Genomic DNA, 57402 nt, shown 5'->3' on the forward strand with positions numbered 1-57402 from the left:
GACGAGGCTGACGCGGCTCAGGGTCCGGCAGCAGCTGATGCATGAGGACACAGATTAACAACGTGGTGACGACGGCCATCACAAAAGCGCCCATGAGGTCACTCACATGTGCCTGAGGGTAGCTGGCAAAATGCAGCAGCATGGACAGGTTGACCACGCCCATGGCACCGAACAGCAAGTTCACGCCACCGCTCATGGCCCGAAACAGGCCGGCAAACAGAGCGATGACAACTAGCGTCATTGGAATCGGCTTGTCACCCAGCATGCCTTGAAGAACCATGACACACCCGACCACTAACAGAGTACTGGCCAGGTACTGACGCACAATATGGGCGTTGAACACCGGCACCATTCCCAGCAGCAAAATGGGCGATACCGTAAAAAAGGCACCGTAACTCCACCCCATCATTTTGCAGACAAGAAATCCGAGAGTCCCGCCAAGTGCCGCGCGCAAACACTGGCGCAGATCATTCGGCGACATTTCAGGCTTCCGCACGACCACCATTGGCAGAAATCGAGACATGGCACTCGCCTCAGTAGATGTAGTGCATCAGGCTGACAATGCGAATCTGCAGCTGCCCCAGCCAGCTGGCCACACCGCCGACAGGAAACAGCTGTACGGTCGCCCGGGAGCCTGTGGGCAGGGCCGGAGCCTGCTCCTCGGTAAGCTCCAGATGTATTCGCTGACGTTGGGCATCGCGCACCCAGCGGTCAGTCGCTTCAGGTGCAGCAAGACGGCCATCCGCAACGATTTGCCCGGCCAGTGTGCCTGCGTCACGTTCGGTGACGACGCCTGAGAACACCCGCCCAGGGTAGGCATCAAACACGATTTCTGCGCGCCCGCCCTGCTCCATCATATTAAGGGACTTTTCGCGGAAGTCGGCCACGATATCCATTTCATCAACCACCAGTGCGGCCAGCTCTTTTCCGGCACTGGCGTAGGTACCGGCACGGACCTGAAGGTTGGATACAAATCCGGCTGATCGGGCACGAACCTGTGTGTAGGCAAGATTCAACTCAGCCTGTGCCAAGGCATTGGCGGCCTGTGCTTCACGAACATTCTGATCGCCTGCTGCGCCACGCTCTGCTTCCAGCTTCAACACTTCAGCTTGCGCAGCCGCCACCTGTGCAGCTGCGGACTGATGACGTGCTTTTGCCTGGTCATACTGCTGGATGGACACACTTTGACGTTCACTCAGAATTTTCAGGCGTTTTGCTTCACGCGCCGCCTCCTGTGCGTCCGCCTTGGCAGCGCTCACGTTGGCCCTGGCTGCAACAATGGCAGCGTCAAGCTGGTTATTGATCTGACGTGCATCCTGCAGCGCCAGCCTAGCCTGCTCGACCGCAAGGCGGTATGGCTGATCATCAATCACAAATAACAGATCACCGGCTTCAACATGCTGGTTATTGCGCACCTGAACGTCTGTCACCATACCGCTCACCTGAGGCGCAATGGCTGTTACAGGGTGCAACACACGTGACTGTGGGGTCATGGGCATCCAAAGATCAGCCAGCAGGTAGTACACAAACGTCACGGCAAAGGCGATCAGGGAAACCCGAACCCACCGGGCAAAACTTTGATCAGGTGTCATCAGCGCTTCTCCTGGTGAGTGGCACAGGCCACGGCATTGGCTTCCATCTTCAGCAGAACACTGGCGAACGCATCCAGCTCCGCTTCGCTGATTCCGGCATAAATTTCATCACGAATGGTGCCGATTCTGACCGCCAATGCTTCGACCATCTCGGCCCCTTCAGGCGTCAACCAGAGGCAGTGCACGCGCTTGTCTTCAGGGTCGGTACGGCGCTCGATTAACCCTTGTTGCTGCAACTGATTCAGGGTGCGACTCAGGGATGACATTTCAATCGATAATTTGGATGCCAGGGCTTGCTGGGTACAGCCCTCCCCCGTTTTCTTCAGCAGCATCAGTGCTGTCCAGCGGGATTCAGTCATGCCCAGCGGTGCAACGGCCTGGTTCACTGCACTGCGCCACTGCCTGTGTACACGCCCCAATACCGCCCCCAGAGACGGCTCGATGGTTGTGTGCAGCGGGGATGATTCATCTGACATGACTGACTCCAAAATACTTAGCTTGCTAAGCATTATATCAATCCGTCTTTAGTTAGCAAGCTAAGTAAATGAGTCCAAACCCAATTGAGCGCTCGAAACTGCGACCCTTTGTCACACTGCGACACTATGTCCCATCCCAAGCGCCAAGGCATTGCCTAAAATCCGGCTCCATTCGTACACACTCTGCCCCCTTGAGCCCCTTCTCATGGGCAGGGGTGCATAACCTCGTTCAACATGCCAGGAGTCAGGATGAGCCTGAATTACACCCAGCCCAATGTCCCCTATGGACGGCTTTCCCTTGCCATTGCCTGTATCACACTGGCCCAATCGGCCAATGCTCAGGATCCCATTGTGGTTGAAGGCACACTTCAACAAACGCCCCGCGATAATGCCGTACAGGTGGAACCTTCGGCCCTGGAGCAGCTGCGCGCCGCAACCAGCGACAGCGCCAGCCTGCTGCGTGACGTTCCCGGCGTCAGTCTCTATGGTGCCGGGGGCGTGTCCAGTCTGCCGGCCATTCACGGCCTGGCGGATGACCGCTTGCGCGTAAAGGTGGATGGCATGGATCTGATTGCCGCCTGCCCCAACCATATGAACCCGCCCCTGTCCTATGTTGACCCCAGCAACATCGGCCAGCTCAAGGTGTTCGCCGGCATCACACCGGTTAGCCTGGGCGGTGACAGCATCGGCGGCACCATCGTTGCCGACAGACCTGAACCCGAGTTTGCACGCACCGGTGAAGCCAACCTTACCAAGGGCGAAGTCGGTGCCTTTTACCGCAGCAACAACGATGCAATCGGTGGCAATCTATCCGCAACGCATGCAACCGAGAACCTGAGCATCAACTACAGCGGCTCCTGGAGTAAGGCCGACAACTATACGGCCGGTGACGACTTCAAGACCTTTACCGATACCGGCCGTCCCGGTCATGATTTGCCACTGGATGAAGTTGGCTCCACCGCTTATGACACCCAAAATCACAATCTGAACCTGGCTCTCAAGGCCGGTGATAATCTGTTTGAAACCCGGTTCAGCTACCAGGATATGCCCGAACAGCTGTACCCGAACCAGCGCATGGATCTGCTTGAAAACGAGCAGAAGCTGATTAATCTGGCCTGGACCCGTCGCATGAACTGGGGTGTCATCGAAACACGTGCCTATCATGAGCAGGTCGATCACTTCATGGATTTCGGAGACGACAAGCGTTTCTGGTATGGCTCGCTTTCAGGCCCAGGCAACCCGTGCAGTCCGATCAGTTTCCATGGTGACCCTGCCGGCACCTGCGCAGGCGGCATGCCGATGTATTCTGAAAGTGAAAACACCGGGCTAAGCCTGAAAGCCGATATCGATCTCAACGCTACCAACCTGCTGCGTGTAGGCAGCGAGTTCCAGCGCTTCCGTCTGGATGATTATTGGACCGCTTCCGGCGGCGGCATGGGGCCTGGCACCTTCCAGAACATTAATAACGGCCAGCGTGATCGTAATGCGCTGTATGCCGAACTTGAAACTCAGCAAAGTGATCAGTGGCTGACACTGGTAGGCGTACGATACGAGCGCGTCAGCATGGATGCTGATGACGTACACGGCTACAACACCGCCATGACAGCTGCTGGCATGCAATACATGGATTCCATGGCTTTTAATGAGCAGGACCACAGCCAGACTGACCACAATGTTGACCTGACCGCATTGGCGCGTTACCAGTACAGCAACAACTTGGACATTGAACTGGGCCTTGCCCGCAAGGTGCGCTCACCCAATCTGTACGAGCGCTACACCTGGTCGACCTGGCCGATGGCCGCCACCATGAACAACTTTGTTGGCGACGGTAACGGCTATGTGGGTGATGTGAACCTCAACCCGGAAACCGCTTACACTGCATCCGCCACCTTCGACTGGCATGCCAGTGATCGCAGCTGGGTTGTTACCGCGACCCCGTTCTACACCCATGTCGACGACTACATCGATGCTGTTCAGCGTGCCGGCTGGGCAGAAGATCAGTTCAACGTGCTGCAGTATGACAACCAGTCAGCACGTCTTTACGGTGTAGACCTATCCATGCAGTTGCCGTTGGCCAGCAATAGCCTGGGTACCTGGGGTTTCAAGGGCGTAATCAACTATACCGACGGTGAAAACCGCAAAACCGGCGATGACCTCTACAACATCATGCCACTGAATGGCCGCTTCACGCTGACGCACCAGAAAGCCGGCTGGGATAATGCCATCGAATGGATTGTGGTTGATGAGAAGGACGAGGTATCAGACGTGCGCAATGAGATCAGCACCTCCGGGTACAGTTTGATCAACCTGCGTGCCAGCCACAGCTGGGATCAGGTGCGTTTGGACCTGGGTATCGAGAACCTGTTCGACCGCGCCTATGCCCTGCCGACCGGTGGTGCCTACACGGGTCAGGGGCGCACCATGTCCATGACCGGTATTCCCTGGGGCATTGCCGTACCCGGCATGGGTCGCTCCGCCTATGTGGGCATCAAAGTCATGTTCTGATGTTCGCAGCGGTTCGGCGCCCGATAAACCGGGTGCCGTTCGGCTCTGATGAGTGCCAGTCCATTCACACGGCTGGCGCACTGCGCTTTCCTCGCACATAATGCATGTCTCTTTGCCCTCGGGAGACTCAGGTCATGACAGTTGAAAGCGCATTCTCCTTTTTTATAGCCGTACTCATTTTCGGTATCACACCCGGCCCCGGTGTCTTTGCCATCATGGCACGAGCCTTGATGCATGGTGCCACCAGCTGCCTGCCGATGGCGCTGGGCATGATTGTCAGTGACATCCTCTACCTGATTGCCGCCTGCCTGGGCCTGGCGACCATTGCCACTCATTGGTCCGAGCTGTTTACCGTGATTCGTATCATTGGTGCTGCCTACCTGCTCTACCTGGGCTACAAAATGTGGACGGCGCCCGTCTCCAGTGACGAGTTCAACGCCAGCAAAAGCCAGAAAGGCAGCGTAGCGGCCAACTTCCTGCAGGGGTTTCTTATTTCAGCGTCCAACCCCAAGGTTATCCTGTTCTACATCGCTTTCCTGCCCACCTTTATTGACCTGAGCGTGCTGAGCAGTGGTGATATTGCTCTGGCGTCAGTACTGACATTGGTGGGCCTGCTCATTGGCCTGATGGCAATTGCCGTTTTTGCCGACAAGGCACGGGGCTTCTTCCGCTCACCGCGGGCCATGAAGGGGCTGAATCGAAGTGCCGGGTCAATCATGGCCGGTGCCGGCGCCTATCTGGCCCTGCGTCACTGAACTTCTGTACCGCGTAACCAACAAGGCCCTCAATCGAGGGCCTTGTTGTATATGAAACGATCAGTTTTTGCCGCTCTCATACTCGGCAGCAATACGTTTCAGATCCTGCAATGCAGCCGATGCGTCCACCGGTCGGTCCGCAACGGTTTCGATCCAGGCGTCATACATGCCATCCACCTTATCGGCAAACGCCTGTGTCATGGGGTCATCTGCCGTCAGTTCCTTGATCCGAACGCCCATTGCGCGAGCATCTTCCAAGCCTGCCAGGTCGGAGTTGCCCCAGGCGCGTCCCGCCAGGGCTGACAGCTTCTCACCCGAGACCGACAGTATGGCCTGACGGTCTTCTTCACTCAGATCTTCAAAAACATAAGGGTTCATAAAGATAGTAAAGGCGGTGGTATACATGCCAGACGGGAACAGGGTGACATCCGTAACAACTTCACTCAGGCGAGAGTATTTCAGCTCCTGAGCCGGCAGAAAGACGCCATCAATTACGCCCTGCTGCATCATTTCATACACCTTTGTGACCGGTGCAAACACCGGCACAACCTCCAGGCGCTTGGCCAGATCATTAACGACCCCGCCACCGGTACGCATTTTCTTGTTGTGCAGGTCCGAGAGCTGCTTGACTTCGAACGTAGTCATCAACTGGCCAGGACCGTGCACAAACATGCCCAACACCTTCAGACCTTCAAACTCTTGGGCGGGCTCAAAGTGCTGCTTGTACACACGCCAGAGCGCAACGGACAAGGCTTCAGGATCTGCCGTTTCACCGGGAATTTCGACAACGGCTGGCAGCTTGAAGCGTCCGGGCAGGTAGCCATTCACCCCAAAGCTGACGTCAGCCACACCGTCCTCAACCAGACCAAACATGGATTTCGGATGACCGGAGCTGTATTCAAGCTCGATTTTGACACGTCCGTCAGTTGCTTCTTCAACCCAGTTCGCCCAGGTTGGCCAGACAACATCATTCTGACCACTACTGGCCGGTAGCCAGGTCGCGACTCTTAACGTGGTATCTGCGAACACAGGCGCGGACAGCAAAAGTGCACAGGTACATGAGATGGCTTTTATTATTTTCATGGTTGGGCCTTTTAATATTTATAGGATGGATCTTTTTTCTCAATCAAACGCTCCAGTGCCGCCACAGCATCACGGCCCGAGCCATATTTCGGATTAAACAGCGGGGTATCTCTTGCGCAGCGCTGTAAAACTTCATCGGGAATATCCAGGGTTTTACCCATGGACTGGGATGCCAGCTGCACCTCACAGGCACGGTTAAGCAACCACATCAGAGAAAAAGCCTGCGGCAGGTCCGCACCGATAATGACCGGCCCATGATTTTTCAGCAGCAAAACCTTTTTGCCTTCACTGCTGGCGACAATTCGCTCACCTTCATCCATCCGCACGGTAATGCCTTCAAAATCGTGATAGGCGATCTGGTTATACAACTGTGCCGAGTAGAAGTTGGTGAACGACAGGCCTTCCTCCAGGCAGCACACCGCCAGCGTCGGCGTAGTATGCACGTGCATAATGCAGTGGCCATCGGGTACATGTTTGTGAATGGCGCTGTGAAAGGTAAAACCGGCAGGGTTAATCGGCCAATCCGAATCGCCGATGATATTGCCATCAATATCAATTTTTACCAAATTGGACGCACGCACCTCGCTATAATGCAACCCAAATGGATTGATAAGAAAATGATCCGGTTCTCCGGGTACACGCAATGAGATATGATTATAAATTGATTCGTCCCAGTTAAGGTGATCAAAAATCCTGTACATACAGGCAAGATCCTGGCGCGCTTTCCACTCTTCTGCGCTGTATTTCAGCGGACGATCAAAATATAAATCCTGCTTTTTCATGTGGACTATTCCCCTCTGTTTATTGTCGGGGTCCAGCATAGAAAAAGGGCTCGGGTGAAAAAATAAATAATCCCGTATAGCGGGTATAGGCAATGCCTATAGGCTGGAATAACGTGAATACCAAACAGCTCACCTACTTTGTAAAATCCGCCGAATTGGGCAGTATCGCCGCCGCTGCGCGAGAACTGGATATTTCCCAGCCCAGTATCAGTCAGCAGATTTCCGTACTGGAACATGAACTCAAAACAACACTGTTCAGCCGGGATGTACGTGGCGTTTGCTTAACCGAAAATGGTGAACGCTTTCTGGCACATGCCCGCTCGGTTCTGCGCCAGCTGGATCAGGCACAGTCGGAACTGCATCAGGCTTCGACAATACCGACCGGCCAAGTTGCGCTTGGTTTGACCCAGCCAATCTGCAACATTCTTGCGGTACCGCTCGTCAGCATGATGGAACGGGAGTTTCCCGGCATTGAACTCAGCATCTACACCGGCTATTCATCGGATCTGAGCCGCATGATGCAGTCAGGCACTCTGGATATTGCTGTCTCGTCCCACGATGACAGCGATAACACCCATATCCGCCATGAGCGTTTTTTTCGCGAGAATATTTACCTGATCATCGGCCAAAACCGGACGTTTGATTTCCCCGAGGAGTACCTGCAACAAGGCAGCATTCCCTTCCAGGCACTGCAGCATCATGATGTTATGGTTACCAGTCGTACGGACTCTTTGGGATTTTTAATTGAGCAGTATGAGCAGGAAACCGGGCATTACCTGCGTAAGCGCCAGCCTTACGGCCAGCTGATGACCACACTAAGGTACGTGACAGAGGGACATGGCATGCTGATCACACCTTCATCGTCTTTCTTTCATCTGGAGCGCAGCCAAGAGGTGCAGGCGCTGGAGATCATCGAACCTGCACTCTATCGGGATGTGTACCTGATGACCCCAAGCGACCGCCCCCTCACCAATGCCATGACGCAGGTTATCGAACAGATTCGTAACCTCACCAAGCAGGAAAATGCCAACGGCAACTGGCGAGGGTTATTAGTCTAGAAAAAGTCAGGATTCACAGACCTCAGGACCATAGATAACCGCTTCAGCACTCAACCGTGATTTCAGGCGGCTCATATCCTCACACAGGTGGCGTTTCTGCTGCTTTTTACCGCCAATGCCGACCAGTTGCAGGCGGGCATTACCCAACAGGGGTTCTACCGAGCTGACAGGATTGTGATAAATCTGCAGGCGCTTCAACTCTGGTTTGCCGGCCAGTGCGCTGATGTCTGATATGTGGTTGTAATTGAGTATCACCTCCTCCAGTTTGCTCAACTGAGCCAGCGCGCTTATATCGCTGATGTTATCCTGCATTGCAGCCACTACACGCAGCTCCGTCAGCTGGGCAATTGCGGAGATATCGCTCAATTCAGAACTTAGGTTCGCCTGCAGCTCTTCTAGGTTCTCAGCCCTTTCCAGTCCTTTGAGCGTGGTCATCTGTTTGTTGCTGGCCACCGATATTTTGCGCAGCGCAGGCATGTCTCCCATGCTTTCCAGGTTGGTCAGGTCATTACCCTGCAGATACAGCTCTTCCAGCCCCGTTAACTGTTCAAGCCCCTCCAGGCTGGTGATGCCTTTCTTCTGACACGACAGCTTCTTCAATTGCGACAGGTCTTTCAGTTCCTTCTTTTTCATGGCATAGGATACACAGACCCCAAGAGGCAAGTCGGCAAACTGGTCGGTATAGGCCGCCCCCATTTGTGGCAGCTTTTGCAGTAACAAAAACCCACCACCTGCCAACAGCGCCATGAACACCATCCGCTTGAACACCTTCAAAAACATATACTCACTCCCTGAATGATCCCTGTCATAAGCGGCCTGTGTCAGCGCCCATTCGATTGAATTGAACGACAATTGTAAGGCAAACCCTGCGTAAAAGAGGGAAAATTGTACCAAAGAATTGTATTACCTCAGGGTGACATCAGGCTGTAATAGAGCCAACGCAGAGTAGCGGCCCTGAGATCTCCCCCACCTCGAGGGCGGGACACCCGAGAGAGATTGCAAGGAACCACCATGGGACTATTTGAACGTATCAATCCACGCAGCCGTGCTGCCAGTACCCCTGTTATCACAGTGCATGCATCACTTGCGCAGCTCAGTGACAGACTTAACGTCATCAAGCAGTCCCCGGCGCTGGTGATCGGTTTTGTATCACCCCATGTGGATATCGAGGCCGTTGCCAGGACCATCAGGCAGCGCTTCCCCTCCATTCCGGTTAGCCTCAGTACAACCGCAGGTGAGCTCTGCAATGAAGGCAGCCGCCTGTACTGCGAGACCGGTGATCACTGGGATGATGTGGTGCTGCAGCTGTTTTCTCCGGCCGTTGCCAGTCAGGTAGAGGTCGTCAAGGTCCCGCTGGGCAGCGAAGACCTGCGCAGTGGCCAGGCGTCTATCTCGCTTCAGCAGCGTGTCGAGAAAATGACTGCCGCCATCCGCTCGCTGCGCGTCAACATGCCGATCAATTATCAGGATACACTGGCATTTGTGCTCTTTGACGGGCTCTCATCGTCGGAATCCTTTTTCATGGAAGCCCTCTATGACTCTGACCGTTTCCCTTGCCTTTTCGTCGGTGGCTCAGCCGGTGGCAAGCTGGACTTTCAGCATACCTGGCTACATGACGGGCAGCAGAAACTAAGCAACCACGCACTGATTACATTCATCAAAATGCCGCCCAGCGTGCGTTTTGGCGTATTCAAAACGCAGAACTTTGAACCCACATCATTCAGTTTCAATGTACTGACGGCCTCACTTGAGCAGCGCTACATCCATCAGGTGATCGACAGCCGCGGCGAGATTACCACCATGGTAGCCCTGCTCGCCCGCCAACTGAACTGTCGACCCGATCAACTTGAACAGCAGCTGGCCGACTACTCCTTTGCCATTCGAGTGGGCGACGAGCTATTTGTTCGCTCCATTGCGCGTATCGATACCGATGCCGAACGTGTTCACCTTTTCTGTGACGTCGCCCCGGGTGAAGAGCTGGTGATGGTGAAACGTACCAACATTATTCAGGCCACCGAGCAGGCGTTTGCACGCTTCATGCAGGGCAAGCCCGGTACGCCCATTGCGGGACTGCTCAACGACTGTATCCTGCGCCGCCTCTATAACGATAAAGACCTGCCGGGTATGGGGCGAGTATTCGGGGATATTCCACTGGCCGGATTCTCGACCTTTGGTGAGATTCTGGGGCTTAACCTGAACCAGACGCTGACATCTATTTTCTGGTTCAACGTGGATGGCCCCCAGACGTCGTTCAAGGATGAGTATGTTGACGGTTTCATTGCCCGTTATGCCGAGTTCAAGGCCTTCTTTTTGCGCCGGCAGATCAAAAAACTGTCGGGACTGAACCACGTCATCGTGAAGCAAATCGAGCAGTTCAAACGCGATGATTTCAGCACCTGCTTCGACACTCAGGGGCTGGACTCGGCACTGTTACCGGTATTTAACGGCTTGGGTGATCTTGGTAATGAACTGGCAATCGCTCGTGAAGCCCGGCAGCGGCTGGGTCATGAACTGAACCAGTGTGCCGGCAACCTGCACCACTCCGTTGACGAACTGACCGACCACGTCAGTACTCAGGTGAGCGCCGTCGATCAGGCAGGGGCCACCATCAACGCCATGTCGGTTCAGGCAGAAGAAGTGGCACAAAGTGCGCGTGAACTGGCCGTGTCCAGCAGCCAGATCCAGAACATTGTGCAAGTCATTCAGCAAATCGCGGACCAGACTAACCTTCTGGCACTCAATGCAGCCATCGAAGCAGCACGTGCAGGCGAGCTCGGCCGCGGCTTTGCGGTGGTTTCCGATGAAGTACGCAGCCTCGCGGAAAAGTCACGCCACAGCGCCGACGAGATCGGAAAGGATATTGTGAAGCTGTCCGAGGAGATCAATAAGGTTGCGCAACAGATCGAAGGCCAATCCGGAGCGGTAGGTGAACTGTCTTCCATGCTGGATGCCCTGACAGAGGTGAGCAACCTGACATCCAACAACTCATCCCGTACCAAAGAGGTTGCCGATACACTGCTGGCTTTAACCGAGCAAACCGGCTAACAGCCTGCTAAGAGGTACTACGTCACCTTACTCGATATCCAGCAGCGCCCGCTGCTGGATAACAAACAAAAGGCAAAACTCTCAGGCCCCTTTATCTTATCTACTCATACGCCAGGCAACTGATCAACTCGCGCCGCCAGAATGAAATCGTTCTCGTGTAACCCGCCGATCTTGTGTGTCCAGATTTCAATGCTGGCATGGCCCCAGCCAAACTGTATTTCCGGGTGATGCCCCATATCCTCGGCCAGCTCACCAACCTGATTGACAAACCTGAGCGCACTTTGAAAGTCGGCAAAGGTGAAATCACGCTTGATTCTATTGGCCTGCGGTGCCAGCTCCCATTCATTCACCTGTTCCAGGTAAGGTTGAATCTCCTCTCGAGTCAACGCCGGAATACCGCCTTTACAGGGCACGCAACGGCTCTCTGCCAATGACATGGCACACCTCCTGGTCGATTAATGTATTCGTTTTCCAGTCTAGCTGCTATCACATGTGTTTCCTGCACAGATTCGTTAAACCAGCTTAACGGGAGCAAAATGGATTGAACACAGCCGCCAATTTAGTTAACATATTAAGTTAATGAAGGAGATCCCAATGAACATCAAACTGTCAGTTGTTGACCAGTCCCCGGTGCATGGCTCCCACGCCAAGGTTGAAGCCCCGCGCCTTAGTATCGAACTTGCTCAGCTGTGCGACCAGCTTGGCTATTACCGCTACTGGGTGGCCGAGCATCACGACAGCGTTCATTTTGCCAACCCCTGCCCGGAAATCCTTGTTGCCAGCATTGCCAGTGTGACGCAGAACATCCGTGTTGGTAGCGGTGGTGTCATGCTCTCCCACTACAGCCCGTTGAAAGTCGCTGAATGCTTCAAGATGATGGCGACACTGTTTCCGGACCGCATCGATCTGGGTGTTGGCCGCGCACCGGGCGGCACAGGTCTGACATCCCATGCACTGGCGTTCCCGCACGAACCTCATCATGGCGACCTGTACGCTAACCAGGCTCATCTTCTGGCTGGATTTGTGCAGGGTACCCTTCCGGATGACAACCCCTACAGCAAGATCAAGGTTCTGCCGAACAGTACGCCGACACCTGAGCTTTGGATGCTGGGTTCCAGCGGCGGCAGTGCCGGTCTTGCCGGCCACCTGGGTTACAACATCGCCCTGGCCCGCTTCATCGACCCGGATAACTGCCACCCGTCCATTTTCGAGCAGTATGCCGAGGAATGGGACAAGGCCGGTCATCAGGGTAAAGCGAACAAAATGCTGGCCATCGCCTGCATATGCGCCGAAACAGAAGAGGAAGCGCGCCTGCGTGCCGGCACTGCTGTGTACCGCAAACTGGCAGCTCAGCTGGGACAGCGCGAAGATTTTCTGACGCCTTCAGAAGTACAGGATCGCTACCGCCAGATGTCCGCATCCGAGCAGAGCGCCTACGATCATATTCTCAGTGGCTACACGGTCGGTACTGCGGATCAGTGCTGGCAGGAGATAAACGAGCTGGCGAAGACGTTCAGCTGTGATGAAATTGCCACGGTAACCGTCACCCATAGTCACCATGATCGAATGGACAGCTACCGACTGCTGGGCAGTCTGCTCTAATCGATAGATTCCCCTCGAATAGCGCTCTTCGTCAGGCACTATTCACTTTTTGCTCGCCGGCCTGGGTGCAATTTCAGGCCGGTTTTTTTTGCCCAATTTTAATCGAATCAATGACACTAATTGCCCAGGGCATATCCGCTCTATGCCTGCCCGCTCGGCCCCAGTCGCAAGACCCCACACTCAATCGCCAGATGCACCAGCTCAGCCGTCGAAGAGACCTGCAGCTTGTTTTTCAGTAAAGCACTGTGATTAGAGACCGTTTTCACACTGATACAGAGCTGATCAGCGATGATCTTGGTTGTGAGTCCGCGTGCCAGCATGACAAAAATCTCAAACTCGCGTTGCGTCATGCCGGACAGACGGGGGTCCATACCGCTGTTACGTTGCAGCGCAAGCCGCGTGGCCAAATCATGCTCCACATAGGGCTGGCCACTCAGTACCTTGCGTACCGCTTCAAGCAGCACTTCGGGGCTACTGCTCTTGGTGATATAGCCTAAAGCACCGGCATCCAGAGCCTGCTGCACCATGGGTAGTTCATCGTACATACTGAAAAACAGAATGCGCGCATCAGGCGCCCGCTGCAGTATACGACGCGCCACTTCGATACCACTGATATCGGACAGGTTAATATCCAGTACGGCCACATCGGCGGGCTGTTGCTGCCAGAGGCTTACCGCCTCCCAGCCATTGTCCGCTTCAATGATTTCACATTCATCCAGCATCGCTGACAGCAGGCTGGCATACCCCTGACGCACGACTGCATGGTCATCACAGAGAAGTATTTTCATAGTATTAGTCCATTACCAGCGGGAGACTGAGTTCTATCCGCAAACCGCCGCCGGCCGCAGATAACAGGTGCAGATCAGCATTCATGTATCGCGCCCGCTCATGCATCGACCTGAGCCCAATGCCCGGCCGCACATCTGCCGACAGCCCCTGACCGTTATCTTCAACCCTCACATTGAGAGTTTCGCCACGAACCTGCATCCCGATTTCGACCTGAGTCGCCTGCGCATGCCGTGCCACGTTGTTCAATGCTTCCTGCAGCAAGCGGTAGAGATGGGTTGAGGTTTCATCACTGAGCAGTGGCATGCCGTTAATACCCAGCCGACAATTCACACCGCTGCTACGCTGCCATTGTTCCGCCAGGCTTCTAAGAGACTCTTCAAGCCCCAGTGGCTCAAGAATCACGGGATGCAGACTGCGAATCAAACGCCTGAAGCCCTGCTGCATGGCTTCACAGTCGCGCACGATCAACGGAGCACTTTTGCTCACCTTTTCCGCATCACCCGACACCTGGCTGATCAGATAAGCCTGTGCACGAATGCCGGTCAGGTACTGCCCCAGGTCATCATGCAGCTCTCTTGCCAGATAGGAGCGTTCCTTTTCCTGCAACACCATCAGCTCACGGGTCAGCCGACGGTTATCTGCCTGCTCCTGCTCAAGGGCCTCAGCCATCCGGTTGAAGTGGCTGGCCAATCGATTGGCCTCAGGCACCGAATAGGATTTGAGTCGGGCCGTGAAGTGCCCCTGTTGAATCTGATCAAGTGCGCGTAACACCTGACCGAAAGGCCGCATGCCCTGAGACAGCCCCCAGCTGATGGCCAGTATCGATAAGGCAGCGCCGCCCATGAACAGGGCAAACACCTGCAGGGCAGACTCCCAGACCTCTTCCATTTCATCGGCCGGGTCTGCCATTACCACCAGGATTCGGCCATCCGCCAGCGGACGCCGACGTTCAATACTCGGCATATCCTGAGGCCAGATCCAGGATGCGAACCACTCAGGTACTTCATCCATCTCAAGCGGCACAGGCGATTGGCCAGCACTCAGCACAGCCAGATGCATGTGTCTCCATTCGATCGCCAACAGCGGCTCCAGGCGCTCGGGGTCCTGACCTACTTGCTCAAGCAACTGGTCGGCCACCGCCATGCCCGCCTGCAGTTCACGCAGGATATCGGTCTTGGCTTGTCGCATCAGTCCAAAGAGACTGATCAGCAGCGCCAGCATAAACGCTGACGCGACCAGCAGGTTCAGGCGTACAACGGCTTTCATGGATCAGTCCGGTGATCAGCGAACGCTGAACACGCCTTCCATGCCCTTGTGCTCCAGGCCTTCCATGTAGAATTTGTACTCACCCGGTTTGATCGGCACGAAGTAGATTTCCGCTTCGCCTTCGCGTTCAAACTCAAGCTCTTTCAGGGATACCGCCTTGATCTCCATGTCACCCGCTTCAACCTTACGCAGGTAGATGGATCCGAAGAATTCCGGTGCCTTCATGGCGTATTCCTTACGACCTGTAGACTCAATTGCCAGCTTATAGGCCTGACCGGTTTCCATCTCATAACGGGTCTGGGACATGGAGTAATCACTCTGCTCACTGCCCAGCACTAGGTCCGGCAGACGTTTGGGTCGAATAGTGAGGTCGCCCTCGGCGGATGCGGGAACAGAGACCAGCACTGTTGAGGAGATCAGTGCAGCAAGGGTCAGAGAGCGGATGGGGGTACGCATGATAGATTCCTGTTTTTGTTGTGTCTTTTCCCCACCATCCTAGTGTGCTGCGCCCGTGGCAACATACTACTTCGGTACTGAATCTTTGCGACTTTCTGAATATTTCATCCTGCACGGTGGCGGCCTAAGCTGGGCCCCATAACAATGATAAGTTGCGAGTTTTAATGATGAAGACCCTGCCCCGCCTGCTGGCTGCCGCAGTTACGTCCCTGCCTCTGATCGCCCACTCCGCTGCGCTGGAGATCAACATTGGCTATGTAGGATTTGAGCCTGACCACGGACCGGTTCTTTCCAATATTCTTCCAGAACCTGCAGATGCCGGCCTGAAAGGTGCCGAGCTGGGAATCAACGATAACAACACTACCGGGCGCTTTCTTAAACAACACTACACCCTGCACAGCGTCAGCACCGACCAGCCCACAGAAGTGGTGAGTGCGGCTATCCGTCTTTACGACCAGGGCGTGCGTTTATTCGTGCTGAATCTGACCACGGAGCAGCTGACCGCTGTCGAGCGAGAGTTGCCTGACGATGTACTGCTGATCAACTCCGGCAGCCAGGACAATCGCCTGCGCACCCAGGCCTGTGTCCCGGGCATGCTGCACACCATACCTTCCCGCGCCATGCTCACCGATGCCCTGGCACAGTGGTTGGCCAGCAAACGCTGGAACCGTTGGTTGATCATTGAAGGCAACCAGAACGGCGACCTGCTGTATGCCGCTTCACTGGAACGCAGCGCCAAACGCATGGGCGCCAAGGTCATTGAACGCAAACAGTGGGACTTCGATACCGACCTGCGCCGCACCGCCCAGAAGGAGCTTCCCCCGTTCACTCAAACCGATGAGTACGACGTCGTTGTCGTCGCCGACGAGCGTGGCGACTTTGGTGAATATGTCCCCTACAACACCTGGTACCCACGCCCGGTTGTGGGCACTCAGGGAATGAGCCCGGTTGCCTGGCACCGTGTGGTAGAAGCCTGGGGCGCTGCCCAGCTGCAAAGCCGATTTGAAAAGCTTGCTGACCGCTGGATGAATAGCCGCGACTACGCCAGCTGGGCCGGTGTGCGTACGTTGGGTGAGGCTGTCACTCAAACCCGCAGTAGCGACCCGGCCGAACTGCAGCGCTTCATTCTGTCAGATAAATTCCAGCTGGGTGGCTTCAAGGGCCGCAAGCTGGACTACCGCGGCTGGAGTGGTCAGCTGCGCCAACCGATTCCGCTGGTCCATCCCCGCGCGCTGGTGTCCCAGTCGCCTCAGGAAGGCTACCTGCACCCGAAAACCGACCTCGATACGCTGGGATTTGATGCCAGCGAAAGCCAGTGTTCCGTTAAAGGAGATGCCTGATGTTCAAGCCCCCTTTCATTAAATCTCTGCTACTGAGTGCCCTGTTGGCTGCTCCTGCAGCCCAGGCTGCTACGGCCTACGTATCCAACGAGAAGGACAACACCCTGTCCGTTATCGATCTGGATACCCTTGAAGTGACCAAAACCATCGACGTGGGCGAACGCCCACGCGGCATCGCATTGTCCAAGGACAAGACCAAACTCTACATCTGCGCCAGTGACTCCGACACTGTTCAGGTGATGGACCTGGCCACTCACAAGATCCTGAACAACCTGCCTTCCGGCGAAGATCCCGAGCAGTTTTCACTGCACCCGGATAACCGCCGCCTCTACATTTCCAATGAAGATGATGCGCTGGTAACTGTCGTGGATACCGAAAGCCACGAAGTTCTGGCACAGATTGAAGTGGGTGTGGAACCGGAAGGGATGGCCGTAAGCCCGGATGGCAAATGGGCGGTTAACACCAGTGAAACCACCAGCATGCTGCACTGGATTGATACTGAAACGCACGAACTGGTCGACAATACACTGGTTGACCAGCGCCCGCGTCATGTTGAATTCACCAAAGCAGGCGACATTCTCTGGGCATCGTCCGAGATCGGCGGCACTGTTTCCGTGATCACCGTGGCAGACCGTCAGATCATCAAGAAACTGAACTTCAAAATCCGCGGTGTGCACCCGGATAAAATACAGCCTGTCGGTGTTAAACTCTCCGCCGATGGCAAGTACGCCTTTGTCGCACTGGGTCCATCCAACCATGTCGCCGTGGTCGACGCCAAAACCTATGAAGTACTGGATTACCTGCTCGTAGGCCGTCGTGTCTGGCACATGGAATTCACGCCGGATCAGAAATATCTGCTGACCACCAACGGCGTGAGCGGCGATGTTTCCGTGATTGACGTTGCCGATATGAAAGTTATCAAATCCATCAAAGTCGGCCGCTACCCCTGGGGTGTGGTGACACTGGACTGATTGAATGAGCCTCAGCGTACACCAACTCAGTTTTCGCTACGGTCCGCGCCAGGTGCTGGACAATATCAACTTCAATTTGCAGGAAGGGCAATTGAATGCCCTGCTGGGACCCAATGGTGCAGGCAAGAGTACACTCTACGCCCTGCTAACCCAGCTCTATAGTCTGCAGGATGGCGAAATACGGCTGGATGGCCAGACGGTGGGGCAACATTCACGCTTACTGAAGCAAAAGCTTGGCGTCGTGTTCCAGCAAAGCACGCTGGACCCGGACCTGAGCGTGCTTCAGAACCTGGAATACCATGGCGCCCTGCACGGTCTGTCTTCACGTCAGGTACGCCAGCAGGCCGATGAGCTGCTGGCTGAAATGGGGTTGGCGGATCGCCTCAGGGACAGTATCCGCAGCCTCAATGGCGGTCACCGCCGCCGTGTGGAGATTGCACGTGCCCTGCTCCATCGGCCATCCATTCTGCTGCTGGATGAAGCTACTGTCGGCCTGGATACAGCGGCGCGCCAGGCCATCAACCGTCATGTACGTCAGCTCTGCCAGGCACAGTCGTTGACGGTGCTCTGGGCCACGCACCTGATCGAGGAAATTCAGCCACAGGACCCGGTGCTGGTACTGCATCAGGGCCGCCTACTGGCAGATGACAGTGCCGAGTTCATCTGCAAGCAACACAATGCTACCGATCTGTCTGATGCGTTTGAGCAACTCACCGGCCTTAAGGATTCACCTGCATGCATCTGAACGCCTATTTCATCGCTTTCAAGGGCATTCTGAAGCGTGAATTTTTGCGCTTTATTCACCAGCGCACCCGCTTTCTCAGCGCATTGGTCCGCCCATTACTGTGGCTGGTAGTGTTTGCCGCCGGTTTTCGTGCCGCACTGGGGGTTTCAATCATCCCGCCGTACGAAACCTATATCACCTACGAAACCTACATCCTGCCGGGCCTTTGCTGCATGATTCTGCTGTTTAACGGCATGCAGAGCTCATTATCGATGGTGTATGACCGCGAGATGGGCAGCATGAAGGTACTGCTGATGAGTCCGTTGCCCCGCGCCTGGCTGCTGTTTTGCAAGCTGATCGCCATCGCACTGCTGTCGCTGGCACAGGTGTATGCCTTTATCGGCCTGGGCTGGCTGGTCGATGTGGAGCCACCCCTCATTGGTCTGGTTACCGTGTTACCTGCCCTGCTCCTGACCGCGCTGATGCTGGGGGCAATCGGTTTGTTTCTGTCCTCCAGGATCAGACAGCTGGAGAACTTCGCCGGGGTAATGAACTTTGTCATCTTTCCCATGTTCTTCATGTCTTCAGCACTCTACCCCTTGTGGAAGATGCGCGAGTCCAGTGAATGGCTGTATTGGGTCTGCAGCTTTAACCCCTTTACCCATGCGGTTGAGCTGGTGCGCTTTGCGCTATACGCCGAATTCAATGCCATCGCTTGCCTGGTGACAGCAGGAACCGCACTGGTGTTTACCGTTCTGGCGTTGATGGGATTTAAAACGGAGCAGGTCGCCAAAAGCAAGGCACGCTAGGGCAACAGATAATGCAAACATTATGGCCGACGTCAGTCGGCCAGCAGGTGTGTCATCAGCGCACGCAATTTGCCGGGCTTGACCGGCTTGTTCAGCACCAGCACCCCGGCATCCCGAAATGCCTGGCGTGTCTCCGAGCTGCGATCAGCCGTCAGCATCACCATCGGGACAGAGTGCAGGCCGGAATCATTCAATAACTGACGTAATTCCAGACCCGTTTGCGCGGCCTCAAGGTGGTAATCCGCCAACACCAGGTCAGGCGCCGCAGCCTCAGCCGACACCACCGCCTCTTCCAACGTTGCCGCCAACTCTGTCGTTACTCCCCAGCCAGATAGCAGGGCTTCCATACTGGCCAGAATTTCCGGGTCGTTATCCAACACGAGGACACGCCTGTCGGTCAAGGCATCCGCATCCAGCGTGGGTGGCTGGACCAAAGGTGCCAGGCTACTTGGCGACTGCGTTGCCAAAGGCACTCGCACCTGGAAACAGGAGCCGGACCCTACGACCGATCTCAGGCTTAGCGGGTGCTCAAGCATGCGCGCCATGCGCTCGACAATGGCCAGCCCCAGTCCGACACCACCCTTGCGGGACTGGTGGTGACTCAAGCGACAGAACTCCTGAAAAATCGCTTCCTGCTTGTCTTCCGGGATACCGCCACCGGTATCCCAGACCTGCAGCAACAGGTGATTTGCCTGACGCCTCAGCCCCAGCAATACACCGCCGCTGTCCGTATAGCGAAAAGCGTTACTGAGGAAGTTACGCAGAATACGCGTCAGCAAACGTGGGTCACTGGTAATCCAGAGATCACGACTGTGTACCCGGAAACTCAGCCCGACGGCTTCTGCTACAGGTTCAAACTCACCCTGCAAGGATTCCAGCAAACGGCCGATAGGGAAACTCTGAAACTCCGGTTTGACCGCGTTCTGGTCCAGCTTGGAAATATCCAGCAGGTCTGTCAGCAACTGTTCGGCGCCATCAAGCGCCAGGTGCACTCGGTCCACCAGTCGCGCTTCGTCCGCCGGCAACTCACGCTCCTGCAGAGCCGCAATCAGCAGCCGCGCCGCGTTCATCGGCTGCAACAAGTCATGACTTGCAGCCGCCAGGTATTTATCCTTACTACGGTTGGCGGATTCCGCATCCTCACGGGCCTGCAAGGCGGCCTGTTCTGCCTGCTCACGGATCTGAACTTCTTTCCACAGCCGGTCGTTGAGCTGCACCAACTCTCGGGTACGCTCTTCAACACGCTGCTCAAGCTCTTCATTGAGCGAGCGCATGCGTTGCTGTACCCGTTTTCGCTCGGTGATATCCGCCACGAAGGCGACGATATCGGTCTGATCATCCTTCTGGCGCAGCAGAATGTTCATGGAGACTTCTACCGGCATGCCATTGGATTTGCGCAGACGGGTCTCGTACAGAAAAAGCTGACCATCGTTTATCAGCCGCGCCGTCATCAGGCGAAACTCCTGCTCGCTGAACAGAAGATCGGCAGCGAAATTGAGCCCGCCAGTCATTGAAGCAGCGCCCGGGTATTCACAGATGCGGGCCAATGCCCGGTTAACCTTGTTGATACGGCCGGTCAGGTCCATCTGAAAAATGCCGTGCAGCGCATTTTCAAACAGCCATTTATAACGGTTGCGCTCATCCTCAAGCTCTTCAACTTTGCTGAGCAGCTCGGGGTAATAGCTCTTGCGTGCCGACTGGCCACCCAGGCCAATCAAGTCTTCAAACGTTGCTTCAGCCGTGTCAGAGGGCTTCTTCATATACCGCCTCAACGTCACGCAAGTTTGACTTGCGCGGGTTGGTCAGAATGCATGGGTCTTTGATCGCGTTTTGACTCAGATACGGGATATCCGTGAGGTGTACCCCCTGGTCCGCCAGGCTCTGATACAGGCCGACTTCGTGTTTCAAAGAGATCACGTGCTGCATCAGGCGGCGTTTGATCTGGGACTGGCTCAGGCCACGTGGGTCGATCCCCATGGTTTCAGCAACTACGCGAAAACGGTCGGTGGCAGAGATGTAATTATAGTCAATTACATGCTCCAGCAGCATGGCGTTACACAAGCCATGTGGCAGGTCCAGATAACCGCCCAGGCTGTGGGACATCGCATGCACTGCCCCCAGAATGGCATTGGAAAATGCCAAGCCGGCTTTCATGGAACCCAGCATCACCTGTTCACGCAGATGGTTGTCTTCCGGTTGCTCAACCAGCAGCGCCAGATGGGTGTTAATCAGGCGAATGGCGTCCAGCGCATGCATATCCGTAAGCGGGCCACTGCCGGTGGACACAAAGGCTTCAATCGCATGTACCAGAGCATCAACGCCGGTGCAGGCGGTCAGGAAAGCATCCATGGTACGCGTCGTATCCGGATCAATCAGAGCGACATCCGGCACCACCGACTTGCTGACGATGGAGAACTTGAGCTTTTCCTGCTGATTGGAAATGATAGCGAACTGGGATACATCGGCAGACGTACCTGCCGTCGTGGGAATAAAAATCAGAGGCGGAATCGGGCTTTCAATTCGGTCGATACCTTCAAACTCGATAATGCTGCGCCCATGGGTGCTGACAATGCCGATTCCCTTGGCACAATCCATCGGGCTGCCACCGCCCACAGCAACAATGACGTTACAGCCCTGCTCGCGGTAGATTTCAGCCCCCAGTGCCACCTGTTCAACACGAGGGTTGGGCGAAACCTGGGTAAAACGAACACAGGGTAGGTCCTGCTCTGCCAGTAGCCCTTCTATTTCATCGACCCAGCCAGCCGCTTCGACACCGGGATCGGAAACCAACAGCACCTTGCGTGCACCGAAGGTTTTGGCGTAATTGCCAACGGTCTTGCGCGCGCCGCTTCCGAAGATGATTTCCGGAGAAACAAACTTGCGCAGACGAGAGATGTCCGAACTCATAATCCTGCCTCACGCGGGAGAGGAACCCCGCAACGTCGTTCTTGTTATCGTTCTGTCATTATACCTGTGAGGTGTGTCGGAGCCAGCCTACAAAAGTGCACAAAACGTCACAAAAGACGACAAGCTTTGTCCTCGATAAAACTTTAGTATTAGGTACTATTGTCCTCATTAAATCTCGCCAAGGCAGCAATGCGCTGTTACAGGTAACGGAGGACAATCCCCAATATGGATACCAAATCTCCCCTCTATCAACATGTGGTTATTGTCGGCGGTGGCGCCGGCGGACTTGAGCTGGCCACCCGGCTGGCACGCAAGTATCGCCGCAAGGGCCTCAAGGTCACACTGGTCGATTCCGAAACCACGCATATCTGGAAACCCCTGTTGCATGAAGTGGCAACGGGATCACTGGATGCCGGCATTGACGAACTGAGCTACAGCGCTCAGGCACGGAGCGCCGGGTTCAAATTCCAGGTTGGCCGCATGGAATCAATCGATCGCGAGCAGCGTTGTATTCACCTGGCGCCGGTAAAAGGCCAGGACGGCAAGACACTGCTGCCGCTGCGCTCGCTCTACTACGATTACCTGGTCATGGCCGTGGGGAGTGTCACCAATGACTTTGGTGTTGACGGCGTTGCCGAGCATTGCACCTTCCTGGATTGCCGCAGCGAAGCGGAGCAGTTTCGCCGCACTCTGCTGGAATCCTATCTCAAGGCCAGCAACAGCCCTGACCAGCGCCTGCGTATCGCCATCGTGGGCGCCGGAGCTACAGGTGTCGAGCTTTCCGCCGAACTCTTTAATGCGGCACGTGAACTAGCCGCCTACGGTCTGTCCAAACTGGATCGGGACCGTATGGAAGTGATCCTGATTGAAGCCGGACCCAGCATTCTGCCAGCCCTGCCTGAGCGTATTTCAACAGCAGCGCGGCAGGAGCTGAGCAAGCTGGGCGTGCAGGTGCGCGAAGATACACGTATTACCAGTGTTTCCCCCGAGGGCCTGCTGACAGACAAGGGCGAGATGATCGAAGCCGAGCTCAAGGTTTGGGCTGCCGGTATCCGTGCACCAAACTTCCTCACTCAACTGGACGGGCTGGAGTGCAACCGCATTAACCAGTTGGTTGTTACACCTGACCTGCGCACGACACAGGATGATCGTATCTTCGCTCTTGGTGACTGCGCTGCCTGTCCGAAACCGGACGGCACTGGCAATGTACCGCCCCGTGCCCAGGCAGCACATCAGATGGCGACCCATATTTTCAAGCAGTTCCGCAAGATTGTGCGTGGCGACCCCCTGCCCGCTTATGAATACAAGGATTATGGCTCCCTGGTCTCCCTCAGCCGCTTCAGCACCGTCGGTAGCCTGATGGGCAACCTGACCAGCGGCAGCCTGATGGTAGAAGGACGGCTGGCACGTGTTGTTTATGTATCGCTCTATCGACTCCATCAGCTGGCAGTGCACGGCTATATCAAAACCTTCCTGATCACGCTGGTGGATCGCATCAACAAGGTGATCCGACCACGACTTAAATTACACTGAATCATCAAGCCTGCGGTCACACCGGATTTGCAGCACTGAGCTTTGCCGGCCCATTGGGCCGGTTTTTTTTGCCCGCTTTAAGGCTAATTTTTAAGCCTTTACCCCCTAAATTCGCGGTGCAATAACAAACGTTTGTTTCATGCGCATTACATTGACTATCAGTGAAAACCCCATAGAATGCGCCCCTTTTCGCGTTGGCCTTATAAATCATGCACATCTCGTTTTTTGACTACACTGAAACAGCTGTTTGCCCGTTTTACATAAAAGGCAACAGCAAGCCAGTCTCCTGGCTGCGGTATTGCCAAGCAACGGAACCTGACCAGGCTATAACCGAGTTTGAGGCAAACGACGCATGAGAAAGAATCTGCCAGTTACCAACACGGAACGCCGTTTTGAACCTCATGAAAAGTTGATTTCGACAACGGATACCAAAGGCAAAATTACCCACTGCAACGATGTCTTCGTCAATATCAGTGGTTATACCCGAGATGAGTTAATAGGCCAGCCACACAATCTGGTACGCCACCCGGATATGCCCGAAGCCGCGTTCAAAGTATTGTGGGAACATCTGAAGGCTGGAAAGCCCTGGATGGGACTGGTCAAGAATCGCTGCAAGAACGGTGATTTTTACTGGGTTAACGCCTATGTCACCCCCATTACCGAAAATGGCCAGACCATCGGCTATGAGTCGGTGCGCAGCTGTCCGTCTCGTGAGGATGTAGCACGTGCCGAGCGTGTTTATACCCACCTGAATCAGTCCGGCAAACTTCCCAAGCGCTTCCAGTTGTCCTGGCAATGGCTTTGCCTGGGTGGCGGCACGCTGGGCGCAGCAGCCTTGAGCCTTGGCGGATGGCCTCTGGCCGGTTTGGGACTTCTGGCACTAACCGCTGGTGCTACCCAGCTGGCACAGCAACATCAGCAGCAACGCAAGTTGAAAGACCTGGTGGCGCTGATGCCTTCAGCCTTCCGGCATCCGGTTGCAACGGCAACCTACACCGATTCATTAGGGCCTGTTGCAGAAGCAGAAGTTGCCATTAAAAGTGAAGCGGCACATCTGGATACTGTCCTGACGCGCATTGATGACGCCTCCTCGATCTTGAGCACCCAGGCCAGTTCAAGCCTGGAAATGTCCGAGCAGGCATTTGATGCCATGAATCGCCAGCAGCACGAAACGAATCAGGTGGCGGCGGCCATGCACGAAATGAGCGCCACCATCAACGAGGTTTCAGGGCACGTCCAGGAAACCGCGCAGCAGGCAGAAAACTCCAGCCAGACAGCCCTGCGTGGCAGAGAACTGGCCGCCACCACCAGCGACTCAATCGCTCGTCTGGGTAAAACAGTGAGCGGTATTTCTAAAGCCGTGATGTCGCTGGCAGAGCAGACCGAACAGATTGCACAGGCAGCGGAGATGATTGAGCAGATTGCCGATCAGACGAATCTGCTGGCCCTGAACGCTGCCATTGAAGCAGCCCGTGCCGGTGAGCACGGTCGTGGTTTTGCTGTGGTAGCTGATGAAGTACGTAGCCTGGCCCAGCGGACTCGGGAATCTACTCAGGAGATTCACGGCATTGTGGACGAACTGAAGAAACGGGCCAGTTATTCAGTAAACGTCGCCAAGGAGGGTGAAACCGAAGCAGCGGACGGATTAACCCAGGTTGAAGAGGCCGGCACCCTGCTCAATGATATTGCCGGCATGATGGATAACATCGCCAATATGTCCATGCAGATGGCAACCGCCATCGAAGAACAGGCCCAGGTATCCGAGGACATCAACAAACAGGTCGTTAATATTTCCGACCTGTCAGATATCAGCCTTAACCGGGCACGGGATTCGGCCGACACCACGCGTGAGCTGCGCAAGGTGTCGACCGATATGCACGAACTGGTAACCGGCTTCAAGCATTAAGCCAAAGCCTCATCACATCAGGATCATGGCCACGCAGGCAGCTGTCAGCGTGCCCATGCCCAGATTGAAAAAGCGCCAATGAGCAGCTGTTTTCAACAAACGGCCGATCATGACACCAAAGCCGGCCCAAAGTGAGATGGATGGGAAGCCAATCACCGCCATCACCACAATAAACAGCAGTGCCGAAGCCAGGAAGGCATCTCCCACCAGCGTAAAGGAAGCCAGACCTGAAATGGACATAACCCAGGCCTTGGGGTTGGCAAACTGGAAGGCAGCGGCCTGCAACAAACTCATGGGCCGGGCATCCTCATCGCCCTTGGTATCAGGCGGCGGTGCACTGGCAATCTTCCAGGCCAGCCACAACAGGTACACACTCCCCGCCAGTTTCAGCAATGTTTGAAACTCTGGCCACTGGGTAAACAGCGTTCCAAGACCCAGGGCGACCGCCACATTCAATAACGCACACCCCAACACAATACCCACAATATGTGGAACCGTTCGTCGAAAACCGAAGTTGGCTCCCGAGGCAGTCAGCATCATGTTGTTAGGCCCGGGTGTTGCTGTCATGGTGAAGACAAACACCGCTACAGGGCCTAGCAATGGCAAGAGATCAGGCAAGGCATTATTCATGGCGGCAGTCCTGGATTGTAGGGGTTCTTTAATGTATTGAATCGCACAATGATCAAATTGAATTGATACAATTGACTCTAAACCCCAGCAAGCAATGTCACAATGTTTACTTTGTGACACATACAATCTATTGTCAGGGTGACAATTCTGCCGGAGACAGACCATGGATCTGCATGATCGCGCACGCCAACGCTGCCAGTGGCTACCTGAACTGCCTGCTTCAGCCTCACCTTTATACAAGGCACTGGTTGAGCGCCTGGCCAGCGACATTGCCTCCGGCACATTAAAACCCGGAGATCGCCTGCCACCACAACGCCTGTTGGCCGATGCCCTGCAGGTTACTGTCGGCACGGTTACACGCGCGTATCGTGAAGCCGAACGCCGTGGCCTGGTAGAAGCCCGTGTCGGCAGCGGCACCCGCGTTAAAGGCGGGCAGGAGCAGACGCCCCACTTCCATCACTTGAGCCGTGCAGGCCAGGACAGCATCGATCTTTCACTCAGTGTGCTGATTCCCAACCCGCTTAGAGAACAGCAGCTGGCCGCAACACTTGAGCAGCTATCGCGCATGCCTGATGCCATCCAAACGGTGATGAACTATCAACCCGAGCAGGGCTGCCCGCAACAGCGCGCCCAGCTCAGTGATTGGCTGGCTCGGCAAGCACTGGAGATCGGTGCAGATGAAATGATCATCACCGAAGGCGGGCAGCATGCAGATTTCCTTGCCTTGCAAGCCTTGATCAAGCCAGGTGAAGCCGTTGCCTCAGCCGCCCTCACCTACCCCGGCATGATTGCAGCTGCACGCCAGCTGGGCCTTAAACACCTCGCTGTGCCCTCGGATGCAGAAGGCATTCGTCCTGATGCCCTTGAGCGCCTGTGCCAGCAGCAACGTATCCGCCTGCTCTATGTGATGCCGGAATACAGTAATCCCGGCGGTGAGCAAATGACCCAGCAACGCCGTGAAGCCATCGTTGAAATTGCTCGCCGGCACGACATGCTGCTATTGGAAGATGGTGTCCAGTTTGTGCCCAAGGAACTGCGCGGTACGCCCCTGTTTGAGATGGCTCCCGAGCGCTCCCTGTACATTTTCAGTGTCTCCAAACTGTTGGCGGGTGGTTTGAGGTTTGGTGCTTTGCGTGCGCCAGCCAATCTGATGCCTCAGTTAAGAGCTGCCTTGCGCGCGCAATGCTGGGCACCGCCCGGTTTGATGGGGGCGGTGGCATGCCGCTGGCTGGCCAGTGGAGAGGCAGACGCCATCCTGAACTGGCAGTGGCAGGGCCTGCAGGAACGCCAGACCCTGCTGCATGACATTTTGGCCGGTTACACCGTGCAGTCACACCCCTGTGGTTTCCACGCCTGGCTGACCCTGCCCGAACCCTGGCGGGCTGCCGATTTTGTCCGCCACGCGGAAACCCGCGGCATTATCCTGATCGCCTCGGACCCTTTCTGCGTGGGCAGCCAACCCGCCCCCCAGGCCGTCCGCATCTGTCTGACGCCGCCGGCTGACATCGACCGGTTAAGGGAAGGCCTGCTGCGATTACGGGAAATGCTGGATGAAGCCCCGCCCATGCTGGCACCGCTGATTTGACCAGGCCCCGTCTCGGCGTGTTATATAGAGTTACCCCCATTGTGAAGGAGTATCAGCAACATGAGTGTGGAAATTTCCGGTCTGTTTGGTCTGATTCTGCTGGTTCTGGATGTAATGGCCATCATCAAAACCATTCAAAGTAACGCCAGCACCAGCACCAAGGTCATTTGGGTCGTTGCGATCCTGCTGCTGCCCTTGCTGGGTCTGATTCTCTGGTTCCTGTTCGGCCCCAAAGGCTGACGGTCATTTAGCAAATTCTCGGCAGCTGCTCACCGGTCAGAGGCTCAAGCAAACGCCTGCCGCCGAAGCCGCTTTGCAGCTGCACCTTTCCTGGCAACTCTTCCACCACCTGTCCAATCATCTGCGCATCACACCCGAACGGATGTGCCCGCATACTGCTTAAAACCTCATCTGCAGCTGACGCCGGCACAGCAGCTACTAACATACCCTCATTGGCGAGATACCAGGGCTCCAACCCCAGAATTTCACAAAAACCTCTTACTTGCGGCCTGACCGGCAGCGAAGCTTCCTGCAGCACTATTCCTGTTTGCGACATCTGGGCAAACTCATTCAACACCGTTGCCACACCTCCTCGCGTCGCATCACGGATGGCATGAATACCCGGGCTGGCCTTTAGCATCTTCTGAACCAATCCATGCAGCGGGCGACTGTCACTGCACACATCCATCTCCAGCGCCAGATCGCCGCGTGCCGCCAGTACGGCTGCGCCATGATCGCCCAGGTAACCGCTCGCAATGAGCACATCACCCGGCTCGCATCGACGGGCTGCCAACTCAACGCCCTGGGGTATAACACCAACGCCTGCGGTATTGATAAACACCCGGTCGGCCTTGCCTCTGGGCACCACCTTGGTATCCCCGGTCACAATCGACACATTCGCTTCGCGGGCAGCACTGGCCATGGATGCAACAATTCTTTCCAACAGAGCCCGCTCAAGCCCTTCTTCCAGAATCAAGGCACAACTGAGGTAACGCGGAATAGCGCCACCAACAGCCAAATCATTGATGGTGCCATTAACAGCCAGACAGCCAATATCTCCACCGGGGAACTCTATCGGGTCGACCACATAGCTGTCCGTGGTAAAGGCCAGGCGATCACCCTGGCGAATGAAGTCAGCCAGCCCTAAACGCGCCTGATCTTCTCGCTGGTACAGGTGTTCATTATCAAACGCCTGCAGAAACAGGGATTCCACCAGCTGACTGGATGCCAGACCACCTTCCCCCTGTGCCAGCGAGATACGTTCTTTATCCGACATCCCTGTGCTCCCCGGAACGATACAAATACCTGGCGGCGCAAGCACCTTCGGAGGACACCATCAATGCGCCAACCGGTTGTGACGGGGTACAGACTCCGCCAAACAACGGACAGGCCTGAGGCTGAAGTGCGCCCTTAAGAACCTGGTCACAGCAGCCCTGCTCAACGGTGTCTGAAGGCTTGGAAGCATCACACAGGAAATGCTGCTCGGCATCGAAGTGACTGTATTCAGGCCTGAACTGAAGGCCTGAGCCGGCAACCTCTCCCAGCCCTTGCCAGTAATCATTGGCACGGGGCTCGAACAGCGTCGATATTGCCTGCTGCGCCTGTGCATTGCCCTGCTTTCGCACTACTCGGGCATACTGGTTCTCAATAACTGAAGTCCCGCTGGCCAACTGTTCCAGCACCATTTGCAGGGATTGCAGAAGGTCCAAAGGCTCAAACCCCGATACCACCAGTGGTTTGCCATAAGCTTGAGCGACAAACTCGTAGGGCTCGGTGCCAATGACCATGCTGACATGACCTGGCCCGATAAAGCCGTCGATCTCAAGCTCAGGGTCGTCCAGCAGTGCTTTCAAAGTGGGAATGATGCTGATGTGCCGCGCCAGCATGGTGAAATTTTCGACGTTTTCCCGCTCAGCCTGCAACAAGGTAAGTGCGGTTGCCGGAATCGTTGTCTCGAAGCCAATGGCAAAAAACACAACTGAATGATCTGGATGCTGTTTGGCCAATGCCAGTGCATCCATGGGGGAATATACCGTGCGCACATCAGCGCCGGCTGCGCGGGCCTGCAACAGGCTCATGCGGGTACCCGGCACGCGCAGGGCATCGCCAAAACTGGCCAGAATAACCTTTGGCTGCAGCGCAATCTCAATGACTGTATCAATTGCATCCCTTGGCAGCACACATACAGGACAGCCCGGCCCATGAATCAGCTCCAGCCGGCTCGGCAAAAGCCGGTCCAGGCCGTACTTGAAGATAGTGTGCGTATGACCACCACAGACTTCCATCACCCGCACCGACTCGCGATTTGCCAGGGGCGCTGTATTCAGGAGTACCTTGATCCGCTGCAGCAGGTGTTCAGCCAGCTCAGGATCTCGAAATTCATCCACGAATTTCATGGCTGTCCATCTCCTGCTCCAGCGCTTTCATCTCGTTCAGTAACTGCAAGGTCCGTTGTGCTTCATCAGCATCAATGACACTCATGGCAAACCCGACATGGACCAGTGTCCACTGCCCTATCAGACTTTCGGGTTCGGTCGTTTCATCCAGCAGACAGGCCAGGCTAACCGAGCGCCTCACACCACTGATCTCTACCCAGGCAGTGCCCAAGTCAGCGTTATCAATGGCGATTATTTTCCCCGGCACACCCAAACACATGGCTTACTCCTGATCAAACTGACGCTGGAGTGTCTCCAGCTCTTTCTGTAGCTGACTGATACGGTCAGCCACCAGTGCCTGATACGCCTCTTCCAGCCAATCAAGCCAGCCTTGCAAACCGGCCCCGGTTTGCGCTGAAAGCTCCAGCACTTCGATGTCGGGATTAATCAAACGGGCATTGGCGATACATTGCGCCACGTCGAAATCAACATGGGGCAAGAGATCGATCTTATTGATTACCATCATCTTCGCCGCCGCAAACATGTCTGGATATTTCAGTGGTTTGTCATCACCTTCGGTGACCGACAGGATCACCACCTTGGCCGCTTCCCCCAAATCGAAATTGGCCGGGCACACCAGATTACCGACGTTTTCGATATAGAGAATGCCATTTCGCAGCATACCCAGGTCATCGAGTGCATGACTCACCATATGCGCATCGAGATGGCAGGCAGAACCAGTATTAATCTGCACCGCGTGAGCCCCCGTCTCGCGGATACGGTCAGCGTCACGCGTGGTTTGCTGATCACCTTCAATAACACCCACTTCAATACATCCGAGCTGGGCCATGAGCGTTTCTTCCAGCAAGCGCGTCTTGCCTGCACCGGGGCTGGACACCAGATTCAGTACCAGCAGGCTGGAATGTGCAAAGTGCGCCCGGTTGGCCTCGGCATGCCGGTTGTTCAAGCTGAACAGATCCAGTTCCATTTTCAAATGGCGCCGTTCTTGTGTTTGCTCAGATACTTCATTACACCCACAGACTCCGCACATTACTCCACCTCCAGCTCCTTGATGGTCAGATTATCACCGCTGATCAAATCCACTGCGGCATGGCCACAGTGAGGACAGGGGTCGAGCCGACTGCTTGGGTTGGATATCTGACCACAGTCACGACAGCGCGCGGTAGCCTGTGACGGCACCATGTGTAAAGTAGCGCCTTCCGCAAGCGTACCCGGGCTGCAGGCGCTGAAGGCAAACTCCAGTGCCTCGGGCACTACCCCAGCCATGGGTCCAACATCGAGCCAGATAGCACAAACACGGCTGAAACCTTGCTGCTCCGCCTGTTGTTGCAGCAATTTGATCAAAGATCGACACAGTGATAGTTCATGCATTCGGCTCTCCTTCACCTTGCTGCTGCCCTTGCACTCGCGCCAGCGCTACAGCAGCCTGTCCCACACTCAATCCCGCATCGTTACAAGGCACTCGCTGATGACACAAGGGAGTGTACCCCAGCTGCGCAATACCCTGCTCCAATCGTTCACTCAAGAACCGGTTCTGCATAACACCACCGGTTAGAACAACATGCTGAAAGGGGTGCATTTGTCCCAACCGATACACCATGTCGAGCAAGCAACGAATCACCCCCAAATGAAAAGCGACAGCTATCTCGCATCTTGGGCGTGATGCCCGCAAATCATCGACCAACTGGTACCAGAGCGGTGCTGCCTCCAGTTGCAGCAGACCTTGCGCATTCTGCTGACATTGCAACGTATAAGGCTCTACATCCTGACAGTCAGACGACTGAGCCAACTGCTCCAGTTTGATCGCAGCCTGGCCTTCGTAGCTGATACCTTCAGCATAGCAGCCCAGTGCAGCCGCCATGGCATCAAACAGACGCCCCATGGAGCTGGTTATGGGTGTATTCACCCCTTTGTCGATCATTGCCGTGATGGTGTCCAGCGGTTTGTCTCCAAGGCAGCTCCAGACTGTGCGGGCAGCTGACCAGTCCATGCCGGCTTGATGTAACTGACTCGCCAGTATCCGCCAGGGCTGAAGAATGGCCTGTTTCCCACCCGGCAGAGGGAAAGGCTTAACCTGCCCTACCCGGCGGAAGTTCGCATAATCACCCAGCAGGCATTCACCACCCCAGAGACTGCCATCTTCCCCATAGCCGGTACCATCGAGACACAACGCCAGCACAGATGGTCCATTAAGCGGGTAAGCATTATCCACCAGGCAGCTGGCCATATGCGCGTGATGGTGTTGCACAAATACTATGGGAGTAGAGTTTTCTGACCGGGCCTGGCGTGTACTGATGTAATTGGGGTGAGCATCACAGGCCAGCGACGCAATATCGGCCGGGCATTCTTGATGCAGCTCTATCCAGGCCTGCCGGTGCGCCTGGTAAGCATCAGGCACTGCCAGATCCCCAATAAAGGGAGTCATGTGCAGGCCCTGTTTACTACTGAGGCACAGGGTGTTTTTCAAATCCCCACCCAGTGCCAGCACCGGCACTTCTGGGTTAAAACCGGTCGGAAGAGGCAGATACAAGGGCGCAATGCCCCGACCGGGTCGTAATACCTGCAAAACCTTCCCGGCAACCACCCTGACCACTGCATCATCAATCCGGCGTTCAATAGGCCGGTCATGCAGCAACAACCAATCCGCCAGAGGTGCCAAGGCCTTACGGGCATCTTCATTGTTAATCACCTGCAACTGGCCACTGGGGTTACCGCTTGTCATCACCAGCGGGCCACCAAAGGCCTGCATCAGCAGATGGTGGATGGGTGTGTAGGGAAGCATGACGCCCAGTTCATGGCTGTCCGGCGCGATGGACTCTGCCAGAGGCTGTTGCAGAGTGTGTGCTGCATCAACGTAAAATGGAGAGCGCTTTAGGCACAGTAGAATGGGCGCTTGCGGCGAATTCAGATAGTCGGCCTCGGTACTCGACAGTTCTACATAGGCCTTTGCTGCCTCAGTATCCGCAAGCATCAGCGCCAGCGCCTTGGCAGGCCTGCCCTTTCGCTGTCGCAGACATTTCACCGCTGTCTCATTACGTGCATCACAGCAAAGATGGAACCCGCCCAGTCCCTTCAACGCGACAATATCCCCCTGTCGCAGTCGTTGCGCCAGGAAGGTAAAGGTATCTTCCGGAGTTATAGACTCTGCCTGGGAGGTCTCCAGCCACAAGCGCGGGCCACATTCGGAGCAGACATTGGTTTGTGCATGAAAACGGCGATGCTCCGGTTTGTGATACTCGTCATCACAGGCGGAACACATGGGGAAACCGGCCAGAGTGGTGTTGGCTCTGTCATACGGCAGCTTGCGAATGACCGTATAGCGAGGCCCACAGTGGGTGCAATTAATAAACGGATAGCGATAGCGGCGATTGTCAGGATCAAACAACTCCTGCAGACAAGCATCACAAGTCCCGATATCAGCAGGCATTTGCGTGTGCTGAAAGCCGCTTGAGGAAGGCTGGATAGAAAACGCTTGCCGGGATATCTGATCACAGGTTTGTGCGTCGTTCACAAGTGCGAAATCAAGTCGATGAATTTCTGCCTGTGGCGGCAGCAATGCCAAAACCTGCTGAGTAAATACCTGACATTGCTGCTCATCAGTCCAAAGCAGGACTTCAACACCGCCAGCTGTATTTTTGACCTGTCCGGCCAACCCGCATGAACGAGCAACGCGCCAGACAACAGGGCGAAAGCCTACGCCTTGCACACACCCCTGATAGCAAAGTCGAAACAGTTGAACAGAAGAGTCGACATCCTTGGTCATACAACATCCAGCCAGGCATTCAGCCTTACTCTAGCGCCGAAGGCCCCGGCAAGCCAACCGATGATGCCAGGCTGTCAGGAAATTGAGCGCTTAGCCTGGCTCACCCCCGTGGTTCTGACAACTCTATCTCTGCCCTCACGCTTGGCCTGATAAAGTGCCTTATCCGCCGCATACCAGATCCCTTCCAGTGTCCCCTTGGCCGGCACCAGGCCGATGCTGGCGGTGATCCCGAACAGCCCCCCGTCGGGGCTCACCAGCTCCAGTTGGCGTACCGACTCCAGTATCTGGTTGGCAATCTGAGTTGCCGACTCTATGTGGGCGCCAACCAGTAACATGACAAACTCTTCACCGCCGACGCGGGCAACCAAGTCTTCTTTGCGACGATGGCGTGTAAGCACCTCAGCGAAGGCCTGCAGTGCAACGTCGCCGGTCTGGTGGCCAAAGCGGTCATTCACGCTCTTGAAGTGATCGATATCCAGCATCAGGAAAGAACAGTTCATGCCATCCCGGTTTGCCAGGCTCAACATACCGGGAATTAACTGTTGCAGACCATTACGGTTATGCACGTGTGTGAGCTGATCAATAATCGCAATTTCTGAAAGTTTGCGATTGGTTTGCGCAAGCTGACGGGACAGCCTGCGAAACTTAAAAATCACGTAACCGGCTATCAACAGCAGAACCGCACTCACCCCACCGACCTTGATCGCCAGCCAATAGCCATTCGGCTGCCGGTCCTCAAACAGGAACCCGTCCAGATTCGTGTCAGCGCTGGTCATGCCCAGATCTCTGTAGCTGTCAGCAATAAATTGCCAGCGAGCCGGGTTCATGTGACCCAGTTGCACCAGGTCCGGCAGAATCAACTTTCTGAGCGTCCGGGCTTCAAAGCGCAGATGATCCAGGGTTTTGTTGGGCGCATACTTTTCATGAATCAGCTGCACCGTTTCGTCCAGGTGGGTCAGCGCATATTCCCATCCCTTGAGTGACGCATCACGCACCCGCGCGACCAACTCGGGATTACTGGTTGCCAAAGACTCCCGTGTCACCAAAACATCACTGTAAAAGTTAACGCCGTAGTCACGTGGATTGATCAGGTTGTATTCAATGCCCTGTTGGGTCAGCAGGTAGGGCTCGTTGGAAATGTAGCCATCATAGGCATCTGCCTGACCACGGACCAGATCCTGTACATCAAAGGAGGTTGGCAGGAAATCCACATGAATATTGTCGAACTGTTTTTTCTTAAGCACCGTCAGCAATTCGGCACTTTCTGGCGGTGGCATCAGCATCACGCTACGGCCTGCCAAATCCTCAATGGTTGTGATGTTGGCAGACTTGAGGGTAATCCAGACAAGAGGAGACGTTTGCATAATGGCTGCTACGGCCTTAACCGGCTTTCCCTGCATGCGGTCAATCACCACCCCTGAGCTGGTGATGGCAAAATCAGAGCGCCCGGAAAACATCTCTTCGATAGGGCTGAGTGCATCAGGCCCGCCTTCCAGCAGCGTCACATCCAGTCCAGCATCACGGTAGTAGCCCTTTTCCAGGGCAATATAGTATCCGGCAAACTGAAACTGATGCAGCCAGCGCAGCTGAATGGTCACACTGTCCTCAGCCTGGCAGAAGCCAGTAAAAAACAGAGCAATAAGCGTGATCAAGGCATTCTTGAAATTTGAGTATCCGATTTTGAAATCCGCCTTCAATACGTACCACTCGCCATCAAGGTAACTTCGCTGTCTCTGCCTATTTGAGAGTGCTTAGCTTACAGCGGTGTAGTCGGCACTTGGGCAAAGACCTTATTGAGCTTATGCCATTAGATCCAACCCTGCCACGTCTCGGAAAAAGCAAATCGCACAACATACGTCTTTTCATTGTCAGAATTGTGACACCGGCTAATCAGAGACCGTATTCACGCTCAACTTTTGCTACGCGTACACGGAAATCGCTGTACCAACGCTCACGCCCCAACTCTTGGGCTTGCAGGTGCTCGGCACAGCTTTTCCAGTTTCTGATGGATTCAAGGCTTTCCCAGTATGAAACCGTAATGCCCAACTCGTCCCGCACGGATTCAATACCCAGAAATCCCGGCTGCTGTTGCGCCAACTCCACCATACGATCAGCCATGGCAGCGTATCCCTGATCGCCTTCTGTACGGTGATTACTGAATATCACCGCATAGTAAGGCGGCTCGGGGGTATTGGCGATCATCGACATATTACTCTCTCCTTGTTGTTGGCTAAGAATCTTATTGTCTCAAAGGACCCAAGGCTGAGTTGCCCGCGATTTAAACCGCCCTTCAACGTTTAACACGCAAGAAATAGCCTGGCAGCAGTCCGGGATTGCAATTGTAATCCTGTTTATAGAAATGTATCGGATAGCAGGTTAGTCTTCCTGTTAACTTTTAAAACAGACACTTGAAATTTCACTTGTGATTCACATTTGGCAATCGAGGCGAAATACCGTGTCAATGGACGTCATGCATCGACAGGTACGATCTGCACCCAATGTTTAATTACTTCGGTTTTGGTTCCAACATGAGCATGCTGTCACTGAGAGCCAAGGGCGTTGAACCCCTTGCATCGTGTAAAGCCGTGCTGCATGGCTGGCGACTGCGTTTCAATGTTCAGCATTTTTTCAGACATGAAGGCGGGGTCGGCAACATCGAACATACGGGCAACCCGAATGACCGTGTGCAGGGTGTGTTGCATGCCTGCCCGGATGAAGCTCTGGCGCTTCTGGATGCCGCCGAAGCCTATGGGCACGGTTATGATCGAATTGATATCGAAGTCGAGACATTCACCAACGGCCATGACGTCGGCAGCGAGACAGCAACGGCAATCGCTTACATCGGCATGCCCGGTTTCATCAATGACAACTGTTTGCCCAGCCGTCGATACCTGAATATTTTACTGGATGGAGCCCGTCAGGCAGGTATGGAGCCAGGCTACATTGACGCTCTGACCCGCCAGCCCGTCCACCAGCCCGAACCCTATCCAGCCTTCATACCGCCCAGTGGTGACTACCCCTGCTTTGACAAGACAAGTCTGGCACGGGAACCGCTTTACACAGCACTGTACGGGGCCGTTTTTGACATGTCCGTGGCACGCCCCATGCATGAATACCTGAAAAGCTTTTTTGGCGGCAAGGATATGACGCTGTTTCATCTTCAGCGACTGGACAGCAGTAATGTAACCGAAACCATGGATGATATCCGGAAGGGACACCTCAATCAGGCTCAGCGGGATTATCTCAATGCCTACCTCAATGAGTATGCACGCGAGTACCGCTACGTGGGCCGATACAGTTATGACAATGAATAAGGATCCCTTATGACTCAGTCTCCAGTGTCTTCCTTCCCGCCAGCCCTGGCACATGGCGAAATCGAAGAAGTATTCAAGGATGTATTTTTCGTGAGTGGCGCCATGGAAACACGCTTGATGGATCTGGACTGGCAGTTCAGCCGCAACATGACCCTCGTTCGTGACGGCGAGCGCCTTATTCTGATTAACAGCGTGCGCTTGAGCGATGAGGGGCTGTCCACCCTGGAGCAGCTGGGCAAAGTAACGGATGTTATCCGCCTGGGTGCGCTGCATGATCGCGACGATGCTTTCTACCTGAACCGCTACCAGGCACAATATTGGGTCATGCCCGGCCTCGAAGGTGCAGAAGAAGGCACAGCGGCCAAAGCACTTACCCCTGAAACTGACTTGCCCATTTCAGACTCGGCCCTGTTCCAGTTCAGCACTACACAGATTCCCGAAGGTATTCTGTTCCTAAGCCGAGAGGGTGGCATTGCCATCGCCTGCGATGCACTGCAAAACTGGCTCAGCCCCGATGAACACTTCTGTGAAGCCTCACGTGAGCGTATGGAAGGCATGGGCTTTTTCACCCCTGCCAATGTCGGGCCGGTATGGCAGCAGGCCGCACAGCCGGCCGCCGATGACTTCCAGCGCCTGAAAACCTTCAGCTTCAAGCACGCCCTTTGCGGTCACGGAGAACCACTGCGTGACCGGGCACAAACAGCCTTTGCTGATACCTTTGCACGGTTGTTCAATTGCTGAATCGATCTCCCCGTCAAAGACACCTGATGCAGAACTTCGTGGAGCTGTCGGGCTTTACTATCCTGTCCTGCATCTGGCGCCATGGAGGACGCGTCGCCTATCGCGTCCAGCGCCAGTCTGATGGCATGCACCTGTGCGCCGAAACGCTGGATGCGGAATATCCCGAGCGACGCCAGGTTGCAACCCTGCATCATGAGGCCAACATTCTGTCACGGCTGGAAGGTGTTGACGGTATTCGCAAGGTTCATGCACTACTGCCCCATGGCAGCGGTAACCTTGCGCTGATAACCGACCTCTACACCGGTTCGCTGGACACACTGCTGCACCACCAGGAACAGCCCATGCCTGTCATACAGGCGCTGGAGATTGCCCTGGAGCTGGCGCAGACACTGAGCGATATCCATGCCCATAACATCGTACACAAATCGCTCAGCTCGGCTAATGTGCTGATGGCCCCGGATTCAGGCGCACTGAAACTGGCCGGGTTCAGTATCGCCTCGGAGCTGGATCAGGAACGGCAGAATACTGAACTTGATCATCAGCCCAAGGGCTCACTGGCGTATATTTCCCCCGAACAAACCGGCCGCATGAATCGCAGTCTGGACTACCGCTCGGATTATTATTCGCTGGGTGTACTGCTGTATGAACTGCTCACAGGACAGCTCCCCTTCCAGGCTGACAACACGCTTGAATGGGTTCATAGCCACATCAGCCAGATGCCGGCTTCACCTCAGCAGATCTGTCCCAACATCCCCGAGGTGGTTGCCGAGATAGTTCTGAAGCTGATGTCAAAAAGCCCGGAAGAGCGCTATCAGAGCAGCGAAGGACTGGTACATGACCTGTCCCTGTGCCTGAACGCGCTTAAGCAGGGAGCGACTCTGCCCCCCTTTGCTCTGGGTGAAGCGGACCACCTGCAAAAATTCCTGCTGCCCCAGGCCCTTTATGGCCGCGAGCGCGAACTGCAGGAGCTGCTGGACCTGTTCGAGCAGGCCGTTGAAGGCCAGACCCGCTTTTGTCTGGTGCATGGCTATTCAGGCGTAGGCAAATCAGCGCTGGTGAACGAAATCGACCGTTATCAGGTACGAGAGCGCGGCTTTCTGGTGCAAAGCAAGTTCGACCAATACCAGCAGGGCGGCGCCTACTCCGCCCTGGCCGCAACCTTCCAGGCACTTGTCCAGCAGGTATTGCTGGAGCCTGAATCTGTGTTGGCCCAATGGCGTAATCGCCTGACAGCAGCACTGGCACCCAATGCCTCACTGGTCATTGACCTAGTGCCCGAGCTCGCCCTGATCATCGGTGAGCAGCCACCTGTTACCGAACTGCCCCCGGCGGAAAGCCGCAACCGCTTGCAACTGGTCCTGACGGCCTTCCTGCGTGTTTTCGCAGGTCAAGGCCACCCGGTTGTGCTGTTCCTGGACGACCTGCAATGGAGTGATACGCCAACACTGGACCTGTTGCGCCGTATTGTGACCTCGCGTGAACAGAGCCACCTGCTGCTGATTGGCGCCTTTCGCAGTAATGAAGTCGGCCCCGGTCACCCGCTGCGACTCATGCTGGATGATCTGGCGCAACATCAGCGTTTATACGAGATCCCGGTGGGTCCGCTGGAACTGCCCTCGGTTGAACGCCTGGTCGCCGAAACCCTGCGCTCTGCGCCTGATGCCACACGAGAATTGAGCCAAATGCTCTTCGACCGTGCGCATGGCAACCCGTTTTTCACCAACGAATTGCTACGCCAGCTGCATACTCAGGGGGCTATCTGGTCAGACCCCGGCAGTGGACAATGGCACTGGAAACTGGATCGCGCCAGCTGGGAAGACGCCAGTGACGATGTTGTAGAGTTCATGCTGACCAACCTGCGCCGGTTACCGGCAGACACCCAAAAGGTGCTGCAATTGGCGGCCTGCATCGGTAATACGTTCAACCTGCACACCCTGGCTGCCATTTACGAACATAGCGTCGCCCAAACGGCGCAGACGCTGCTACCGGCACTCAAGCAATACACCCTGCTGCCTCTCCATAATGATTATCGGCTGGTTAATCACCCCGACGAGAAGCTGGGTCTAAACCCCTACTACCGTTTTCAGCATGACCGTGTTCAGCAGGCCGCCTACAACCTGATTCCGACAGAAGCCTTGCCTGGCATGCACCTGTCAGTGGGTCGCCTGCTACTGCTCCATGCGGGCGATGTGATCGACAACGAGCAACTGATTGATATCGTCAACCACCTGAACCAGGGCCGAGAACTCATTGAAGCCGATACTGAACGTGAGCAGCTGGCTCAGTTCAACTACCGCGCAGGTGTTCGTGCCCGCGAGGCATCGGCCTATCTGCAAGCAATGGAGTATTTGCAAACCGCCGGGGAATTACTGCCTGCCAATGCCTGGTCTCAGATGCCGGAACTGATGAAAAACCTCAGTGCCGAGATGCAACTATGCCTCTACCTGACCGGGCAGACTGACGCAGCGGACGTATGGCTGGAAGAGATGTTGCGCCACGCGGAATCCGACCTGCACCGTGCCAACATTCTCTCGATTCGCACACGCCAATGCGCCACCCTCGGTCGCATGGAAGAATCCATTCAAGCAGCGATTGAAGGCCTGGCGATTCTTGGCGTCGACTTTACCAAACAGCCTGGCCCCGAGGATGTTGCACGCGAGCGGGAAAGGGTTACCGAATACCTGGCCGGACGCAAAATTGCCGACCTGGTGGATGCCCCCATCATTGGTGACCCTGCCACGCTTACGGCCATGCGATTACTGATGGAAATCTTTGCTGCAGCCTTCCTCTCCGGCAGCAACCTGTTCAGCTATCTGGTGCTTAAGTCGGTTAACCTGGCGCTGCACCGGGGCAACTGTCCGGAATCAGCTTTCGCCTACGCCGCCTATGGCATGCTGCTGTGTGGAGAACTTGACGAACCCGCCACAGGGTTTGAATACGCCAAGGTCGGCCTGGCGATCAATGAACGACTGGATGATTTGAGCCTCAGAGCCCGGGTCATATACGTCTACGCCATGTTTGTACATCACTGGAGCCAACACTGGTCCACCCTCACCCCCTGGTTCCGCAAGGGGATAGAAGCGGGCTACCAATCCGGTGATTTGCTGTACCTGGCCTATAGTGCCCAGGATTGTGTGATCTGGGATCCCTCCATGGATCTGGAAACGGCGCGCCGACTGCATGAAGAGAACCTTGAAATTGTCCGTGAATGCGCCTACCAGGACTCTCTGGACTCAGGCACCCTGTTCCTGCAGATGCAGCGCAACTTCCTGGGCGACACCCTGGCACCCCACAGCCTGAGCAGCGAGGATTTCGATGCCGGGCAGTGCTTTGCTGATATGCATGCACGCCAGTTCAAGACAGGCATTGCCAATCACCATATTTACCATGCTGAAGTCAGCCTGTTGTATGGCGATTATGAGCGAGCGCTGGAGTGTGTTCGCTTGCAGGACCCCTTGATCAAATCGGCGATGTCCTTACCCCAGTTGGTACGTTTCTACATCGTGGCCAACCTCACCCTCACCAGTGTTTTCCCTGACATGGACGAATCAACTCGGAACAGCACACGCCTGAGACTGGAACAAGACCTCGCCCGCATGACACGCTGGGCCGATAATTGCGAAGACAATTTCAGACACCTGCAATGGCTGATGAGCGCCGAGCTGGCCCGTATCGATGATGAGCCAGAGCGCGCACTGGAACTTTACGATGCCGCCATTGATGCCGCTCGCGCCAGCGGCTTCCTGCGTGACGAAGCGACCTCTCTGGAGCGCGCTGCCCGTCACCTGCTGTCGCAAGGCAAACAGCGCTCGGCAGAAGGCTATCTGCGGGGTGCCTATAACCTTTACAACCGCTGGGGTGCCAAGCGCAAATGCGAACAGCTGGAAGCTGAATATCCGGTACTGCATCAAATACAGCAGTCGCATCAACAGATAGCAGAGACACCGCTGGCCAATCTGGACCTGGCTTCTGTGATGAAGGCCTCGCGGAAGATCTCCGGCGAGATGCGACTGGACCAACTGCTCTATACATCACTGGAGATTCTGCTGGAAAATGCAGGCGGCCAGTGGGGGTGTATCGTGGTACGTTCAGGTGACCACTGGACGGTTGAGACGTCGACCCTGCACATGGATAGCCTGAAGCCACTGGCACTGCCTGAGCACTCCTTACTCAGCGATCATCAAGGCAACCGCATTGCCTTGCCGATGAGTGTGATTACCCAGGTGTTCCAACGTGATGAGGCCATTGTTCTCAATGATGCAGCCCAGGAAGGCCCCTTCATACACGACCCTTACTCGGTGCTGCAGCAACCGCGCTCTGTGCTCTGTGTTCCCATCAAGCGCGAACGTTTTGAAGCAGCCATTTACATGGAGAACAACCTCAGCGACAGCGTATTCACCGAGGACCGAGTTGAATTGATTCGACTGCTGGCCGCTCAGGCTTCCGTCGCGATTGAAAACGCACGGCTCTACTCTCAGGTACAGGACTACTCCCACACACTTGAAGCCAAGGTGGCAGAACGCACAGCTGAACTTGAGAAAGCCAACAAGGCGCTGCAGCGCCTGGCCGATCGCGATGGATTGACCGGCGTCGCCAACCGCCGTTATGGCGATGCCTATTTACAGGATACCTGGCGTCGCCTGAGGCGAGAGCAACAGCCTCTGTCCATCATCATGCTGGATGTGGACCACTTCAAGCGCTTCAACGACAACTACGGCCATCAAATGGGTGACGACTGCCTGACCAAGGTCGCCACGACCTTGCAGTCACAGCTGCAACGCTCCAGTGACATGGTCGTCCGCTACGGGGGCGAGGAATTTATGCTCATTTTGCCCAATACCGACCGTAACGGCGCCATCCGCGTAGGTGAAAAGGTTCGATTGGCCATTGCCGCGTTGAGCATTGAGCACAAGCACTCCACGGCCAGCGACCATGTCACCATCAGTGTTGGCTGTGCCACTGGCATTCCGGATGGTAATAACAGCTCAGAAGAGCTGATTTTTGCCGCTGACCAGGCACTCTATACCGCTAAAAAGAGCGGGCGAAATCGACTGCATGCGGCGGGATAGAAACCACACCTTTACCATCCAAACCAACCTGTCATTCTCATAATAAAGCGCCACACATGACCAAGAATGGCAGGGAAAAGCTGCGGCAGTAGAAGTGCCAGGACTGCAAAGATAAGGATGGATGCCAGCAAATAGCCACTGCACAAAAAACCACCCCAAAACGCCAGCTCCATGTTGATCAGAAGCCACAGCAGAACAGCTGTAGGGATTGAAAAGAACAGTGATGCTGCAAGTGCAATCAGCCGTGATTCGATGCTGCCCTCGTCCTTGGGGGCTTTACGTCTCATGTCATTGTCTCCCTGATAATCGTGTAACAGGCCGCCGTGATTACGGACTTAACTGAAATTTTCAAGAACTGGTCGCCCAGTCAACCGCCTTTGCTGCGTGTATCGCGGTGGTGTCGTAGAGCGGAGTATCGGTATGCGACTGATTAATCAGCATACCGATCTCGGTACAACCCAGAATAACCGCTTCAGCCCCCTCTTCCACCAACTCAGCCAGAACTCGCAGGTACACGTCACGAGAGCTGGATTTAATTTCGCCCAGGCAAAGTTCGTTATAGATAATATCGTGGACCTGCTTGCGGCCGGCTTCATTGGGCACATCCACCTCCAGCCCGTATTGGCTGGAGAGTCGATCCTTGTAGAAGGCCTGCTCCATCGTAAACGCCGTGCCCAAAAGCCCAACCTTCTTGATACCATCTCTTACCAGTACTTCGGCCGTTGCATCAGCTATGTGCAGCAAGGGGATACCAACGCTCTGCTCAACCTCAGCCGCAACCTTATGCATGGTATTGGTACAGATCAGTACGCAATCGGCACCACCCGCCTCAACACTTTTCGCAGCATCACAGAGAATATCAGCAGCGCCCTGCCAATCCCCCTGATGTTGCAGCTTCTCAATCGGATCAAAGTCCACGCTATGAAGGACGATCTGTGCGGAATGAAGGCCTCCCAATCTCTCCTTAACGCCCCGATTGATGGCCTGATAGTAACCAACCGTACTTTCCCAGCTCATACCGCCGATCAGTCCAATTGTTTTCATATACAACTCCTTTTATCGGAAGGTTATAACTGAGTATCTGATGGAAAAATGGATGTAACGCACACGCCCTGGCAGGGCATGCCTCTGGGCACCAGGCAAGATCGGCTGACTAAGGCCCATATCTGCGTGTGAAGGAGCAAATTTCGTTCCGACCCAACCACGCACGCAGGGCTGAAAAGGTCAGGATCAAGCTGGCCGCAACAAACATGGGCCACTCGGAATGAATCATATGAGTCGCCACAGCACCGATCATCATGAGCGCCAGACAGCCAGCGGCAAGCGCTGAAAACCGGCGCAACAGCAAACCTATGCCACCCAAGACTTCAATCACCCCGGTAAAATACATGAACCACAGAGGGTATCCCCAGCGCTCAAATGCCTGCAGTTCGAACTCCAGCCCTGCCAGTTTGGCACTGCCGGACGCGATAAATATGACCGCCAGTACAACACTCAACAGCGTAATTTTCATATGTCAGCTCCCAGCCATGAGGCTTATTGTGAATCCGCCTGTGCTCTGAAACCGGCTTCATCACGGATACTGATACGGTTACCGTCCGGGTCATAGAGAGTAATAATCGAACCCCAGTCATTATCCATCACCTCAGCCTCTATGCCGTGCTGGTGGAGTGATGCCCGTGCCTGATGGATATCCGGCACGTTCAAGCGAAGCTTTGTTGGACAACGTGACACATCCTTGCCTGAGGGCACGGCGACGCCTTCGGTCTCAATCATCAGATAGGCATTGCCAAACTCAAGGCAGGTTAAACGGAAGTCACCCTCCGTTTTCGAAAACATTTCAGGCAGGCCAAACACGTCCTTGTAAAACCTTACACAGGCATCGAAATGCTCAACGTTAAGGATAATGCCATAGTTATCGATCTTCATGGGGTTCGCCTATTTCCAGGACAAGCAATACGTAAAGAGGATAGAGTTAAAATCAGGTATCAGCCTGAGGTAAAAAGCTTTCACATATCGACTCACGCTTTACCACGATATGCACTCATTTGATTGATCAAGTATAGATAGGATATACGGATCTAGAGTATCCTCAGACTCGGAAAACTGAATGATCTTATGACGACTTTCAGCTACGCGCTGCACGCGTCTGCAGGCTTCAACCTTCGTGCTTTTGGGGACCTTTGATACCAACAAGTTCGCCCCCAACAAATGAAGCTTAATGTCCTCAAGAATCAGCGATTTGACCGCAGCATCCCCTTTCTGACTAAAGGCATCGACATACGCTACGGCTTGTTCAAGCTGACGAATGGTTGATACGAGATTTTTACGATCATCGTATTGATCCCCGGCTGCTTTGGCTCCAAGCACAAAGCCGCCGACAACACCCAGGACTAAAAATAAAGCTGGCACTATTACTTTCTTCATCATTTCCTCCCTGAAATCTGACGATCCAATTATCTATCCTGGCCTTACATGGCCCCCTGCTTTGATTGCTACAGGTATCTATCCAGGACCAGCTGACTCTTCACACGCGAAAATCCCTGATTCATGTAAAATTTGTGAGTGTCCTTACGCAGCAAATTACAGCGCACACGAAGATTGAGATCCATTTCCGCAGCCCATGTCTCTGCACGAGACACAAGCGCAGTACCAACCCCTTTCCGCTGATGATCGGGGTGCACCGCCATACCGCAGATTTCAATGAAAGCGGTGGATGCGACCCGTACGGATCGGTGCGCTTGCAACCAACCCACTACGCCAACGTTATCCTCAAATACCCAGAGGCGGTCACGCTCCGAATGAATGAGCTCGGACAAATCGCTCTCGATATCTGAGCTATTACCACTGGCATAACCAAGGCCTGCCGAGGCTACCACTATGGCATCCAAATCAAGTTTGACCGCTTCTCGGATAGAACTCATTAGCACTCCATTGCTGTGCCCTCATTGACTTGGCAAAGCGTAGAAACAATAGCCCGATGCCTGATATTTTAGGCCTCCCTTCCCCGTATTAAATTTATTAGGCATTTTGATTGACTTCATCTCTCCATGACCCGCCGTTGACCAAGATGAGATTACTTTTTGTATTTTCATGCCGGATTTTGAACAACTCCTTTACTTCAGGATCCGCGAGAAATTGGGTTGCATTCTCTTTTGAGTCAAACTCCAGCACTACTATGGTATTCGGATTCCAATCGCCTTCTATGACTTCGGGGGTAAGTCCTTCAACTAAATACTTACCTTTATGCTTTTGAAGATAGGCTGGTATTTTCTCGACATATTCCATGAACTTAGGAAAATTGACGATTGTGAAGTCCAGAATCAAATACCCCTTCAATGAATATCTCCTTCTTAATCCTTGAACTGTCTACTGTTCGTGGGTAATTCGGGAACATAACGCTGGGCTTAGCGGCGTCCACAGGCCGTGACATTAAGTGCCTGGTGATGTGCTACCCGAAGAAACAGCCATTCGCATCGGCATTCACGATAGCAAAGAATTCCTCGATGGATCGTGAATCAGGTACTGGCGTGTACGAATACCACTTCAGATCGCTACGCATCCAGTAGATTTTCCAGCGCCGCGATTTTTTTACGTAGGTAGCTTTTGCTACCGGTGACTCAATGATCGTGGACGGCTCCCGGAAATGAGGACGAATCTCGACAATTTGCACACTTTGGCCAGACACCCGAACGTCTAAATCTATCTTGGGTCGGATCTCGACAGGCGGCCTCCGATTTTCCAGAAACTCTAAAGCAGCCCGCTCAATTCTCTTTGATTCAAACTCACTGAATGCCATATGGATTCTCTATGGGAGCGCCAGGCAACCGCAGGGAGCGGATTTAATTGCTTGGTTAGCCGTTTTAGACCCACTGAATGCTTGAAGCTGCCGACTTCCTGCTGGCAGTGATCTCAGAATGCCCTGCCCTATGCCGGTTTGCAACCGGTCAGGACAGGGTTCGGTTGATCAGCTGCAGGTAAAACGCCAGCTCTGCTTCAAGCACTTTGGCCTGGTTCTCAGGCTGGCGGAAGCCATGGGCTTCATCCGGGAAATAGTGGGTTTCGACTTGCAACCCTTTGGCCCGTAAACGCTCGACCATCGCGCCTGTTTGCTCGGGGGGCACGACTCGGTCCTGCTCTCCCTGAAAGAAGATGACGGGCACCTGGATGCGTTCGGCATGAGTCAGCGGGGCGCGCTGCTGGTAACGTTCAGGATGAACGTCAGGATCGGCTATCAACCAGTGCAGGTAGCGGGATTCAAACTTGTGTGTCAAATCATTCAAACGTGCCGGGTCGCTGACACCATAGAGGCTGGCACCGCCCTGAAACAGGTTGGAATGGCAAAGCGCACTCAGTGTTGTGTACCCACCTGCGCTGTTACCGCGAATAAACACGGCTTTGGCATCTGCCAATCCCTGTTTAATAAGTGACCGGGCGACCGCTTCCACATCCTGTACATCACTAATCCCCCATTGTTGCTCAAGCTGCATCCGATAGCTGCGACCGTAGCCTGTGCTGCCACGGTAATTGACGTCTGCAATCATGAACCCCCGTTGGGTCCAGTACTGGATTGCGGGCTTGAGAATGGGCGCAGTGGTTGCTGTTGGGCCACCATGGGTCCAGATGACCAAAGGCAGGGGCTGGTTTGCAGGCACACCGGCAGGCCGATATAGGAAGTATGGCACCTGCTGGTTCTGTACAGTCGCACTCAGGCTCAGTGGCAGGCTTACCTGAAAGGCCGGCGCGGAACCCCCTGATAATACGAGTGTCTGGTCAGGGTCATCTGCTGTCAATTCGGTATCAATGCGCAGGATGGCCGGTTCACGATCACTGAATTCAGCAACACAGGCCAGGTGCTGTCCATTACAGGCAAGCGCATGCAGGCGGGCGGGCATAACCCCAAGTTCCATCGGTTCCCAGTCATGCCCGTTGTGCCGCCATAGCCGCGTATATCCTTCAGACTGCCCCAGCGCCAGCAATTCATCTTCATGATTCCAGCCATAGGTACTTAAACCCAATTGCCAGGGTGCAGTGGTAAATTCGGTATTGGCGGGTGCATCCCCGGCCAAAGGCACAAGGCCCTCAGGGGTTAGCCTTTCGATGTGCCACCAGTTATGGCGGTCCACCACGACATGCAGCTGGCCTGCAGGTGAAAAACGCGGCTGTGCCCAGGCGGCATCCTGCTTATCGGATACCTGCACGCATTCAATGATTTCACCCTCGACACCTAACTCTGCCTGCATTAAACGTGTGCAGCGCCAGGGCTGCTGCGGGTGATCCCATTCGACCCAGGCCAGTTGACGCCCATCCGGGCTAAGAACCGGTGAGCTATAGAAGTCTGCGCCTTCGGCTAAGGTTGTAACCTGCCCACTTTTCAAATCAACCGACACCAGGCGATTAACAGGCTCTCCCCATTCCGCGTAGTGCGTTTCACTGATCGCCACCAGCCGGCTTCGCACTGAATCCGGCTGCAGATCGGCAAAACGGGTTTGGGCTTCGTGGGTTAATAACCGGGGATCATCGTAGGTCGTTAGCGACTTTAGCCAGATACCCTGGTCTTCATTGTTCACGTAGCAGGCCAGGTCTCCCGCCACACACCAGGCGCCGCCGCCATATTCATGCACACGGCTGCGTACGCTGAAATTGTCCGGCAACAGATTAACAGCTTTACCAGAGACGAAGCGGCACAGTCGATTGAGGCCACTACTTGCATCAAAACTCACGCCTATCACCTCTCCCCGATGAAAACGGAGAGAGGAGTAGTCATGAATGGCGGCAACCGCCTCTTGGGCACTGAGCAGTGGCTCAGCCTCGGGCGAATACACGGGAGTTGCGGTCGTTTCGGAAGGTGATGGGCGCATCCGCACTAGTCTGCTCAGACGCCGCTCGGGCGTCAAGGATCTTCTGATGATGCGGTGACTTGCTGCACACCGGGTCAGCGGCGTTCATGTCACCGGCCAGCATATAGGCCTGGCAGCGACAGCCGCCCAGATCGTTTTCCTTTTCGTCACAGGAACGACAAGGCTCCTGCATCCAGTCATCGCCCCGGAAGTGGTTGAAGCCGAACGACTCATGCCAGATATGCTGCAGGGTATTGTCCTTCACATTGGGGAACTCGATCGGCAGCATGCGCGCGCTGTGGCATGGCAAGGCGGTACCATCCGGCGTGACGGTGAGGAAGATCTCACCCCAGCCGTTCATGCATTTTTTCGGTCGCTCTTCATAGTAATCGGGCGTCACAAAGATCAGCTTGATCGGGTTGCCTTCAGCCGCCAGTTTTTCACGGTATTCGTTGGTGATGCGCTCGGCCCGCTCCAACTGCGCTTGCGTCGGCAGCAGGGCTTCCTTGTTCTCGTAGGCCCAGCCGTAATACTGGCAGGTGGCCAGTTCGACAAAGTCCGCTTCCAGTTCCACGCACAGCTCGATGATGCGGTCGATCCGGTCGATGTTGTGCTTGTGGGTGACGAAGTTGAGCACCATGGGATAGCCCTGGGCTTTCACTTCGCGGGCCATTTTCAGCTTCTGCTGGAACGCCTTGTCGGAGCCGGCCAGCATGTTGTTAACCGTCTCGTCCGAAGCCTGGAAGCTGATCTGGATATGGTCCAGCCCCGCCTCACGGAAGGCAGCAATACGGTCAGCAGTGAGGCCGATGCCCGAGGTGATCAGGTTGGTGTAGTAACCCAGCTTGCGCCCTTCGGCGATCAGCTGTTCCAGGTCACGGCGTACCAGCGGCTCGCCACCGGAGAAGCCCAGCTGTGCGGCGCCCATCTTGCGTGCCTGACGGAACACCTCGACCCACTGATCGGTCGTCAGCTCTTCACCATGGGCGGCAAAGTCCAGCGGGTTGCTGCAGTAGGGGCACTGCAGCGGGCATTTGTAGGTCAGCTCGGCCAGCAGCCAGAGCGGTTGGCTCTGGTGCTGGGGCGGTTGGGCAGAGGATTGTTCAGACTTGAGCTCAGACATAACCGATCCAGTTTTGCTCATGGGCGATGGCCAGAAATTCCAGCACATCCGGCCCCAGTTCACCGGCCTCGGGGAAGCGGGTTTCCAGTGCCTGAATGATGGCAGCACAGTCCTGCTCGCCATTCACTTCACTGAGGATGGCGCCCGCGCTGTCGTTCAGCTTGATCATCCCTTCCGGGTACAACAGCACATGGCAGTTCTGCGCCTCTTCCCACTGGAAGCGGAACATGGCATTCAGTTGGGGTGTCTGGTCCAGCGCCGGTTTAGTCATTGAACAGTCCTCGGTGGTACACCTTCTCCGGCGTCACGGTATGGAACGGCGGACGTTCCAGTTCGTACGCCATGGTCATGGCATCGAGCATACTCCAAAGCACATCCAGCTTGAACTGCAGGACCTCCAGCATCCGCTCCTGCTGCTCGCGGGTGGTGTAGTGGTCCAGGGTGATCTGCAGGCCATGTTCCACGTCGCGGCGGGCCTCCGTCAGGCGGTTACGGAAGTACTGGTAGCCCTCTTCCTTGATCCACGGATAGTGCGTAGGCCAGGTATCCAGACGGGACTGGTGGATATGCGGGGCAAACAGCTCGGTCAGCGAGGAGCTGGCCGCTTCCTGCCAGGTGGCACGGCGAGCGAAGTTCACATAGGCATCCACGGCAAAGCGTACGCCCGGCAGTACATGCTCGTGGGACAGGATCTCTTCGCGTGTAAGGCCCACGGCTTCACCCAGCTGCAGCCAGGCCTCGATGCCGCCCACAGCACCATCGTAACCGTCGTGGTCCATGATGCGCTGCAGCCACTGGCGGCGCACGTCACGGTGCGGACAGTTGGCCAGGATGGCAGCATCCTTGAGCGGAATATTCACCTGATAGTAGAAACGGTTGGCGACCCAGCCACGGATCTGCTCTGGCGTGGATTCACCGGCATACATGGCCACATGATAGGGGTGATGAATATGGTAGAGATCGCCTTTGGCGCGCAGAGCCTGTTCGAATTCACTGCGGCTCATCGGTTCGGTGTTGCTCATGATGCTCTCCTCAGAGTTCGATGCTCATGCCGTCAAAGGCCACTTCGATGCCGTGCTCGGCCAGAACGCCCCGCTCGGGGGAGTCTTCGATCAGGATCGGGTTGGTGTTGTTAATGTGGATCAGCACCTTGCGCGGCTTATCCAGCGTATCCAGATAGGCGATCATGCCGTTCTCGCCAGACTGAGGCAGGTGGCCCATGTGCACGCCCAGCTTGTCACCGACACCGGCGTGGATCATCTCGTCTTCACGCCAGAGGGTGCCGTCCACCAGCAGGCAGTCCGCGTCTTCCATAATCGGGCGCAGGTGCTCTTCGATCTGGCCCAGACCCGGTGCGTAGAAGATGGAGCGACCAGTGGCGTCATCCTTCAGCAGCATGCCGATGTTATCGCCCGGGTGGGGATCGTTACGGTGCGGCGAGTACGGCGGCGCACTGGAGCGCAGCGGCACGGCCGTCAGAGTGATGCCCGGTACTTCGGGAATGGTGAATTCGTTGTAGGTCTCGGTGCTGGGGATCTGGTTCCACGCCAGCCCACCGTTCCAGTGCTCCAGCATGTTGAAGACCGGGAAGCCGGTGCTCAAGTCCTGCTTGACCATATCGGTGCAGTAGACCTGATGCGGGCAGCCTTCGCGCAACATCAACAAACCGGTGGTGTGGTCGATTTGACTGTCCATCAGCACGACCGCCGCAATGCCGGTATCGCGTTTGCCCTGCCTGGGCTGCAGGGGCTCGAAGCTTTCCAGCTGAGCGCGGATATCCGGTGAGGCGTTAAACAGGATCCAGTCACGTCCGTTGAGGCTGGCCGCGATGGAGGATTGGGTACGGGCCTTGGCGTTGAGGGTGCCGTTGCGCAGGCCTTTGCAGTTGTCGCAGTTGCAGTTCCACTGCGGAAAGCCGCCCCCGGCCGCTGAGCCTAAAATCTGTATTTTCATTATTGTATGTTCCGCTGGGGGTAGGGTTGCCGGAAGGCAAAAGAAAGGGCAGCCCCTTGAGGCTGCCCGGTACGCTTAGCGGTTTGCGAAGTACATGGTAACTTCGAAGCCGATGCGCAGATCAGTGTAAGCAGGTTTAGTCCACATGATGTGATCCTCTTGTTGTTATCGATTTGTCACTTTAGACACCTTGATGGTAGGCAACCTGCCCCCTGCCCCAATATGGTACTTTGGAACGAATTGAGGGCTGATTTGGTATAGCGACACTTCCGCCCTACCCTGACTGCCCACAACAACATAGCCTCCAGACATAAAAAAACGGCCCGTAGGCCGTTAAAAATGTACTGCAGAGCGAAGGCTGCCGGGGCGGGCAGCCATGGTGTGCACGTCCATGTGCGAGAGCTTCGGAGAAATGCCGGCTTAGAAGAAGCCCAGCGGGTTGATGTCGTAGCTCACCAGCATGTTCTTGGTCTGCTGGTAATGGTCGAGCATCATTTTGTGTGTTTCACGGCCTACACCAGACTTCTTGTAACCACCGAAGGCAGCGTGTGCCGGGTACTGGTGGTAGCAGTTAGTCCATACACGACCGGCCTGGATACCACGACCCATGCGGTAAGAGCGGTTCATGTCGCGGCTCCATACGCCTGCGCCCAGACCGAACTCGGTGTCGTTGGCGATTGCCAGTGCTTCAGCTTCGTCTTTGAAGGTCGTTACGGAAACAACCGGACCAAAGATCTCTTCCTGGAACACACGCATGTCGTTGGTGCCTTTCAGCAGAGTCGGCTGGATGTAGTAGCCGGTACCCAGACCGCCTTCCAGTTGCTCTTTGTCACCACCGATCAGCACTTCAGCGCCCTCGGCACGACCGATATCGAAGTAGCCCAGGATCTTGTCGAACTGTTCCTGAGATGCCTGAGCACCGACCATGGTTTCAGAATCCAGCGGGTTGCCACGCTTGATATTCTTGATGCGATCGATAACACGCTCGATGAACTGGTCATAGATGCTTTCCTGAACCAGCAGACGAGACGGGCAGGTGCAAACCTCACCCTGGTTGAAGAACGCCAGAACCGTACCTTCGACACACTTGTCGATGAAGGCATCTTCATGATCCATGATGTCTTCGAAGTAGATGTTCGGCGATTTGCCGCCCAGCTCAACGGTAGACGGGATGATGTTCTCGGCGGCACATTTCAGGATGTGGGAGCCAACCGGAGTAGAACCGGTGAACGCGATCTTGGCGATACGCGTGCTGGTGGCAAGCGCCTGGCCCGCTTCAGCACCGAAACCGTTTACGATGTTCAGAGTGCCCTTTGGCAGCAGATCTTCGATCGCTTCAATCAGAACCAGGATTGACCAGGGAGTCTGCTCGGCCGGCTTCAGCACGATGCAGTTACCAGCGGCCAGCGCGGGAGCGATTTTCCAGGCGGCCATCAGCAGCGGGAAGTTCCACGGGATGATCTGGCCAACAACGCCTAGAGGCTCATGGAAATGGTAAGCGACAGTGTTTTCGTCGATTTCACCGATGCTGCCTTCCTGAGCGCGGATGCAGCCAGCGAAGTAACGGAAGTGGTCAACGGCCAGGGGAACGTCTGCCGCCAGAGTTTCACGAACGGCTTTACCGTTGTCCCAGGTTTCGGCAACCGCAATTTTTTCGAGGTTTGCTTCCAGACGGTCTGCAATTTTGAGCAGGATGTTAGAGCGCTCGGCGACAGAGGTACGACCCCAGGCATCCTTGGCAGCGTGTGCAGCGTCCAGCGCCAGTTCGATATCTTCCGCAGTAGAACGCGGGATTTCGCAGAAAGCTTCACCGGTTACCGGGGATACGTTCTGGAAGTATTCACCTTTAACCGGAGCGGTCCATTCCCCACCAATGAAGTTGCCGTAACGTGGCTTCAGAGAAACGATGGAATCCGCCTGTCCTGGCTGTGCGTAGATCATATTCTTAGCCTCTTGTTGTTATTCGCATCTTGCTCGGCGAGCAGTAACGATTGACGCTATCAATCTTAGCTAGGCTGCTCGATTCCAGAGTATAGTGCCTTGGGCGTGAGAATATGGCTCTTTAGTAGTAGATATGTTGTTCGTCAGTGAGACAGGATGAAGAACAGGGGCCCGAAGGCCCCTGTTATAACGCGTTTTACCAGTTGCCGACCACGTAGCCCAGCTTATCCGGTAGCCAGAGCGCGATACCGGGTACCAGCATGACCAACAAAAGACTGGTTGCCATGGCCGCAATAAAGACAAGCGCCCAACCCATCGTATGCTCCAGACGGATGTTGGCGATCCGCGTGGTCACCATCAGGTTCACCGCCACCGGAGGTGTGAACTGGCCAATAGCAATATTCATTGCCAATAGGATACCGAACCAGACCGGATTCCAGCCAAAGTGATTCATCAATGGCAGCAGGATCGGGATCAGAATCAGGTAGATTGAAACGGCATCCAGCAACATGCCGGCAAAGAGCACCAGCAACATCACCAGCCCCAACAATACCCAGCCGTTATCAGACAATGACAGCATGCCTTCTGCCAAATGCTGGAAGGTACCCAGGGTGGTACCTGCCCAGGCAAAAATGCCGGCCAGCGCGATAATCAACATGACGACACCTGAGGTTACCGCCGCTTCTGTAATCAGCTCAAACAGGTCCTTGAAGCTGAGATTGCGGTAGATAAGGCTACCTACGATTACGCCGTAGGTTACCGCCACCACGGCCGCTTCTGTCGGAGTGAACAAACCGGACCGCAGGCCACCCAGGATGATGACCGGGGCAAACAGGGCCGGCAAGGCCGCCTTGAAGCTCTCCCACAGCGGCGGACGCTCGGTGGCTTCAGGGTCTTCCCAGCCATGCTTGCGCGCCAGCAGGAGCGCAGGTACCAGCAGGGACAAACCAGCCAGAACGCCCGGGAACAGCCCCGCCGCAAAGAGTGCACGCAGATCGACACCCGGCACCACAATGGAGTACAGGATCAGGGCAATCGATGGCGGAATCAGAATTGCTGTAGAAGACGAGGCCGCAATCAACGTTGCTGAAAACGGCTGCGGATAGCCTGCCTTACGCATGCTGGGCAGCATTACCATGGCAACGGCAGCCGCGTCTGCAGGGCCTGAACCGCTCATGCCCCCCATAATCAGACACACCAGCACGGCAACAACAGCAAGGCCACCATGTCGTGGACCAATGATTGCCTGGGCAAAGCGAACCAGGCTGGCGGCAACCCCTGCCCGCTCAAAAATAAGACCAGTCAAAATAAACAGGGGAATGGCAATCAGGGGATACTTCGCCACGCTGTTATAGGTGTTGGTGCCCAGCGTTGCCAGCATATCTGGTGACAGGCCAGTCACGATGCCGACAACACCACCCAAACCCAGCGCAAAGGCAACGGGGACACCGAGCAACAATGCCAGCAGAAAACTGCCGATCATCAGCAGATCAGGACTCATGGATCACCTCCTCGTCCTGCTTGCCGCGCAAACGGTCCACCAGGTTCTGGGTGATACGAATCATGATCGCAGCGGCCATCAACGGGAGCCAGGCAACATAGATCCAGTTGGGCAGACCCAACCCCGGCGACAGGGATTCCCACTGATATTCTTCCAGCGCAAATATGGCGCCATACCAGCAGGTGATGCCCAATACAATCATGCCAGCCAGCCACTGCAGCACATATACAACTTTCAGCAGGCTTTTAGGCAGGTGGTGTTCAACCAGTTCTATACGAATATGCTGATTATGGCGAGCAGCCACAGCCGCGCCGGCAAAAGTCAGCAGGACCAGAAAAAAAACAGAGAATTCTTCAGTGAAGGCAAAAGAGGCATCGGTGGCATAACGCACAATCACGTTACCCAGACTGATCAAACAGATGGCAATCAGCGCCAGGGACGCGAGCCAGGCTTCCGGCCTGAACTTGGGTTTTCGGGTAGACATATCGGCTCCAGAGGGAGGTGGCGACACCCGCCCGATGTGCGGATGTCGCCGAGGCGATTACTTGCGGTTGGCAATGGCGTCCTGTGCCTGCTTCACCAGATCTTCGCCGATACGAGGGGTCCATTTCTCGTATACGGATTGAGTCGCTTCAACAAAGGCTGCGTGCTGTTCAGGCGTCAGATCAGTGACTTCAACGCCACGCTCCTTGATCTTGGCCAGTGTTTCATCCAGCTCGGCACGGGATTTCTTGATTTCCCACTGACCGGCGTCGATAGCGGCCTGTTTCAACAGCTGCTGGTCTTCCGGGGAGAACTGGCGCCATACACGGGTGCTGACAGCAAATACCAGCGGGTCAGCCATGTAGCCCCAACGGGTCAGATGCTTCTGACCAACCTGGTCGATACGCGCCACGTCAAACACGGACAGCGGGTTTTCCTGGCCATCAACAGCACCGGTGGTCAGTGCCGGCTTGGCATCGGCCCAGCTCATCTGGGTCGGGTTGGCACCCAGTGCGGTAAAGGTGTCCTGGAACAGCGGAGAGCCAACGACACGCACTTTCATGCCAGCAAGATCAGCCGGCTCATCTACCTTCTGCTTGGAGTTGGACAGCTGACGGAAGCCGTTCTCACCCCATGCCAGGGGAGTAACACCACGCTTCTCGACAGCCTTGAATACCGCCTTGCCCGCTTCACCCTGGGTGATGGCATCAATGGCAGCATGGTCCGGCATCAGGAACGGCAGGGAGAACAGGTTCAGTTCCGGTACCTGCGGCGACCAGTTGATGGTAGAGCCTACGGCCATATCGATCAGACCGGAACGCATGGCAGAGAATTCCTTGGTCTGGTCACCTGACACCAGCTGGGCGCTGGAGTAGATTTTCATATTGATGCGCCCTTCAGAGCGCTCTTTAACCAGCTCTACCCATTTGTCGGCAGCCTGACCCCAAGGGAATGCAGACGGCAGCACCGTGGAAACGGTGTATTCGGATTTGTATTCAGCCTGGGCCAGCGGACTGAGCAGCATGCAGGCGGTGGCAGCCGCCATGAAAGTTCGACGTTTCAACATCTATCCGTTCCTTATCGTTCTTGTCCAAAAGCCGTTATGGATTTAATTCTGATATTAACGACCGGTTCGGGATTATAAGGCGTGGATAGAAGGCGACGCAAAGCGATTCTGCATTGCATCTTTTACAGACAAAAAAAATCCCCGCATATGCGAGGATTTTTTTCAGAAACAGAACTGATCAGTCGTCCGAAGCGGCCTTGGCCGAATCCTGATTTTCATAGATCAGGATCGGATCGCTGGTGCCATTGATAACACCCTCATCGATCACAACCTTGGCAACATTATCCAGTGACGGCAGCTGGTACATGATATCCAGCAATGTCGCCTCAAGAATGGACCTCAGGCCACGAGCACCGGTACGACGCTCCAATGCCTTGTTGGCAACAGCCTTCAGCGCT

General features: G+C 55.3%; 56 protein-coding genes (2 of these 56 only partly in view). 16 read left to right on the plus strand and 40 right to left on the minus strand.

Annotated elements, in window-relative coordinates:
- The 3 genes in view from O3C79_RS12000 to O3C79_RS12010 are tightly spaced (at most 10 nt apart) and all read right to left on the minus strand, a layout consistent with a single transcriptional unit that may run on beyond the window.
- Positions 1-523, minus strand: partial view of a DUF2955 domain-containing protein gene (locus O3C79_RS12000; protein ID WP_494383283.1) — the start only. Its footprint begins 533 nt before the window's first position; the window shows 523 of its 1056 coding nt (coding positions 1-523); the start codon lies at positions 521-523; the stop codon falls past the left edge of the window.
- 10 nt (positions 524-533) lie between these two features.
- Positions 534-1592 carry an HlyD family secretion protein gene (locus O3C79_RS12005; protein ID WP_494383284.1) on the minus strand — a complete coding sequence of 353 codons (1059 nt, stop codon included), beginning with the start codon at positions 1590-1592 and terminating at the stop codon, positions 534-536.
- Positions 1592-2068: a MarR family winged helix-turn-helix transcriptional regulator gene (locus O3C79_RS12010; RefSeq protein WP_494383285.1), complete on the minus strand. Its 477-nt coding sequence runs from the start codon at positions 2066-2068 to the stop codon at positions 1592-1594. The genes O3C79_RS12005 and O3C79_RS12010 overlap by 1 nt, the downstream gene beginning before the upstream one ends.
- Before the next feature lie 249 nt (positions 2069-2317).
- Here O3C79_RS12010 and O3C79_RS12015 point away from each other — a divergent pair, with 249 nt between their 5' ends.
- Together O3C79_RS12015 and O3C79_RS12020 are read left to right on the plus strand one after the other, a co-directional pair.
- Positions 2318-4573, plus strand: coding sequence for a TonB-dependent receptor (locus O3C79_RS12015; RefSeq protein WP_494383286.1), 2256 nt, complete (start codon positions 2318-2320; stop codon positions 4571-4573).
- Between the two features lie 134 nt (positions 4574-4707).
- Entirely contained in the window at positions 4708-5328 is a 621-nt protein-coding gene (locus tag O3C79_RS12020) for a LysE family translocator (RefSeq protein ID WP_494383287.1), read from the plus strand.
- Between the two features lie 60 nt (positions 5329-5388).
- Here O3C79_RS12020 and O3C79_RS12025 read toward each other — a convergent pair whose 3' ends face one another.
- Both O3C79_RS12025 and O3C79_RS12030 read right to left on the minus strand, forming a co-directional pair.
- Positions 5389-6411, minus strand: coding sequence for a TRAP transporter substrate-binding protein (locus tag O3C79_RS12025; protein WP_494383288.1), 1023 nt, complete (start codon positions 6409-6411; stop codon positions 5389-5391).
- Between the two features lie 11 nt (positions 6412-6422).
- Entirely contained in the window at positions 6423-7193 is a 771-nt protein-coding gene (locus O3C79_RS12030; RefSeq protein WP_494383289.1) for a class II aldolase/adducin family protein, read from the minus strand.
- A 113-nt stretch (positions 7194-7306) separates the two neighbouring features.
- Between O3C79_RS12030 and O3C79_RS12035 the strand changes: the two genes are divergently transcribed.
- A complete protein-coding gene (locus O3C79_RS12035) occupies positions 7307-8251 on the plus strand; it encodes a LysR family transcriptional regulator (RefSeq protein ID WP_494383290.1) in 945 nt (314 codons plus the stop codon).
- Between the two features lie 6 nt (positions 8252-8257).
- Here O3C79_RS12035 and O3C79_RS12040 read toward each other — a convergent pair whose 3' ends face one another.
- Positions 8258-9031 (minus strand): leucine-rich repeat domain-containing protein, encoded by a 774-nt coding sequence (locus O3C79_RS12040; protein ID WP_494383291.1) that lies wholly within the window; start codon positions 9029-9031, stop codon positions 8258-8260.
- A gap of 231 nt (positions 9032-9262) precedes the next feature.
- On the opposite strand from O3C79_RS12040, the gene O3C79_RS12045 reads away from it, so the two are divergent.
- Positions 9263-11296, plus strand: coding sequence for a methyl-accepting chemotaxis protein (locus O3C79_RS12045; protein ID WP_494383292.1), 2034 nt, complete (start codon positions 9263-9265; stop codon positions 11294-11296).
- A 104-nt stretch (positions 11297-11400) separates the two neighbouring features.
- On the opposite strand, the gene O3C79_RS12050 is transcribed toward O3C79_RS12045, so the two are convergent.
- The gene (locus O3C79_RS12050; RefSeq protein ID WP_494383293.1) at positions 11401-11733 is read right to left on the minus strand and encodes a 4a-hydroxytetrahydrobiopterin dehydratase; all 333 of its coding nucleotides are present in this window, start codon (positions 11731-11733) and stop codon (positions 11401-11403) included.
- A 157-nt stretch (positions 11734-11890) separates the two neighbouring features.
- On the opposite strand from O3C79_RS12050, the gene O3C79_RS12055 reads away from it, so the two are divergent.
- The gene (locus tag O3C79_RS12055) at positions 11891-12898 is read left to right on the plus strand and encodes an MsnO8 family LLM class oxidoreductase (RefSeq protein ID WP_494383294.1); all 1008 of its coding nucleotides are present in this window, start codon (positions 11891-11893) and stop codon (positions 12896-12898) included.
- Positions 12899-13038: 140 nt separating this feature from the next.
- Here O3C79_RS12055 and O3C79_RS12060 read toward each other — a convergent pair whose 3' ends face one another.
- The 3 genes from O3C79_RS12060 to O3C79_RS12070 are packed head-to-tail and all read right to left on the minus strand — an operon-like array spanning position 13039 to position 15409.
- Entirely contained in the window at positions 13039-13686 is a 648-nt protein-coding gene (locus tag O3C79_RS12060) for a response regulator transcription factor (protein ID WP_494383295.1), read from the minus strand.
- A 4-nt stretch (positions 13687-13690) separates the two neighbouring features.
- Positions 13691-14953, minus strand: a complete 1263-nt coding sequence (locus O3C79_RS12065; RefSeq protein ID WP_494383296.1) for a HAMP domain-containing sensor histidine kinase — start codon at positions 14951-14953, stop codon at positions 13691-13693.
- A 15-nt stretch (positions 14954-14968) separates the two neighbouring features.
- The gene (locus O3C79_RS12070; RefSeq protein WP_494383297.1) at positions 14969-15409 is read right to left on the minus strand and encodes a cupredoxin domain-containing protein; all 441 of its coding nucleotides are present in this window, start codon (positions 15407-15409) and stop codon (positions 14969-14971) included.
- Positions 15410-15573: 164 nt separating this feature from the next.
- Between O3C79_RS12070 and O3C79_RS12075 the strand changes: the two genes are divergently transcribed.
- From O3C79_RS12075 to O3C79_RS12090, 4 genes are read left to right on the plus strand one after another with little or no spacing between them, the layout of a single operon-like run.
- Positions 15574-16749 carry an ABC transporter substrate-binding protein gene (locus tag O3C79_RS12075; protein ID WP_494383298.1) on the plus strand — a complete coding sequence of 392 codons (1176 nt, stop codon included), beginning with the start codon at positions 15574-15576 and terminating at the stop codon, positions 16747-16749.
- Complete coding sequence (locus tag O3C79_RS12080; RefSeq protein ID WP_494383299.1) at positions 16749-17720, plus strand: YVTN family beta-propeller repeat protein; 972 nt, start codon at positions 16749-16751, stop codon at positions 17718-17720. Before O3C79_RS12075 ends, O3C79_RS12080 begins: the two co-directional genes overlap by 1 nt.
- A gap of 4 nt (positions 17721-17724) precedes the next feature.
- On the plus strand, positions 17725-18465 hold the full coding sequence (locus tag O3C79_RS12085; protein ID WP_494383300.1) for an ABC transporter ATP-binding protein: 741 nt from the start codon (positions 17725-17727) through the stop codon (positions 18463-18465).
- Positions 18456-19253 carry an ABC transporter permease gene (locus O3C79_RS12090; protein WP_494383301.1) on the plus strand — a complete coding sequence of 266 codons (798 nt, stop codon included), beginning with the start codon at positions 18456-18458 and terminating at the stop codon, positions 19251-19253. The genes O3C79_RS12085 and O3C79_RS12090 overlap by 10 nt, the downstream gene beginning before the upstream one ends.
- A 32-nt stretch (positions 19254-19285) precedes the next feature.
- On the opposite strand, the gene O3C79_RS12095 is transcribed toward O3C79_RS12090, so the two are convergent.
- Complete coding sequence (locus O3C79_RS12095; RefSeq protein WP_494383302.1) at positions 19286-21013, minus strand: PAS domain-containing hybrid sensor histidine kinase/response regulator; 1728 nt, start codon at positions 21011-21013, stop codon at positions 19286-19288.
- Positions 20997-22160, minus strand: a complete 1164-nt coding sequence (ercA, locus tag O3C79_RS12100) for an alcohol dehydrogenase-like regulatory protein ErcA (protein WP_494383303.1) — start codon at positions 22158-22160, stop codon at positions 20997-20999. Before ercA ends, O3C79_RS12095 begins: the two co-directional genes overlap by 17 nt.
- 225 nt (positions 22161-22385) lie before the next feature.
- Here ercA and O3C79_RS12105 point away from each other — a divergent pair, with 225 nt between their 5' ends.
- Together O3C79_RS12105 and O3C79_RS12110 are read left to right on the plus strand one after the other, a co-directional pair.
- Entirely contained in the window at positions 22386-23693 is a 1308-nt protein-coding gene (locus O3C79_RS12105; RefSeq protein WP_494383304.1) for an NAD(P)/FAD-dependent oxidoreductase, read from the plus strand.
- Between the two features lie 352 nt (positions 23694-24045).
- Positions 24046-25599, plus strand: a complete 1554-nt coding sequence (locus O3C79_RS12110; RefSeq protein WP_494383305.1) for a methyl-accepting chemotaxis protein — start codon at positions 24046-24048, stop codon at positions 25597-25599.
- A 12-nt stretch (positions 25600-25611) separates the two neighbouring features.
- Here O3C79_RS12110 and O3C79_RS12115 read toward each other — a convergent pair whose 3' ends face one another.
- A complete protein-coding gene (locus tag O3C79_RS12115) occupies positions 25612-26229 on the minus strand; it encodes a LysE family translocator (RefSeq protein WP_010323095.1) in 618 nt (205 codons plus the stop codon).
- A 163-nt stretch (positions 26230-26392) separates the two neighbouring features.
- Between O3C79_RS12115 and O3C79_RS12120 the strand changes: the two genes are divergently transcribed.
- Both O3C79_RS12120 and O3C79_RS12125 read left to right on the plus strand, forming a co-directional pair.
- Entirely contained in the window at positions 26393-27814 is a 1422-nt protein-coding gene (locus tag O3C79_RS12120) for an aminotransferase-like domain-containing protein (RefSeq protein WP_494383306.1), read from the plus strand.
- A 60-nt stretch (positions 27815-27874) separates the two neighbouring features.
- Positions 27875-28054: a PLDc N-terminal domain-containing protein gene (locus O3C79_RS12125; protein ID WP_010323093.1), complete on the plus strand. Its 180-nt coding sequence runs from the start codon at positions 27875-27877 to the stop codon at positions 28052-28054.
- Between the two features lie 7 nt (positions 28055-28061).
- On the opposite strand, the gene hypE is transcribed toward O3C79_RS12125, so the two are convergent.
- The 8 genes from hypE to O3C79_RS12165 all read right to left on the minus strand — a co-directional run bounded on the left by hypE (position 28062) and on the right by O3C79_RS12165 (position 36181).
- Positions 28062-29090, minus strand: coding sequence for a hydrogenase expression/formation protein HypE (gene hypE, locus O3C79_RS12130; protein ID WP_494383307.1), 1029 nt, complete (start codon positions 29088-29090; stop codon positions 28062-28064).
- Complete coding sequence (gene hypD / locus O3C79_RS12135; RefSeq protein ID WP_494383308.1) at positions 29080-30210, minus strand: hydrogenase formation protein HypD; 1131 nt, start codon at positions 30208-30210, stop codon at positions 29080-29082. The genes hypE and hypD overlap by 11 nt, the downstream gene beginning before the upstream one ends.
- Complete coding sequence (locus O3C79_RS12140) at positions 30194-30469, minus strand: HypC/HybG/HupF family hydrogenase formation chaperone (protein WP_494383309.1); 276 nt, start codon at positions 30467-30469, stop codon at positions 30194-30196. Before O3C79_RS12140 ends, hypD begins: the two co-directional genes overlap by 17 nt.
- Before the next feature lie 3 nt (positions 30470-30472).
- The gene (gene hypB, locus O3C79_RS12145) at positions 30473-31177 is read right to left on the minus strand and encodes a hydrogenase nickel incorporation protein HypB (RefSeq protein ID WP_494383310.1); all 705 of its coding nucleotides are present in this window, start codon (positions 31175-31177) and stop codon (positions 30473-30475) included.
- Positions 31178-31239: 62 nt separating this feature from the next.
- Entirely contained in the window at positions 31240-31581 is a 342-nt protein-coding gene (gene hypA / locus O3C79_RS12150) for a hydrogenase maturation nickel metallochaperone HypA (RefSeq protein WP_010323088.1), read from the minus strand.
- A complete protein-coding gene (gene hypF / locus O3C79_RS12155; protein ID WP_494383311.1) occupies positions 31574-33973 on the minus strand; it encodes a carbamoyltransferase HypF in 2400 nt (799 codons plus the stop codon). Before hypF ends, hypA begins: the two co-directional genes overlap by 8 nt.
- Positions 33974-34047: 74 nt before the next feature.
- Entirely contained in the window at positions 34048-35571 is a 1524-nt protein-coding gene (locus tag O3C79_RS12160; protein WP_494383312.1) for a GGDEF domain-containing protein, read from the minus strand.
- 292 nt (positions 35572-35863) lie between these two features.
- Positions 35864-36181, minus strand: coding sequence for an antibiotic biosynthesis monooxygenase family protein (locus tag O3C79_RS12165; protein WP_494383313.1), 318 nt, complete (start codon positions 36179-36181; stop codon positions 35864-35866).
- Positions 36182-36471: 290 nt separating this feature from the next.
- On the opposite strand from O3C79_RS12165, the gene O3C79_RS12170 reads away from it, so the two are divergent.
- The 3 genes from O3C79_RS12170 to O3C79_RS12180 are packed head-to-tail and all read left to right on the plus strand — an operon-like array spanning position 36472 to position 43097.
- Positions 36472-37287 carry a gamma-glutamylcyclotransferase family protein gene (locus tag O3C79_RS12170; protein ID WP_494383314.1) on the plus strand — a complete coding sequence of 272 codons (816 nt, stop codon included), beginning with the start codon at positions 36472-36474 and terminating at the stop codon, positions 37285-37287.
- 9 nt (positions 37288-37296) lie between these two features.
- Positions 37297-38028 (plus strand): MBL fold metallo-hydrolase, encoded by a 732-nt coding sequence (locus O3C79_RS12175; protein ID WP_494383315.1) that lies wholly within the window; start codon positions 37297-37299, stop codon positions 38026-38028.
- A 26-nt stretch (positions 38029-38054) separates the two neighbouring features.
- Entirely contained in the window at positions 38055-43097 is a 5043-nt protein-coding gene (locus O3C79_RS12180) for a diguanylate cyclase (RefSeq protein ID WP_494383316.1), read from the plus strand.
- An 11-nt stretch (positions 43098-43108) separates the two neighbouring features.
- On the opposite strand, the gene O3C79_RS12185 is transcribed toward O3C79_RS12180, so the two are convergent.
- The 19 genes from O3C79_RS12185 to clpX all read right to left on the minus strand — a co-directional run.
- Positions 43109-43384 carry a hypothetical protein gene (locus tag O3C79_RS12185; protein WP_494383317.1) on the minus strand — a complete coding sequence of 92 codons (276 nt, stop codon included), beginning with the start codon at positions 43382-43384 and terminating at the stop codon, positions 43109-43111.
- Positions 43385-43445: 61 nt separating this feature from the next.
- Positions 43446-44141, minus strand: coding sequence for an aspartate/glutamate racemase family protein (locus O3C79_RS12190; protein ID WP_494383318.1), 696 nt, complete (start codon positions 44139-44141; stop codon positions 43446-43448).
- A gap of 109 nt (positions 44142-44250) precedes the next feature.
- Positions 44251-44610, minus strand: coding sequence for a DoxX family protein (locus O3C79_RS12195; protein ID WP_010323078.1), 360 nt, complete (start codon positions 44608-44610; stop codon positions 44251-44253).
- Between the two features lie 23 nt (positions 44611-44633).
- Positions 44634-45026, minus strand: a complete 393-nt coding sequence (locus O3C79_RS12200) for a VOC family protein (RefSeq protein ID WP_494383319.1) — start codon at positions 45024-45026, stop codon at positions 44634-44636.
- 99 nt (positions 45027-45125) lie between these two features.
- Positions 45126-45524: a hypothetical protein gene (locus tag O3C79_RS12205; RefSeq protein ID WP_494383320.1), complete on the minus strand. Its 399-nt coding sequence runs from the start codon at positions 45522-45524 to the stop codon at positions 45126-45128.
- A gap of 68 nt (positions 45525-45592) precedes the next feature.
- Positions 45593-46021 (minus strand): GNAT family N-acetyltransferase, encoded by a 429-nt coding sequence (locus tag O3C79_RS12210; protein ID WP_494383321.1) that lies wholly within the window; start codon positions 46019-46021, stop codon positions 45593-45595.
- A gap of 97 nt (positions 46022-46118) precedes the next feature.
- Positions 46119-46436 (minus strand): DUF1330 domain-containing protein, encoded by a 318-nt coding sequence (locus tag O3C79_RS12215; RefSeq protein WP_494383322.1) that lies wholly within the window; start codon positions 46434-46436, stop codon positions 46119-46121.
- Between the two features lie 112 nt (positions 46437-46548).
- Complete coding sequence (locus O3C79_RS12220) at positions 46549-46896, minus strand: DUF3024 domain-containing protein (protein ID WP_494383323.1); 348 nt, start codon at positions 46894-46896, stop codon at positions 46549-46551.
- Between the two features lie 148 nt (positions 46897-47044).
- On the minus strand, positions 47045-48820 hold the full coding sequence (locus tag O3C79_RS12225; protein ID WP_494383324.1) for an alpha/beta hydrolase family protein: 1776 nt from the start codon (positions 48818-48820) through the stop codon (positions 47045-47047).
- Positions 48821-48902: 82 nt separating this feature from the next.
- Entirely contained in the window at positions 48903-50060 is a 1158-nt protein-coding gene (gene pqqE / locus O3C79_RS12230) for a pyrroloquinoline quinone biosynthesis protein PqqE (RefSeq protein ID WP_494383325.1), read from the minus strand.
- The gene (gene pqqD, locus O3C79_RS12235; RefSeq protein WP_076463644.1) at positions 50053-50331 is read right to left on the minus strand and encodes a pyrroloquinoline quinone biosynthesis peptide chaperone PqqD; all 279 of its coding nucleotides are present in this window, start codon (positions 50329-50331) and stop codon (positions 50053-50055) included. The genes pqqE and pqqD overlap by 8 nt, the downstream gene beginning before the upstream one ends.
- A complete protein-coding gene (gene pqqC / locus O3C79_RS12240) occupies positions 50324-51082 on the minus strand; it encodes a pyrroloquinoline-quinone synthase PqqC (RefSeq protein WP_494383326.1) in 759 nt (252 codons plus the stop codon). The genes pqqD and pqqC overlap by 8 nt, the downstream gene beginning before the upstream one ends.
- 10 nt (positions 51083-51092) lie before the next feature.
- Positions 51093-52013: a pyrroloquinoline quinone biosynthesis protein PqqB gene (gene pqqB / locus O3C79_RS12245; protein WP_494383327.1), complete on the minus strand. Its 921-nt coding sequence runs from the start codon at positions 52011-52013 to the stop codon at positions 51093-51095.
- 75 nt (positions 52014-52088) lie between these two features.
- Positions 52089-52160, minus strand: coding sequence for a pyrroloquinoline quinone precursor peptide PqqA (gene pqqA / locus O3C79_RS12250; RefSeq protein ID WP_003243383.1), 72 nt, complete (start codon positions 52158-52160; stop codon positions 52089-52091).
- 273 nt (positions 52161-52433) lie between these two features.
- The gene (exaC, locus tag O3C79_RS12255; protein WP_494383328.1) at positions 52434-53954 is read right to left on the minus strand and encodes an acetaldehyde dehydrogenase ExaC; all 1521 of its coding nucleotides are present in this window, start codon (positions 53952-53954) and stop codon (positions 52434-52436) included.
- 196 nt (positions 53955-54150) lie between these two features.
- Positions 54151-55455 (minus strand): TRAP transporter large permease, encoded by a 1305-nt coding sequence (locus O3C79_RS12260; RefSeq protein WP_494383329.1) that lies wholly within the window; start codon positions 55453-55455, stop codon positions 54151-54153.
- Positions 55445-55939, minus strand: a complete 495-nt coding sequence (locus O3C79_RS12265) for a TRAP transporter small permease (protein ID WP_010323053.1) — start codon at positions 55937-55939, stop codon at positions 55445-55447. Before O3C79_RS12265 ends, O3C79_RS12260 begins: the two co-directional genes overlap by 11 nt.
- Positions 55940-55996: 57 nt before the next feature.
- On the minus strand, positions 55997-57004 hold the full coding sequence (locus tag O3C79_RS12270; protein ID WP_076461342.1) for a DctP family TRAP transporter solute-binding subunit: 1008 nt from the start codon (positions 57002-57004) through the stop codon (positions 55997-55999).
- Positions 57005-57182: 178 nt separating this feature from the next.
- Positions 57183-57402: the 3' portion of an ATP-dependent Clp protease ATP-binding subunit ClpX gene (gene clpX, locus O3C79_RS12275; protein ID WP_076461344.1), read on the minus strand. 1055 nt of this gene lie beyond the right edge of the window; 220 of the gene's 1275 nt are visible here — the last part of the coding sequence; its start codon lies off the right edge, out of view — the gene reads right to left on this strand; the stop codon is at positions 57183-57185.

Source organism: Marinobacterium sp. NO-S09, assembly GCF_059179545.1.

What these genes read in the sequence shown, in the direction of transcription:
- O3C79_RS12005 (WP_494383284.1), bottom strand. Translation starts at nt 1,592, where the DNA reads ATGACACCTGATCAAAGTTTTGCCCGGTGGGTTCGGGTTTCCCTGATC.
- O3C79_RS12010 (WP_494383285.1), bottom strand. Translation starts at nt 2,068, where the DNA reads ATGTCAGATGAATCATCCCCGCTGCACACAACCATCGAGCCGTCTCTG.
- O3C79_RS12015 (WP_494383286.1), top strand. Translation starts at nt 2,318, where the DNA reads ATGAGCCTGAATTACACCCAGCCCAATGTCCCCTATGGACGGCTTTCC.
- O3C79_RS12020 (WP_494383287.1), top strand. Translation starts at nt 4,708, where the DNA reads ATGACAGTTGAAAGCGCATTCTCCTTTTTTATAGCCGTACTCATTTTC.
- O3C79_RS12025 (WP_494383288.1), bottom strand. Translation starts at nt 6,411, where the DNA reads ATGAAAATAATAAAAGCCATCTCATGTACCTGTGCACTTTTGCTGTCC.
- O3C79_RS12030 (WP_494383289.1), bottom strand. Translation starts at nt 7,193, where the DNA reads ATGAAAAAGCAGGATTTATATTTTGATCGTCCGCTGAAATACAGCGCA.
- O3C79_RS12040 (WP_494383291.1), bottom strand. Translation starts at nt 9,031, where the DNA reads ATGTTTTTGAAGGTGTTCAAGCGGATGGTGTTCATGGCGCTGTTGGCA.
- O3C79_RS12045 (WP_494383292.1), top strand. Translation starts at nt 9,263, where the DNA reads ATGGGACTATTTGAACGTATCAATCCACGCAGCCGTGCTGCCAGTACC.
- O3C79_RS12050 (WP_494383293.1), bottom strand. Translation starts at nt 11,733, where the DNA reads ATGTCATTGGCAGAGAGCCGTTGCGTGCCCTGTAAAGGCGGTATTCCG.
- O3C79_RS12055 (WP_494383294.1), top strand. Translation starts at nt 11,891, where the DNA reads ATGAACATCAAACTGTCAGTTGTTGACCAGTCCCCGGTGCATGGCTCC.
- O3C79_RS12060 (WP_494383295.1), bottom strand. Translation starts at nt 13,686, where the DNA reads ATGAAAATACTTCTCTGTGATGACCATGCAGTCGTGCGTCAGGGGTAT.
- O3C79_RS12065 (WP_494383296.1), bottom strand. Translation starts at nt 14,953, where the DNA reads ATGAAAGCCGTTGTACGCCTGAACCTGCTGGTCGCGTCAGCGTTTATG.
- O3C79_RS12070 (WP_494383297.1), bottom strand. Translation starts at nt 15,409, where the DNA reads ATGCGTACCCCCATCCGCTCTCTGACCCTTGCTGCACTGATCTCCTCA.
- O3C79_RS12075 (WP_494383298.1), top strand. Translation starts at nt 15,574, where the DNA reads ATGATGAAGACCCTGCCCCGCCTGCTGGCTGCCGCAGTTACGTCCCTG.
- O3C79_RS12080 (WP_494383299.1), top strand. Translation starts at nt 16,749, where the DNA reads ATGTTCAAGCCCCCTTTCATTAAATCTCTGCTACTGAGTGCCCTGTTG.
- O3C79_RS12085 (WP_494383300.1), top strand. Translation starts at nt 17,725, where the DNA reads ATGAGCCTCAGCGTACACCAACTCAGTTTTCGCTACGGTCCGCGCCAG.
- O3C79_RS12090 (WP_494383301.1), top strand. Translation starts at nt 18,456, where the DNA reads ATGCATCTGAACGCCTATTTCATCGCTTTCAAGGGCATTCTGAAGCGT.
- O3C79_RS12095 (WP_494383302.1), bottom strand. Translation starts at nt 21,013, where the DNA reads ATGAAGAAGCCCTCTGACACGGCTGAAGCAACGTTTGAAGACTTGATT.
- ercA (WP_494383303.1), bottom strand. Translation starts at nt 22,160, where the DNA reads ATGAGTTCGGACATCTCTCGTCTGCGCAAGTTTGTTTCTCCGGAAATC.
- O3C79_RS12105 (WP_494383304.1), top strand. Translation starts at nt 22,386, where the DNA reads ATGGATACCAAATCTCCCCTCTATCAACATGTGGTTATTGTCGGCGGT.
- O3C79_RS12110 (WP_494383305.1), top strand. Translation starts at nt 24,046, where the DNA reads ATGAGAAAGAATCTGCCAGTTACCAACACGGAACGCCGTTTTGAACCT.
- O3C79_RS12115 (WP_010323095.1), bottom strand. Translation starts at nt 26,229, where the DNA reads ATGAATAATGCCTTGCCTGATCTCTTGCCATTGCTAGGCCCTGTAGCG.
- O3C79_RS12120 (WP_494383306.1), top strand. Translation starts at nt 26,393, where the DNA reads ATGGATCTGCATGATCGCGCACGCCAACGCTGCCAGTGGCTACCTGAA.
- O3C79_RS12125 (WP_010323093.1), top strand. Translation starts at nt 27,875, where the DNA reads ATGAGTGTGGAAATTTCCGGTCTGTTTGGTCTGATTCTGCTGGTTCTG.
- hypE (WP_494383307.1), bottom strand. Translation starts at nt 29,090, where the DNA reads ATGTCGGATAAAGAACGTATCTCGCTGGCACAGGGGGAAGGTGGTCTG.
- hypD (WP_494383308.1), bottom strand. Translation starts at nt 30,210, where the DNA reads ATGAAATTCGTGGATGAATTTCGAGATCCTGAGCTGGCTGAACACCTG.
- O3C79_RS12140 (WP_494383309.1), bottom strand. Translation starts at nt 30,469, where the DNA reads ATGTGTTTGGGTGTGCCGGGGAAAATAATCGCCATTGATAACGCTGAC.
- hypB (WP_494383310.1), bottom strand. Translation starts at nt 31,177, where the DNA reads ATGGAACTGGATCTGTTCAGCTTGAACAACCGGCATGCCGAGGCCAAC.
- hypA (WP_010323088.1), bottom strand. Translation starts at nt 31,581, where the DNA reads ATGCATGAACTATCACTGTGTCGATCTTTGATCAAATTGCTGCAACAA.
- hypF (WP_494383311.1), bottom strand. Translation starts at nt 33,973, where the DNA reads ATGACCAAGGATGTCGACTCTTCTGTTCAACTGTTTCGACTTTGCTAT.
- O3C79_RS12165 (WP_494383313.1), bottom strand. Translation starts at nt 36,181, where the DNA reads ATGTCGATGATCGCCAATACCCCCGAGCCGCCTTACTATGCGGTGATA.
- O3C79_RS12170 (WP_494383314.1), top strand. Translation starts at nt 36,472, where the DNA reads ATGTTTAATTACTTCGGTTTTGGTTCCAACATGAGCATGCTGTCACTG.
- O3C79_RS12175 (WP_494383315.1), top strand. Translation starts at nt 37,297, where the DNA reads ATGACTCAGTCTCCAGTGTCTTCCTTCCCGCCAGCCCTGGCACATGGC.
- O3C79_RS12180 (WP_494383316.1), top strand. Translation starts at nt 38,055, where the DNA reads ATGCAGAACTTCGTGGAGCTGTCGGGCTTTACTATCCTGTCCTGCATC.
- O3C79_RS12185 (WP_494383317.1), bottom strand. Translation starts at nt 43,384, where the DNA reads ATGAGACGTAAAGCCCCCAAGGACGAGGGCAGCATCGAATCACGGCTG.
- O3C79_RS12190 (WP_494383318.1), bottom strand. Translation starts at nt 44,141, where the DNA reads ATGAAAACAATTGGACTGATCGGCGGTATGAGCTGGGAAAGTACGGTT.
- O3C79_RS12195 (WP_010323078.1), bottom strand. Translation starts at nt 44,610, where the DNA reads ATGAAAATTACGCTGTTGAGTGTTGTACTGGCGGTCATATTTATCGCG.
- O3C79_RS12200 (WP_494383319.1), bottom strand. Translation starts at nt 45,026, where the DNA reads ATGAAGATCGATAACTATGGCATTATCCTTAACGTTGAGCATTTCGAT.
- O3C79_RS12205 (WP_494383320.1), bottom strand. Translation starts at nt 45,524, where the DNA reads ATGAAGAAAGTAATAGTGCCAGCTTTATTTTTAGTCCTGGGTGTTGTC.
- O3C79_RS12210 (WP_494383321.1), bottom strand. Translation starts at nt 46,021, where the DNA reads ATGAGTTCTATCCGAGAAGCGGTCAAACTTGATTTGGATGCCATAGTG.
- O3C79_RS12220 (WP_494383323.1), bottom strand. Translation starts at nt 46,896, where the DNA reads ATGGCATTCAGTGAGTTTGAATCAAAGAGAATTGAGCGGGCTGCTTTA.
- pqqE (WP_494383325.1), bottom strand. Translation starts at nt 50,060, where the DNA reads ATGTCTGAGCTCAAGTCTGAACAATCCTCTGCCCAACCGCCCCAGCAC.
- pqqD (WP_076463644.1), bottom strand. Translation starts at nt 50,331, where the DNA reads ATGACTAAACCGGCGCTGGACCAGACACCCCAACTGAATGCCATGTTC.
- pqqC (WP_494383326.1), bottom strand. Translation starts at nt 51,082, where the DNA reads ATGAGCAACACCGAACCGATGAGCCGCAGTGAATTCGAACAGGCTCTG.
- pqqB (WP_494383327.1), bottom strand. Translation starts at nt 52,013, where the DNA reads ATGAAAATACAGATTTTAGGCTCAGCGGCCGGGGGCGGCTTTCCGCAG.
- exaC (WP_494383328.1), bottom strand. Translation starts at nt 53,954, where the DNA reads ATGATCTACGCACAGCCAGGACAGGCGGATTCCATCGTTTCTCTGAAG.
- O3C79_RS12260 (WP_494383329.1), bottom strand. Translation starts at nt 55,455, where the DNA reads ATGAGTCCTGATCTGCTGATGATCGGCAGTTTTCTGCTGGCATTGTTG.
- O3C79_RS12265 (WP_010323053.1), bottom strand. Translation starts at nt 55,939, where the DNA reads ATGTCTACCCGAAAACCCAAGTTCAGGCCGGAAGCCTGGCTCGCGTCC.
- O3C79_RS12270 (WP_076461342.1), bottom strand. Translation starts at nt 57,004, where the DNA reads ATGTTGAAACGTCGAACTTTCATGGCGGCTGCCACCGCCTGCATGCTG.